46 protein-coding genes and 2 pseudogenes are annotated in these 55,097 nt (G+C 46.1%); 14 read left to right on the top strand and 34 right to left on the bottom strand.

Features of this window, described 5'->3' with window-relative positions; all coding sequences use genetic code 11:
* Positions 1–254: 254 nt before the first annotated feature.
* Both BUC01_RS20590 and BUC01_RS20585 read right to left on the bottom strand, forming a co-directional pair.
* A complete protein-coding gene (locus tag BUC01_RS20590) occupies positions 255–4,337 on the bottom strand; it encodes a hybrid sensor histidine kinase/response regulator transcription factor (protein ID WP_073314705.1) in 4,083 nt (1,360 codons plus the stop codon).
* 26 nt (positions 4,338–4,363) lie between these two features.
* Positions 4,364–6,124: an AAA family ATPase gene (locus BUC01_RS20585; RefSeq protein WP_025835719.1), complete on the bottom strand. Its 1,761-nt coding sequence runs from the start codon at positions 6,122–6,124 to the stop codon at positions 4,364–4,366.
* 557 nt (positions 6,125–6,681) lie between these two features.
* On the opposite strand from BUC01_RS20585, the gene BUC01_RS20580 reads away from it, so the two are divergent.
* The 6 genes from BUC01_RS20580 (at position 6,682) to BUC01_RS20555 (ending at position 17,452) form a co-directional block, all read left to right on the top strand.
* Positions 6,682–7,689 (top strand): LacI family DNA-binding transcriptional regulator, encoded by a 1,008-nt coding sequence (locus tag BUC01_RS20580; protein ID WP_025835718.1) that lies wholly within the window; start codon positions 6,682–6,684, stop codon positions 7,687–7,689.
* Between the two features lie 79 nt (positions 7,690–7,768).
* Complete coding sequence (locus BUC01_RS20575) at positions 7,769–9,145, top strand: MFS transporter (RefSeq protein ID WP_025835716.1); 1,377 nt, start codon at positions 7,769–7,771, stop codon at positions 9,143–9,145.
* A 227-nt stretch (positions 9,146–9,372) separates the two neighbouring features.
* Positions 9,373–11,688, top strand: a complete 2,316-nt coding sequence (locus tag BUC01_RS20570; protein WP_025835714.1) for a family 65 glycosyl hydrolase domain-containing protein — start codon at positions 9,373–9,375, stop codon at positions 11,686–11,688.
* Between the two features lie 340 nt (positions 11,689–12,028).
* Positions 12,029–13,081: an efflux RND transporter periplasmic adaptor subunit gene (locus BUC01_RS20565; RefSeq protein ID WP_025833709.1), complete on the top strand. Its 1,053-nt coding sequence runs from the start codon at positions 12,029–12,031 to the stop codon at positions 13,079–13,081.
* 67 nt (positions 13,082–13,148) lie between these two features.
* Entirely contained in the window at positions 13,149–16,181 is a 3,033-nt protein-coding gene (locus BUC01_RS20560) for an efflux RND transporter permease subunit (RefSeq protein WP_073314702.1), read from the top strand.
* A gap of 2 nt (positions 16,182–16,183) precedes the next feature.
* Positions 16,184–17,452, top strand: a complete 1,269-nt coding sequence (locus BUC01_RS20555) for a TolC family protein (protein ID WP_083595483.1) — start codon at positions 16,184–16,186, stop codon at positions 17,450–17,452.
* 165 nt (positions 17,453–17,617) lie between these two features.
* On the opposite strand, the gene BUC01_RS20550 is transcribed toward BUC01_RS20555, so the two are convergent.
* From BUC01_RS20550 to BUC01_RS20520, 6 genes and pseudogenes are all read right to left on the bottom strand, one after another.
* Positions 17,618–18,853, bottom strand: a complete 1,236-nt coding sequence (locus BUC01_RS20550; protein WP_025833711.1) for a sodium ion-translocating decarboxylase subunit beta — start codon at positions 18,851–18,853, stop codon at positions 17,618–17,620.
* A gap of 6 nt (positions 18,854–18,859) precedes the next feature.
* Positions 18,860–20,695 (bottom strand): biotin/lipoyl-containing protein, encoded by a 1,836-nt coding sequence (locus tag BUC01_RS20545; RefSeq protein WP_073314697.1) that lies wholly within the window; start codon positions 20,693–20,695, stop codon positions 18,860–18,862.
* Positions 20,696–20,733: 38 nt separating this feature from the next.
* The gene (locus BUC01_RS20540; protein ID WP_025833713.1) at positions 20,734–20,994 is read right to left on the bottom strand and encodes an OadG family protein; all 261 of its coding nucleotides are present in this window, start codon (positions 20,992–20,994) and stop codon (positions 20,734–20,736) included.
* Positions 20,995–21,187: 193 nt separating this feature from the next.
* Positions 21,188–21,676 carry an HU family DNA-binding protein gene (locus tag BUC01_RS20535; protein ID WP_025833715.1) on the bottom strand — a complete coding sequence of 163 codons (489 nt, stop codon included), beginning with the start codon at positions 21,674–21,676 and terminating at the stop codon, positions 21,188–21,190.
* Positions 21,677–22,113: 437 nt separating this feature from the next.
* Positions 22,114–22,915 (bottom strand): annotated as a pseudogene (gene rhuM, locus BUC01_RS20525) (RhuM family protein).
* Between the two features lie 423 nt (positions 22,916–23,338).
* The gene (locus BUC01_RS20520; protein WP_025833717.1) at positions 23,339–24,319 is read right to left on the bottom strand and encodes a hypothetical protein; all 981 of its coding nucleotides are present in this window, start codon (positions 24,317–24,319) and stop codon (positions 23,339–23,341) included.
* Positions 24,320–24,525: 206 nt separating this feature from the next.
* On the opposite strand from BUC01_RS20520, the gene BUC01_RS20515 reads away from it, so the two are divergent.
* The 7 genes from BUC01_RS20515 to dnaG all read left to right on the top strand — a co-directional run bounded on the left by BUC01_RS20515 (position 24,526) and on the right by dnaG (position 33,422).
* On the top strand, positions 24,526–26,250 hold the full coding sequence (locus BUC01_RS20515; protein WP_073314709.1) for an ATP-binding protein: 1,725 nt from the start codon (positions 24,526–24,528) through the stop codon (positions 26,248–26,250).
* Positions 26,251–26,434: 184 nt separating this feature from the next.
* Positions 26,435–26,665, top strand: a complete 231-nt coding sequence (locus BUC01_RS25600; RefSeq protein ID WP_083595482.1) for a hypothetical protein — start codon at positions 26,435–26,437, stop codon at positions 26,663–26,665.
* A 327-nt stretch (positions 26,666–26,992) separates the two neighbouring features.
* On the top strand, positions 26,993–27,841 hold the full coding sequence (locus tag BUC01_RS20510) for a prephenate dehydratase (protein WP_025833722.1): 849 nt from the start codon (positions 26,993–26,995) through the stop codon (positions 27,839–27,841).
* Complete coding sequence (locus tag BUC01_RS20505; RefSeq protein WP_025833724.1) at positions 27,816–28,997, top strand: pyridoxal phosphate-dependent aminotransferase; 1,182 nt, start codon at positions 27,816–27,818, stop codon at positions 28,995–28,997. The genes BUC01_RS20510 and BUC01_RS20505 overlap by 26 nt, the downstream gene beginning before the upstream one ends.
* A gap of 213 nt (positions 28,998–29,210) precedes the next feature.
* Positions 29,211–30,278, top strand: a complete 1,068-nt coding sequence (locus BUC01_RS20500) for a bifunctional 3-deoxy-7-phosphoheptulonate synthase/chorismate mutase type II (protein ID WP_025833726.1) — start codon at positions 29,211–29,213, stop codon at positions 30,276–30,278.
* A 216-nt stretch (positions 30,279–30,494) separates the two neighbouring features.
* On the top strand, positions 30,495–31,268 hold the full coding sequence (locus BUC01_RS20495) for a prephenate dehydrogenase/arogenate dehydrogenase family protein (protein ID WP_007218812.1): 774 nt from the start codon (positions 30,495–30,497) through the stop codon (positions 31,266–31,268).
* Positions 31,269–31,337: 69 nt separating this feature from the next.
* The gene (gene dnaG / locus BUC01_RS20490; RefSeq protein WP_073314692.1) at positions 31,338–33,422 is read left to right on the top strand and encodes a DNA primase; all 2,085 of its coding nucleotides are present in this window, start codon (positions 31,338–31,340) and stop codon (positions 33,420–33,422) included.
* Between the two features lie 28 nt (positions 33,423–33,450).
* On the opposite strand, the gene folE is transcribed toward dnaG, so the two are convergent.
* From folE to BUC01_RS20425, 13 genes are all read right to left on the bottom strand, one after another.
* A complete protein-coding gene (gene folE, locus BUC01_RS20485) occupies positions 33,451–34,044 on the bottom strand; it encodes a GTP cyclohydrolase I FolE (RefSeq protein ID WP_025833727.1) in 594 nt (197 codons plus the stop codon).
* Between the two features lie 9 nt (positions 34,045–34,053).
* Positions 34,054–34,509, bottom strand: coding sequence for an SPOR domain-containing protein (locus BUC01_RS20480; protein ID WP_025833728.1), 456 nt, complete (start codon positions 34,507–34,509; stop codon positions 34,054–34,056).
* 107 nt (positions 34,510–34,616) lie between these two features.
* Complete coding sequence (tpiA, locus tag BUC01_RS20475) at positions 34,617–35,372, bottom strand: triose-phosphate isomerase (protein WP_025833729.1); 756 nt, start codon at positions 35,370–35,372, stop codon at positions 34,617–34,619.
* Between the two features lie 31 nt (positions 35,373–35,403).
* Positions 35,404–36,690, bottom strand: a complete 1,287-nt coding sequence (locus BUC01_RS20470) for a BT_3928 family protein (protein ID WP_025833730.1) — start codon at positions 36,688–36,690, stop codon at positions 35,404–35,406.
* Positions 36,680–37,222, bottom strand: coding sequence for a DUF1599 domain-containing protein (locus BUC01_RS20465; protein ID WP_025833732.1), 543 nt, complete (start codon positions 37,220–37,222; stop codon positions 36,680–36,682). The genes BUC01_RS20470 and BUC01_RS20465 overlap by 11 nt, the downstream gene beginning before the upstream one ends.
* 104 nt (positions 37,223–37,326) lie before the next feature.
* Complete coding sequence (locus BUC01_RS20460; protein ID WP_025833734.1) at positions 37,327–38,199, bottom strand: M23 family metallopeptidase; 873 nt, start codon at positions 38,197–38,199, stop codon at positions 37,327–37,329.
* 272 nt (positions 38,200–38,471) lie between these two features.
* Positions 38,472–40,568: an ATP-dependent DNA helicase RecG gene (gene recG / locus BUC01_RS20455; RefSeq protein WP_073314691.1), complete on the bottom strand. Its 2,097-nt coding sequence runs from the start codon at positions 40,566–40,568 to the stop codon at positions 38,472–38,474.
* Positions 40,556–41,230 carry a 2-C-methyl-D-erythritol 4-phosphate cytidylyltransferase gene (locus tag BUC01_RS20450; RefSeq protein ID WP_025833736.1) on the bottom strand — a complete coding sequence of 225 codons (675 nt, stop codon included), beginning with the start codon at positions 41,228–41,230 and terminating at the stop codon, positions 40,556–40,558. Before BUC01_RS20450 ends, recG begins: the two co-directional genes overlap by 13 nt.
* 3 nt (positions 41,231–41,233) lie before the next feature.
* Entirely contained in the window at positions 41,234–41,782 is a 549-nt protein-coding gene (locus tag BUC01_RS20445) for a DJ-1 family glyoxalase III (RefSeq protein ID WP_025833737.1), read from the bottom strand.
* 14 nt (positions 41,783–41,796) lie between these two features.
* A complete protein-coding gene (locus BUC01_RS20440; protein WP_025833739.1) occupies positions 41,797–42,609 on the bottom strand; it encodes a TonB family protein in 813 nt (270 codons plus the stop codon).
* An 18-nt stretch (positions 42,610–42,627) separates the two neighbouring features.
* A complete protein-coding gene (locus tag BUC01_RS20435) occupies positions 42,628–43,002 on the bottom strand; it encodes an ExbD/TolR family protein (protein ID WP_007210072.1) in 375 nt (124 codons plus the stop codon).
* Positions 43,003–43,079: 77 nt separating this feature from the next.
* Positions 43,080–43,793: a MotA/TolQ/ExbB proton channel family protein gene (locus BUC01_RS20430; RefSeq protein WP_025833741.1), complete on the bottom strand. Its 714-nt coding sequence runs from the start codon at positions 43,791–43,793 to the stop codon at positions 43,080–43,082.
* Positions 43,793–44,506 carry a pyridoxine 5'-phosphate synthase gene (locus BUC01_RS20425; protein ID WP_025833743.1) on the bottom strand — a complete coding sequence of 238 codons (714 nt, stop codon included), beginning with the start codon at positions 44,504–44,506 and terminating at the stop codon, positions 43,793–43,795. Before BUC01_RS20425 ends, BUC01_RS20430 begins: the two co-directional genes overlap by 1 nt.
* Positions 44,507–44,610: 104 nt before the next feature.
* Between BUC01_RS20425 and BUC01_RS20420 the strand changes: the two genes are divergently transcribed.
* Positions 44,611–45,480, top strand: a complete 870-nt coding sequence (locus BUC01_RS20420; RefSeq protein WP_025833744.1) for an NAD kinase — start codon at positions 44,611–44,613, stop codon at positions 45,478–45,480.
* A gap of 75 nt (positions 45,481–45,555) precedes the next feature.
* Here the strand turns inward: BUC01_RS20420 and BUC01_RS25595 are convergent, their stop codons facing one another.
* From BUC01_RS25595 to BUC01_RS26185, 13 genes and pseudogenes are all read right to left on the bottom strand, one after another.
* Positions 45,556–45,651 (bottom strand): smalltalk protein, encoded by a 96-nt coding sequence (locus tag BUC01_RS25595; RefSeq protein ID WP_159106521.1) that lies wholly within the window; start codon positions 45,649–45,651, stop codon positions 45,556–45,558.
* Between the two features lie 28 nt (positions 45,652–45,679).
* Positions 45,680–46,189: an HU family DNA-binding protein gene (locus BUC01_RS20415; protein ID WP_073314689.1), complete on the bottom strand. Its 510-nt coding sequence runs from the start codon at positions 46,187–46,189 to the stop codon at positions 45,680–45,682.
* A 290-nt stretch (positions 46,190–46,479) separates the two neighbouring features.
* Positions 46,480–46,611 (bottom strand): N-acetylmuramidase family protein, encoded by a 132-nt coding sequence (locus tag BUC01_RS26125; RefSeq protein ID WP_262484033.1) that lies wholly within the window; start codon positions 46,609–46,611, stop codon positions 46,480–46,482.
* Positions 46,612–46,667: 56 nt separating this feature from the next.
* Positions 46,668–46,793, bottom strand: a complete 126-nt coding sequence (locus BUC01_RS26120; protein ID WP_262484034.1) for an N-acetylmuramidase domain-containing protein — start codon at positions 46,791–46,793, stop codon at positions 46,668–46,670.
* A 126-nt stretch (positions 46,794–46,919) separates the two neighbouring features.
* Positions 46,920–47,612 (bottom strand): tyrosine-protein phosphatase, encoded by a 693-nt coding sequence (locus BUC01_RS20400; protein WP_243462628.1) that lies wholly within the window; start codon positions 47,610–47,612, stop codon positions 46,920–46,922.
* Between the two features lie 34 nt (positions 47,613–47,646).
* A complete protein-coding gene (locus tag BUC01_RS20395) occupies positions 47,647–50,118 on the bottom strand; it encodes a GumC family protein (protein WP_025833748.1) in 2,472 nt (823 codons plus the stop codon).
* A 46-nt stretch (positions 50,119–50,164) separates the two neighbouring features.
* On the bottom strand, positions 50,165–50,950 hold the full coding sequence (locus tag BUC01_RS20390; RefSeq protein ID WP_025833750.1) for a polysaccharide biosynthesis/export family protein: 786 nt from the start codon (positions 50,948–50,950) through the stop codon (positions 50,165–50,167).
* Positions 50,951–50,970: 20 nt separating this feature from the next.
* Entirely contained in the window at positions 50,971–52,110 is a 1,140-nt protein-coding gene (locus BUC01_RS20385; protein ID WP_073314685.1) for an aminotransferase class I/II-fold pyridoxal phosphate-dependent enzyme, read from the bottom strand.
* Positions 52,111–52,122: 12 nt separating this feature from the next.
* Positions 52,123–52,719 carry an MBL fold metallo-hydrolase gene (locus tag BUC01_RS20380; protein WP_073314682.1) on the bottom strand — a complete coding sequence of 199 codons (597 nt, stop codon included), beginning with the start codon at positions 52,717–52,719 and terminating at the stop codon, positions 52,123–52,125.
* On the bottom strand, positions 52,720–53,328 hold the full coding sequence (locus BUC01_RS20375) for a sugar transferase (RefSeq protein WP_073314680.1): 609 nt from the start codon (positions 53,326–53,328) through the stop codon (positions 52,720–52,722).
* 4 nt (positions 53,329–53,332) lie between these two features.
* Positions 53,333–53,851 carry an acyltransferase gene (locus BUC01_RS20370; protein WP_243462629.1) on the bottom strand — a complete coding sequence of 173 codons (519 nt, stop codon included), beginning with the start codon at positions 53,849–53,851 and terminating at the stop codon, positions 53,333–53,335.
* Positions 53,852–53,947: 96 nt separating this feature from the next.
* Complete coding sequence (locus BUC01_RS20365) at positions 53,948–55,015, bottom strand: 3-oxoacyl-ACP synthase III family protein (protein ID WP_073314678.1); 1,068 nt, start codon at positions 55,013–55,015, stop codon at positions 53,948–53,950.
* An 11-nt stretch (positions 55,016–55,026) separates the two neighbouring features.
* Positions 55,027–55,097, bottom strand: a pseudogene (locus BUC01_RS26185) (acyl carrier protein); the annotation flags it as partial.

The raw sequence follows: 55,097 nt of genomic DNA, 5'->3' as shown, positions 1-55,097 counted from the left end.
GAAAGTCTCATCATACGGCTTACGACTAAGTTTTGGCATATTGTTTCTTCTTTGATGCCTACAAATAGGTGTCAACCTATATCAGTGTAAGACAGTATAGGCTTTGCAGTGACGCTGCTGTTATGCCCTTACAGGGCGCAGGGATAAACATTACTCAATTCCCAGGGCGTAGCCCTGGGCTATAAGATAAAAGGCTTTCAGCCTTGAGCTACGCAATGAATGCCTGCTTTGATTCAAAACCGTATAAGAAGAAATTAAATATATTGCTTAGGCGTCACCCCGAACTCCGCTTGAAAGCACTTGGAGAAGTAAGAATGATTAGAAAAACCAACCATATACATCACCTCGGCAACCGTGAACTTCTGTTGCTTCAACAGCATGGCGGCTTTCTTCATACGAATGGATTTGATATATTCTACAGGCGTCATGCCGGTGAGTTGTTTTATCTTGCGATACATCTGCTTGTTATTCGTACTCGTCCATTCACAGAGGGCATTCACATTCAGTTCCGAGTCCGAAATGTGTTCCTCAATCAGATGGATAATGCTTGCCAGGAACTTCTCATCGTAGGAAACCGCTTCGATTTCCTTCGGGGCGGCAAGGGCTTCGATGCGGGCTTTCGTCTCGTGCATCTCCCGGGCAGCCAACAACTGTTGCACACGCGAAAGCAGAATATCCGGTTCGAAAGGCTTGGGAATGAAAGCCTCGATGTTCAACTGTATACTTTCAAGTTCCGTCTCCTTGTCGCTCTTAGCCGTCAACAGGATAATGGGGATAGTGGAAGTAGGAATGTGCTTTTTGAGGCGGCGCACCATTTCAAGTCCGTCCATTACGGGCATCATGACATCAGCAATAATCAGATCAGGAGATAATTCCATCGCCATCTCCATACCTGTCTTGCCATTCTCCGCTATACGGCAACGATATTTTGCATGCAGTATCTGATAAATGAACTCGGCTATTTCCGGAGTGTCATCCACTATTAATATCAGCGGAGCTTCCGGGCTGGCTATCTCTGCGACAGAAGAAGAAGCGGAGACTGCTGTTTCTACTTCTTCTGACGCAGGTTTCTGTTCAGAAAGCATAGTTCCGGGTTCAACAAGCACAGCTCCTTGTTCAGAAAGCACACTCTTTTGTTCAGAAAGCCCCCTCTCCCGTTCAGACGCCACAGGCTCGGAAAGCACATCAACCGACATCTGTTCCGAACTGCCAACCGGTAAGTTCAGCGTAACGGTAGTCCCTTTATTTTCTTCCGAGGTGAGCAGCACGCTGCCGCCATGCAATTCCGTGTAAGTCTTTACGAGATAAAGCCCGATACCTGTCCCCTCCTTTTTTCCTGCCGTCTTGGGTGACTGGAAGAAGCGCTGGAAGATATACGGCTGGTCCTGACGGGGCACACCGATACCTGTATCGGAAACAGAAATACACACATCTTTCCCATCACCGGGAATTTCCAGACGAAGCGTGACGCTCCCACCCTCCGGAGTATACTTCACAGCATTGGACAAAAGATTATCCAGAATGGATTCCAACTTGATGGCATCCATCTGTATATATATCTTCTCCCGGTCGGTATGAAAGTCAAACGTGAGTTGTTTCTCTCTCGTTTTTTCCTCCACATACTGGGTAAACAAGCCACGCACGAAAGACACCAACTCTATTTGCGACAAAATCAACAGCGCATTCTTGCCGCTATCCACCCGGTTGAAGTCCAGCCCCTGATGGATAAGCGAATTCAACTTCATGGCATTGCGATGCACCTGTTCCAGTTGTTTCTTCTCCTGCTGATCCTTGATGCCGGGCAGCAACTTGCTGATAGGCGCGATAATCATGCTCAACGGAGTTTTCAGGTCGTGGGAGAGATTCGTAAAGAACTCCATCTTAGCCTGAGACTGCTCCAGGATTTTCTCTTTCTCCAGACGCTCCAGTTTCAGACGGTTCTTCACGCGGAAGAAGTTGATTGTCCAGAGTATCAGGACAAGCCACAGCAAGACATAAACGGCCTTTGCCCACGAGGTGTAGTACCAGGGCGGAATGACGTGGATGTCCAATGCATACGTTTTTTCGGACGGCTTGCCATGCGCATCCAGCTTACTCACTATCAGACGGTAGTCACCATAGCTCAGATTGTTGTAAGTAATCCGGTTCGTATTCGGTTTCAGCAAGTTCCATTCACGGTCCACACCTTCCAGGCGATACAACAGTTTGCTTTTCTCTTCAAGGGAATAAGGCAGGTCGGAGAGTTCAAAAGCAAGATTGTTCTGGTCGTAGTCCAGATTTATACGCTGTGAGTAACGGATGCTTTGTGCGGATTGCACTGCATCAAGCGCCTGCCCCGCCCCAGACTGGTAAAGTTGATTATTGACGTAAAGGGCGGTCAATATCAACGGCTGTTCGGAGTGTTCCGCCAGCAAGGCTTCGGGTGAGGAGATGGCAAAACCGTCTGCGGTACCCAGATAGAGTTCTCCGCTTGTCTTATCAAAGAACATGCTGGTGAAACGCTTGTCGGTGATATTCAGTCTGCGGACTTCCAGAGTCTGCTGGTCGGCTACCCAGAAACCATCTGTGGTAGAGATCCAGATGCGGCCGTCGGCTTCGGCCATGGAAAGCACTTCGTAATGATTATAAGCATCAAAGGGCAACATACGGATACTGTCGTTTTCGGGAGTCACGCGCATCACTCCGCCGGGGAAACCTATCCAGATGTAGCCGTCTTCGGCACAAAGGATAAAGTTGGGAGTACGCTCGCCTTTCAGTTCACCGGCGGCAATATGGGTGACTTCGCCGGTACGGGGATTTATCTTTTCGATGCTGTTGGGGCTGTTATAGAGCAATGCCCATACATTCCCTTCCCGGTCGGGAATCATCTGGTTGATGAACATGCCGGCCAGGCCGTTGTGGATGGAATAAGTCTTCTCCGCCATGTAGAGTCCGCCGGAAGAACGCATGAGGTTTTCCTTATCTACCACAAAGATGCCACCAAGACAGGTAGCTATCCAGAGTTGTCCGTCACGGTCTTCAAAAAGGCTATACGTCCAATTGGTATTGTAGCGGCGGGTGCTGTCCACTATGTTATAATGTATAAACTGGCGTTTCGCCGGGTCGTAACGACTGATGCTGCCATCCGTAGCCACCCAGAGTTGTTGTTCACGGTCTTCGTAAAGATGGCGTACCCGGTTGTGGGATAAAGGATATTTCCGGTCTCCCATCTTGTACCAGGCAACGTCCTGTTCCCCATCCATAAGAGCGGTGAAGCGAATGAGGCCGTTGGTGCCGCCAAACCAATAAGTTCCGTGCGTATCGCGCAGCATGGAATAGAACTGGTTGCCCTCCCCTGTTCCGGTAATCTGCGAGATAGGGATGTGACGCAACACACTGTTATGGCGGGACATGGAGATGCCGTAATCCGTGCCGAGCCAGACGTTATGCTCGCGGTCGGCAAAGATGGTCCAGATGATATTGTTAGAAAGGGACTGGAGGTTTCGGGAGTCATGAACAACGTGCAGCAAGGGTTCGTCCTCCTGATAGACGTACAGACCATTATCGGTGCCTACCAGCAATTGTCCGTTCCCGTCCAGTGCCAGAGACTTGACAGAGTTATCATGGAAAGCATCTATCCGCTGTGTATGCCCGTCGGCAGGGGTGTATTTGAAAAGACATCCTTCTGTGCCTATCCAGATGCAACCGCGTGCGGTATCTTCCAGAAGTGAATTGACAAACTGATTGCTTCGGCCACGGGTGACGGGCAGGTCTATGGTTTCAAAGCGTCCGGTGGCGGGGATGTAGCGGCAACAGCCGTTGTACGTGCCAATGTAGAGGTTATCGTCCGAGGCGCGGATAATGGAATAAATGGTCTGGTGCGGAAGTCCTTCGGTGATGGCGGAGAGCTGCCGGGTTTCCGGTGAGTAGGTGTAGAGACCGTTAAGTGTTCCCAGCCACAGCACGCCGTCACGCAATGCCAGTGTGCGGATGTCGGTCGGGAAGTCCGCTTCCGGTTCTTGGTAGGTGTCTGTCCGGTAATTATAAATCAGCAAGCCATTGTCCGCACCCATATAGAGATAAGTGCTGTCCACCACTTCACCGCAATAAATGCGCGTATTGCTGCGCTCGCCGAAAGTGAAATGCGGTTGTGAGGAATAGCCGTCGTAACTGAACAGTCCTTTGTTGGAACCTATCCATATCAGTCCTTGCGTGTCTTGCAGGAAGCAACTGATGACGGATGCTTCCGTCCCCAGACTGATATTATCAAACAGTCTGTAATCGGACTTCTGCCCCGCCAGACTGCAAGGAAGCCATATCTGTAACAGAATGAAAAGAAAAAGAACTGGTCTGTGCATATGCCGGGTTACGTTAAAGGTCCGGACTACTGTATTTCTTCGCACACCCGCATTTCCATGCCTTTATACACCACCACAATCTTATGTAGCCGGGTGCTGCCGATGGCACGTTTCACCGTATCGGTATCAGCGTAGCGGTTGGCTTGTGCGATAGCCTCCTGACGCAGTTCCTCCACACGGGTTTCGGGGTCTTTGTACTTGGCATACTTCAACTCTACAATGTAGCTGTGCGTCATGTCGGAGTAGATGTCCAGCATCGGACAGAGAAAAATATCGACATAGCCCGCCTGCGTGTCCTGTTCGGAGATGGGACGGTAGAAACGGTTCTGTGCGGTCATGGCAAGGGTGAAGCCATGCACGAAGAACTCGCCCTTCTGCTTGTCGCGCTGCGAGGCGTAGGTCTTCAGGCAGTCGGCAATGTAGTCGAAGTAGGCTTTCCAGTTGCCATCGTAAGCGAGCTGGCTTGCCAGTTCACTCTTTTCGTAGCTGCTGAAACTGAGGTCAGCTTCGTTGTAGGTGCTTAACAGATAGGTATAGAGTTGTTCCTGAACTACCAGATTGGGGATGATGAGTTTGGTCTTTCCCCGGTGCATGCCGTTAATGGTGAGCATGCCGAAATAGTAGAGCAAGCTCACGAAATTATCGGGATTGGTGATGCCGGAGGCAGGGAAGCCACTCTTCAGTTCGCCGGTGATGAAGCCCTGGCTCACAAGGGTTTGAATGACGGAGGCATCATGAGCAAACTCCTTGTCCTTGCGGATGAGCATGCGCAGTTTCTCGTAGTCGATGCGGATGTTCTCTTCCACCATGCTTAGCGGTGCTTTGCCACGCGAGATGTAGTTCTTGACAAAATAAAGCACCATATTGGAGTTATACATCGTGGTTTCGCCGTAACATTCCTGCGCGAAGCAATAGTTATCATACCACGGCTTCATTATCTCTATCAGTTCGTCAATGGTATGATTGAAGGGGCTGGTGGTAGAATAGTAAGTCAGCATTTCGCGCACTTCTTCTTCTGTAAATCCCATCATTTGGTTGAAATCCGGTGAGAGGGAATAGTTGGTTCCGATGTTGAAGCCGCTGGTGAGGTCGTCCATCGTCACGGGGCTTACACCGGTAATGAAACAGCGCTCGATACTGGAATAGGTTCCCGCTTTCACTTTGTTGAAGAAGGCGCGCAGATAACCCTCGCCATGCGTCTCGTTGGTGTAACGGTGCAGACTTTCGGGGTCGGAGAGAATGGCGTTGGTGAAGTGGTCGTACTCGTCGATAAAGAGGTACACCTTCTGTCCGGCACGTTCGCATTCCGAAATCAGATAGTCTAATTGGTTGACGGCTCCGTCCTTCTCGTCCAGCCGATCCCTGATGCCTTCCGGCAGAAGGTCGGCATAGACTTCGCAGAAAAAGTCGAAGCGGATTTGGCAGTGCTCATCCAGCCCTTTGCGATAGTCGTTCAGTGCACCGGTGATACCGGAGAAATTGAGATAGAGCACAAGATAAGTGTTACGACTCGGTGTGGGATGCTGCCCGATGTAGAGGTCGCCAAAGAGGTCGTCGAACTTGTCGCGGGTACGCACATCGTAGTAATGTTGCAGCACGTTCAGCGTCAGGCTCTTCCCGAAACGGCGCGGACGGATGAAGAAGAAGAAGCGGTCCGCCTGCTCTATCATGGGGATGAAGCGGGTTTTATCCACATAATAATAGTCTTCACGGCGGATGACCGCGAAGTTCATCATGCCGTAGGGAAGTCTCTTTCTGCCGGGTACTAAGTATTCTAATGGATCCATATGATGTCCTCCTGCTGTTTTTGGGATATTTAATCCGTCGCTTTATGACGGGATAACGACACAAAGATAATGCAAATTGAGTGCAGAACTTTCATGCAAGCATGAAAAAGTTATGCCGAAATGCAGCTTATCTTATCTAAAGATAACAAAAGTTCTTATAGGGGGGGCATCGCAGTTATTATTTATAACGGCTGAAAGCTTAGTCAACCGTTTTATATTTACTTCCGGGAATCTATGCAGTCCCGACAGTTTCATCTGGAAACAAAGCGTCTCGCAAAAAAGCAACGTTCGACGCCCATTCAAATGCAAAGTCAATGGATGTTTGCAAACGTTTGCACTATTCTATAACCCGATAAATCTCAACGAAGAAGCTTATTCTCACCTATTCCGCTATTTTTGCAATCGGATTAGTTGGCTTTACATTTTTTAGTTTGGCAGCTATCCCCTATTTGAATAACCTTTGATTAAGATAAGCTGCACCTCAGCAATAAAAATAAGCAAGCTTATTTTGTACTGCTTTCGGTTTGCATTATCTTTGGGAATATTTAGAAAATACCATGAATAAACCGCAGATAACCATCAAGGATATTGCCCGGGCGTTGAACGTCTCGCCATCCACTGTGTCGAGGGCGCTGAAAGACAACCCGGATATCAGCCAGGAGACCCGTGACCTTATACATGCGTATGCCCGGGAGCATAATTACAAGCCTAACGTACTTGCAGTGAATCTTCGTGCCAGCCGCTCGAATACGATTGGTGTGATTGTGCCGCAATTGGTGCACCACTTCTTCTCGTGCGTACTGAGTGGAATAGAGAAAGCTGCGGGCAAAGCGGGATATAATATTCTGGTAGCGCAAAGCAACGAATCTTATGAACAGGAGGTAAAGATAGTACACTCATTCCTTGCCGCCCGCGTCTGTGGTGTGATTGCTTCACTGGCAAAAGATACTTCCCAATACGACCATTATCAGGAGTTGCTGAACAACAACATCCCCATTGTTTTCTACGACCGCATCTGTACGGGATTGAAGACGGAACGGGTGGTAGTGGATGATTATGCCGGTTCATTCGCTGCCGTAGAGTATATGATACAGACAGGTTGCAAGCGCATCCTGTTTTACGGTGCGGCGCCTCATATGGAAATCACCAAGAACCGCCGGAACGGGTATCTGGATGCCATGAAGAAGTATAAAATTCCTGTGGACGACAGCATGATTATGTTGTGTGATACCCGTGAACGTGCCATAGCCATCACCCCGGATATTCTGGAAGGTCCCGGCCACCCGGATGGTTTCTTTGCCATCAACGATGAAACGGCCTCAGGAATTCTTTATGCCTGCAAGCTGGTAGGGAAAAGAGTGCCCGACGAGGTATCTATCTGCGGATTCACCGACGGAGCCATTGCCCAAAGCACCGACCCGAAACTGACAACCGTAGAACAGCACGGTGAGGAAGTAGGGAAAAGCGCTTTCAGCATTCTGATAGATAAACTGGAGGGGAATGATGAAAGGAGCAGTAACAAGATTGTGAGGACAAATCTTGTGGTGAGGGGGACGACGAAGTAAGAAAAAGGTTACTCCGCAAATCACGTCGCTAAATCACCATTTATAAAACAGATTATAATATCTAATACCAAATATAAGAATGAAAGTAAAACCCGATTTAAGCTTTTGGAAGTTGTGGAACATCAGCTTCGGCTTTTTTGGCGTACAGATTGCCTACGCCTTGCAGAGTGCAAACATCAGTCGTATTTTTGCAACACTGGGTGCGGACCCGCATAGTTTAAGTTATTTCTGGATATTACCACCATTGGCAGGCATCATCGTGCAACCCATCGTGGGCGCTGCAAGCGACAAGACGTGGACGCGCTTCGGACGCCGTATTCCTTATCTGTTTGTCGGTTCACTGGTAGCCGTACTGGTGATGTGCCTGTTGCCCAATGCCGGTAGTTTCGGTATGGCAGTGAGCACGGCAATGATATTCGGACTGGTATCGCTGATGTTCCTGGACACTTCCATCAACATGGCGATGCAGCCGTTCAAAATGATGGTGGGCGACATGGTGAACGAAAAGCAGAAAGGACTCGCCTATTCCATCCAGAGCTTCCTGTGCAATGCCGGCAGCCTCGTAGGTTTCCTGTTCCCGTTCATCTTCACATGGATCGGTATCAGCAATGTAGCTCCACAAGGCGTAGTACCCGACTCGGTGATTTATTCCTTCTATATCGGAGCCGCCATCCTGATACTCTGTGTAATCTATACCACAGTGAAAGTAAAGGAGATGCCGCCCGCCGAATACGCTGAATACCACGGCATCACCGAAGAGGAAGAGAAAGAAAAAATCAATATGGTGAAACTACTGGTGAAAGCACCGAAAGCTTTCTGGACGGTAGGTCTGGTTCAGTTCTTCTGCTGGTTTGCTTTCATGTTTATGTGGACGTATACCAATGGTAGTGTAGCTGCCAATGTATTCGATGCTCCTACCGTGGAAACCGTAGTGAACGGAGTCAGCAAAGTTATGCTGGACACCAAGAGTATTCAATATCAGGATGCCGCCGACTGGGTAGGTGTGTTGTTTACCGTACAGGCTATCGGTTCTGTACTATGGGCTGTCTGCATCCCGTTGTTCAAGGATCGCAAACTGATCTATTCTCTCAGTCTGGTGCTGGGTGGATTGGGTTTCATCTCTACTTATTTTGTTCATAATCAATATGTATTGTTCATCTCCTTCTTACTGATAGGTTGCGCATGGGCTGCTATGCTGGCGTTGCCTTTCACCATCCTGACCAACGCACTGAGCGGCGGACACATGGGAACTTATCTGGGCTTGTTCAACGGAACAATCTGTATTCCGCAGATTGTGGCTGCCTCACTTGGTGGAAGCATCCTTGCCCTGTTCACCCCGAAAGGTATGTTGCCGCCCGAAATCAATATGCTGGTCATGGCAGGTGTCATGCTGATTATCGGTGCGGTTTGTGTATATTTCATCAAAGAAACAACAGGAGAACAAGTGAAAGCATAATCCTTACGAGAATATATTCTGAAAGGGGGCTTCGTTGCTCTACGACAAGTACCCCTTTCTTCTACGACCAACGCCCTGTTTCTCTACGATGAACAGGGCGTTGGTCGTAGAGAAACGGAGCACATTTTAACTCAAAAGTAAATTTTGTCTTCTTTTTTTCCTCTTTTTGCCATTTGTCCGTTTATTTGTTTATCTTTACCGCCATAATCACCATTGAGATACACGCCATGAAAAGATACCTTAAAACCGATGAATGGAACATTATTGAAGATAACTTTCACGCTGACAACCTGCGAATGTCCGAAAGTATATTCAGCCTGGGGAACGGACGCTTCGGACAACGGGGAAATTTTGAAGAGCCTTACTCAAGCGATTCGTATCGCGGTTCATTCGTAGCCGGTATCACTTTTCTGGATAAAACGCGTGTAGGATGGTGGAAGAACGGCTTTCCTGCTTTCTACACCCGCATTCCCAATGCAGCGGACTGGAGTCGTGTCAGCCTGCGTCTCATCGACGAAGAACTGGACCTGGCACAATGGGACGTAAATAGTTTCAATCGCCGTCTCGATATGAAAGCGGGTATCTCCTACCGGGATTTCGAAGTGACTTCTCCCAGAGGACATCAAATACGGGTACATGTGGAGCATATCAACAATATGGCCCACCCCGATTTATGCCTGATAAAATACAGCGTCACCTCCATTAATTATACGGGAAGAATATCACTGATTCCCTCCCTGGATGCAATCATAGTCAATAAGAACGATGATCCGAACGAGAAGATATGGAATATCCTCCGTTCCGGTGTCACAAAGGATTGTGCTTATCTATGGACGCAAACCCGGCGGGAAGATGCACAAGTGTGCTATGCCATGACCTATCAGTTCTTCAAGAACGGCAAAGAAACCACCTCAAACCCGATACGCATTGAAAAGGAGAAACAGACCGGATTCAGTATCGGAGCAGATGTAAAACCGGGAGACAACGTGATGCTCATTAAATATACCGCCATAAATTCGTCGCTCTATGATGAACGTCAGGAATTGATAGAACATTCCATCGCCAAAGCCCGCCAGATTAAAATCGATGGCTGGGACAAGCTGGAAAACGATCACCGGCAAGCCTGGGCCAATATATGGAAGGAAATGGATGTGGTTATCGAAGGGGACCCGGAAGCACAACAAGGCATCCGGTACAACATCTTCCAACTATGCCAGACGTATCGCGGTGATGATCCGCGCCTGAATATCGGTCCGAAAGGATTCACTGGCGAAAAATACGGTGGAAACACATATTGGAACACAGAACTTTGTTGTGTACCGTTCTTCCTGCTTTCTACTCCGAGGGAGATTGTGAAGAACCTGTTGATATACCGTTATAACCAACTGCCGAAAGCGATAGAGAATGCCCGCAAACTGGGTTTCAAAGAGGGTGCCGCACTGTTTCCGCAAGTCACTTACAGTGGTGAGGAATGCCACAGCGAATGGGAAATCACCTTCGAAGAAATACACCGCAACAACATCATCGTATATGCCATTGCACAACATGCCGCACTGACGGGCAGCAAGGATTACGTCGCCAAATACGGTCTGGAAGTGATGATTGCCGTCTCCCGATTCTGGAGCCAGCGTGTATCTTTCTCCAAACCGAAGCAGAAATATGTCATACTGGGTGTAACCGGACCGGATGAGTACGAAAACAACGTGGATAACAACTGGTACACCAACTATTCGTGTGTGCAATGCCTGCGGATGACACTTAACTACCTTGAAATCATTGCCGGAGAATACCCCGACGAATATGCCCGTGTACGCCGTGTCACCAACCTGCGCCAACAGGAAGAGGCCGAACGTTGGCGAGACATCATCGCACGCATGTACCTGCCGGAAGACAAGGAACTGGGAATTTTCGTACAGAACGACGGCTATCTGGATAAGGAGCTGGAAAGCACTGACGCCATCCCGCCCGAAGAGCGCCCCATCAACCAGCATTGGTCCTGGGACCGCATTCTGCGTTCATGTTATATCAAGCAAAGCGATGTTCTGCTGGGTTTATATCTGTATTATTTCCATTTCGACAAAGAGACTGTCCGCCGTAATTTTGAGTTTTACGAGGCTATGACGGTGCATGAGTCTTCGCTTTCCCCACATATCCACTCCATTCTTGCCGCACGCATTGGGGAAGTGGAACGTGCATACCAGCTCTTCATGCACGCCACCCGCCTCGACCTGGACGACTATAACAATGAGACGCACCAGGGACTGCACATCACCAGTATGCCGGGTAGCTGGCTTGCCATCGTGCGGGGATTTGCAGGGATGGAGGTACTAGAAAACATCTTGTGCTTCTCCCCCGTCATACCGGAGAAGTGGAAAAGTTATTCGTTCCAGGTGAATTATCAGGGGCGCACGCTGTATATGCAAGTAGGAAAGGAAATAAAAATCTCACTGATTGCCGGAGAAGAACTGAACATACAAGTATACCAAAACATTTATAGGCTGAAAGTGGGGACAGAGTTGAAGGTCGAAAGACAGAAAATATAAATGATAATTTACCAGCGTAGCGCTGGAGCAAAATTTCCTTTCGGCACAGGAGTATCTTAATTCTCCTCCTCCAGTCGGAGGAGGAGTACCCCAACGGGGGGAGGTGGTAGGTAAGCGATAAAATACCTATTAATCATAAAAAGGAATTCTTTCTCACCTACCACCCCGCCCTTTGGGCACCCCTCCTCCGACTGGAGGAGGGGAATGGAGTTACTCTTGTACGCCGAAGGGAAACCTGGCCGGGGCGCCTCGCCCCTAAATTATCATTTACCTTTATAACCGGGAAAACATTTTTCTGTTTTTCCGGTTATATGTTTTTATACCTAAACGAACAACTTATATGAAGAAAATCTGTCTGTTCGCCCTTGCCACGACGCTACTTATCACGTCGTGCGGGCAAAAGAAGGAGGGCGAAACTGCCCTTATCCGGCCTGTTAAGACAACGACCGTCAGTTCCCAATCGGTCATCCGGAAAGACTTCTCCGGAATAGTGGAAGCCGTGGAATACGTAAAACTTGCCTTTCGCGTCAGCGGACAAGTCATCAACCTGCCTGTCGTGGAAGGACAGCGGGTGAAGAAAGGCCAGTTGATTGCCGCCATCGACCCGCGCGACATCTCCCTGCAATATGCCGCCGACAAGGCTGCTTACGAAACTGCCGCCGCACAAGTGGAGCGCAACAAGCGTCTACTGGGTCGCCAGGCCATCTCCGTGCAGGAGTACGAAATCAGTGTAGTCAATTACCAGAAAGCAAAGTCGGCCTATGAGTTATCCGGCAACAACATGAGAGATACGAAACTGACAGCTCCGTTCGACGGTTCCATCGAGAAGCGTCTGGTGGAGAATTATCAGCGTGTCAACTCCGGCGAAGGTATCGTGCAGTTGGTGAATACGCAGAAGCTCCGCATCAAATTCACCGTGCCGGATGATTATCTGTATCTGCTTCGTGCAAAAGATGTGACGTTCCGGGTGATATTCGACAGTTATCCGGGGGTGACGTTCAACGCACGATTGGAAGAGTATCTGGATATTTCAACGGACGGGACGGGAATACCGGTGACTATCAGGATAGATGATGCAGCCTTCGACCGCAGCCTTTATGATGTGAAGCCGGGATTTACATGTAAGATTAAGCTGGCTTCGGACGTTGCCCCGTTCCTGGAAGAGAAGCTGATGAATGTTCCGCTCAGTGCTGTCTTTGGTGAGAGTGGGAATAAGAAAACATATGTGTGGGTGGTGAAGGATGGTAAGGCAAGCCGTCGGGAAGTGACGGTATACTCTCCGACGGGGGAAGCCAATGTTCTGATTTCGGCCGGACTGCAACCGGGAGAAAGTGTCGTGATAGCCGGAGTACACCAGTTGGTGGAAGGACAGACGGTGAAGGTAATCAATTGATATCGTTTGATACCGGGCAAAAAAGCCACGTGATGAATATCCCCAATAAACCTAAACATTTTAAATTATGAACTTAGCTAAATATGCATTAGACAATACGAAAATTGTCTATTTCTTCCTCGCCGTATTGCTCCTGGGCGGCATACTGTCGTTCAGCAACCTGGGAAAGAAAGAAGATGCGCCCTTCGTCATCAAAAGCGCGGTCATCATGACCCGCTATCCGGGGGCGGAACCTGCCGAGGTGGAACGGCTCATAACCGAACCCATCTCCCGCGAAATACAGTCGATGAGCGGCGTATACAAAATCAAGTCGGAGTCTATGTACGGACTATCCAAAATAACGTTTGAACTTCAACCTTCCTTATCCGCAGCGTCCATTCCGCAGAAGTGGGACGAACTGCGCCGCAAGGTTCTCAACATACAGCCGCAACTGCCCTCCGGTGCCTCCACGCCCACGGTGTCGGATGATTTCGGCGACGTATTCGGCATTTATTACGGTCTGGTGGGCGACGACGGTTTCTCCTACGAGGAAATGCGCAACTGGGCGGAACGCATCAAAACCCAGGTCATCACCGCCGACGGAGTGATGAAAGTAGCCCTCTTCGGCACCCAGACCGAAGTGGTGAACATCCTTATCTCCGTCAATAAACTGGCGGGAATGGGTATCGACCCCAAACAACTGGCAAGCCTGTTGCAATCGCAAAACCAGATCATCAATACCGGAGAAATCAACGCCGGAGAACAACAACTGCGCATCGTTGCCAACGGCACGTACACCACTGTGGACGACATCCGCCGACAAGTGATTACCACCCCCGGCGGACAAGTGAAGCTGGGCGACATTGCCGTCATCGAGAAAGGTTACATGGACCCGCCCTCCAACATCATGCACGTCAACGGACGGCGTGCCATCGGCATCGGTGTCTCTACCGACCCGACCAAAGACGTAGTGAAAACAGGCGAACTGGTAGATGCCCGGCTGGCAGAACTGCTACCGCTCATCCCGGTAGGCCTGGAACTCGAAAGCCTCTATCCCGAAAATGTGATAGCCCGTGAAGCAAACAACGGTTTCATCATCAATCTGGTGGAGTCCATCCTGATTGTTATCGTCATCATCATGCTGGTGATGGGGCTGCGTGCAGGACTGCTGATCGGCAGTTCGCTGATATTTTCCATCGGCGGCACGCTACTCATCATGTCTTTCCTCGGCGTAGGACTGAACCGGACTTCCCTGGCAGGATTCATCATCGCCATGGGTATGCTGGTGGACAACGCCATTGTGGTGACGGACAATGCGCAGATAGCCATTGCCCGGGGCATGGACCGGCGCCGGGCTCTGATAAACGGTGCCACCGGGCCGCAATGGGGGTTATTGGGTGCCACATTCATTGCCATCTGTTCCTTCCTGCCGCTTTACCTGGCTCCTTCGGCCGTGGCGGAAATCGTGAAGCCACTGTTTGTGGTGCTGGCCATTTCTTTGGGATTAAGTTGGGTGCTGGCACTTACGCAGACAACTACCTTCGGTAACTTTATCCTGAAAGCCAAGTCCGGAGATGCCAGCAAAGACCCTTACGACAAGCCTTTCTACCACAAATTCGCCTCCATCCTCAGCATATTGATAAAGAAGAAAGTGCTGACTTTGGGGAGTATCATCATACTGTTCATCCTGTCGCTCGTCATCATGGGACTGATGCCGCAAAACTTCTTCCCCTCACTGGACAAGCCGTACTTCCGTGCCGACATCTTCTATCCGGACGGTTACAGCATCCGCGACGTTGAACGGGAAATGAAACAAGTAGAAGCGCATCTGCTGCAACAGCCGGAAGTGAAACGGGTATCCACCACCTTCGGCAGCACACCGTTGCGTTATTATCTGGCCTCCACCTCCGTCGGTCCGAAACCGAACTTCGCCAATATCCTTATCGAACTGACCGACAGCAAGTACACCAAGGAATATGAGGAGAACTTCGACGGGTATATGAAAGCCAATTATCCGAATGCTATCACCCGCACCACGCTCTTCAAACTCTCCCCCGCCGTGGATGCCGCCATCGAAATCGGTTTCATCGGCAACAATGTGGACACACTGGTGATGCTGACGGACAAGGCTCTGGAAATCATGCACCGCGACGCCGACCTCATCAACGTGCGCAATTCGTGGGGAAACAAGATACCCGTGTGGCACCCCGTTTACAGTCCGGAACGTGCGCAGCCCCTCGGCGTCTCCCGGCAGAGCATGGCGCAAAGCATCCAGATAGGAACAAACGGCATGACGCTGGGTGAATATCGAGAAGGAGACCAGGTATTGCCAATCCTGCTAAAGGACAACACGATAGACTCTTTCCGCATCAACGACCTGCGCACGCTTCCGGTATTCGGCACCACCCAAGAGACCACTACGCTGGAACAGGTGGTCAGTGAATTCGATTTCCAATATAAGTTCTCTAACGTGAAAGATTATAACCGACAGATGGTGATGATGGCACAAGCCGACCCGCGCCGTGGAGTGAATGCCATCGCTGCCTTCAACCGGGTGTGGGAACAGGTGCAGAAGGAGATTCAGGTGCCGGAAGGATACACCATGAAGTACTTCGGAGAACAAGAAAGCCAAGCGGAAAGCAACGCGGCACTGGCTGCCAACTTGCCGTTGACGTTTTTCCTGATGTTCATCACACTGCTGTTCCTGTTCCGCACATACCGTAAGCCGATTGTCATCCTGTTGATGCTGCCTCTTATCTTCATCGGTATTGTGTTGGGGCTGCTGGTGCTCGGCAAGTCTTTCGACTTCTTCTCCATCCTCGGTTTGCTGGGACTGATTGGTATGAATATCAAGAATGCCATTGTACTGGTAGACCAGATTGATGTGGAAGCTGCTTCCGGAAAGGCACCGCTGGATGCGGTAGTGAGTGCTACTACCAGCCGTATCGTACCTGTGGCGATGGCTTCGGGAACTACGATTCTGGGTATGCTGCCGCTACTGTTCGACGCTATGTTCGGCGGAATGGCGGCAACTATCATGGGAGGTCTGCTGGTAGCTTCGGCATTGACGCTGTTCGTGCTGCCCGTAGCTTATTGTGCGATACATAAAATAAAAGGATAATTATGAAAAAAGAACTCATACTCACACTACTCTGTTGCTTCGGCATTAACGCCGGAGCACAGCAATACCTCAGCCGTGAAGCCTATCGCGACCGCGTAGAGGCATACAGCCAGGTACTGAAACAGCAACGCCTGCAAACCGTGGCAAGTACCGAAGCACGGAAAATAGCTGCTACGGGCTTCCTGCCGCAGATAGACATCACCGCCGAAGGCACAGCCAACCTCAACCACCTCGACCAGTGGAACAGTCCGAAAGGCGAATACCGTCCCTACACTTATCAGGCCCTTGCCACCCTGGCGCAACCGCTCTATACCGGCGGCTCCCTGATAGCCCAGAAACAAATGGCAAAAGCTGATGAGGAACTGTCCCAACTGACCACCGAGCTGACCCTCGACCAGATTCACTACCAGAGCGATGCCGTGTATTGGAATGCCTCCGCCGCCCGTGCCAGCCTCGAAGCTGCCGCAACGTTCCAGGACATCATACAACGGCAGTACGACATCATCCAGGATCGTTTTGACGACGGTGCCATCAGTCGCACCGACCTGCTGATGATTTCCACCCGTCAGAAAGAAGCGGAATTGCAATACATCAAGGCCCGCCAGAACTACACCCTCGCCCTGCAAAAGCTGAACATTCTCATGGGCGTCTCCCCCGGCACCCCCGTAGACAGCCTATGCGAAATCAGCACTCCCAGCGAACCGGTCACCCTGCTTGGCCTCGACGATGTCCTCCCCCGCCGTGCCGACTATGCCAGCACCGGAGTCAACATTCTCCGGAGCGAAGCGCAACGCCACGCCGCACTCAGCAAATACAACCCGCAGGTCAGCATGTTTCTCGCCACCGGATGGGATACGGGTATCACTTACATGGGGCAGGAAATACCCCATACGCCCGTGGCAGGCATCAACGTCAGCATTCCCATCTTCCGTTGGGGCGCCCGCTTCAAGACGAACCGACAACAAAAGGCATATATCGGTATGCAAAAGCTGCAACAGAGCTACGTCACCGATAATATCCTTGAAGAACTCTCCGCCGCCACTACAAAATTGACAGAGACAAAGCAACAAGTAAAAACCGCCCGCGAAAACATGACTCTTGCCGAAGAGAACCTCGACCTCGTAACGTTTTCCTACAATGAAGGGAAATCAAGCATGGCTGACGTACTTTCCGCACAGTTATCGTGGACACAGGCGCATACGAACCTGATAAATGCGCATCTGGCTGCAAAGATGGCGGTGGCGGAATACAGGAAGGTGATCAGTGAATAACAAATCAGACGTGTCATCCACGCCTAATCAATGAGTCCCTAAAAAAAAATCTGTCATTCTGAGCGTGGTCGAAGAATCTCTTCTTATTATAAAAGGAGATTCTTCGACCACGCTCAGAATGACAGACACTAAGACTTTAGAGAGTATTTAAAGCCTTGACAGCCTTTATCCCAGGAACGAAATCAGCACACCCGCCGCAACAGCCGAACCGATTACACCGGAGATATTACTGGACATACAGTAATTCAGCACATGATTCTTCGGATCATACTTCGTGGCAATCTCGTTACATACGCGGCTTGCCATCGGCACAGCACTCAGACCTGTTGCGCCAATCAGCGGATTAATCTTCTTCTTGCTGAACATATTGAACAACTTCACAAAGAAGATACCGCCCGAAATAGAAAGTGCAAATGCAAGGAAACCACCCACAACTATACCGATAGTTGTCCAGTTCAGGAATGCTTCACTCGTCATGGTAGCACCTACACTCAGCCCCAGGAAGATGGTTGCCGCATTCATGATACTATTGGCAGCCGCATCAAACAAACGGCTTGTATCAGAACCGATTTCTTTAATCAGGTTACCGAACATCAACATACCAATCAAAGGCACTGCCGTCGGCACAAAAAGGGCGACAACCGTAGTCACTGCTATCGGGAAGATGATTTTCAGTACACGCAGGTTCTTTATTTCTGTTTTCGAGGGGTAGAGTTTTTCCTGTTCCTTCATGTTAATCATCAGTTCCTTCTTAGAACAGAGTAACTTCACTACCAGCGGAATAATCACCGGCACCAATGCCATATAAGAGTATGCAGCAATGGCAATCGGCCCCAACAGATGCGGAGCCAGCTTAATAGTCGTGAAGATAGCCGTCGGACCATCAGCACCACCGATAATGCCCAGTGCACCTGCCTCCTGTGGAGTGAAACCTATCATAACAGCACATAGCAGCACAGTGAAGATACCCAACTGTGCAGCAGCACCAAATATAGAGAGACGCAGGTTGCGAAGCATCGGGCCAAAGTCCGTCATAGCACCCACACCCATAAAGATGATAGGCGGCAGGAAACCTGTCTTAATCAACATATAGTAGATGAAGTTCATCAGTCCCAGGTCATGCGCAATCTCATGCAGCGGCATTTCCCAGATGTTCTTCGCTATTCCGTTCACCATCACCATTCCATTCTGGTCCGCCTGGATAACCCCCATATCGCCGCCGGGAAAGTTGGCAATAAGCACACCAAAGGCAATGGGCACCAGCAGCAACGGTTCGTAGTGCTTCTTGATACCCAGATACAGCAGAACGAAAGCAATGGCATACATCACCAGAAACGACGGGTCTTCAATGATATTGCTGAACGCCGTCATATCGTAGAGTCTTGCAAATATTTCTTCCATCGCTGTTTATCCTATCTTCATTAATACATCATCTTCTGATACAGAGTCACCAGAAGTAACACAGATAGCTGTCACCGTTCCGTCAAAGTCGGCACGGATGGCATTGTAGGTCTTCATGGCTTCAATGTAGCAAAGCAGGTCACCTTTCTTCACCTTGTCGCCCACCTTCACCGGAGTTTCCTGGGCATTCTTCGTGAGGAAGAATTTGCCTTCCAGAGGAGCCGGAACGTCTTGTCCTTCACCTACGGGAGCTTCCACTTTGGCCGTGGCATCTGCGGGCAGGTCGATGTCACCGTAAGCCACTGTCACGCGGTAAGCCTGTCCATCCACCTGTACGGTGAGGGTTTTCGGTTTGGCATCATCCAACGGAGATTTGTTAAGTTCCGCTCTCCGCTTCTCAACGTCTGCCAGGAAGTCTTCTTTTGCCTTACCGCTCTTGTAAGCCTCGTATTGTGCCGGGTGCATGGCGTATTCGAAGAGTTCTTCGTCGTCCTCGCCCAAGTCCCATTTGTTCTCTTTCATCATCTTGCGATACTTGTCGAGCGCATCCGGATAGTTATCCTGCGGATTGCCTGTGAAGAACTTACGGCCTTCACGTTCGGCTTTCTCTATAAGTTCGGGAGCCAGCGTGCCCGGCAACTTACCTGCCTTGCCCAACAGCATATCCCAGATGTCATCGGCAATCATACCCCAACGCTCCTTGCCTTTCTCCATGGCAATCACGTTCATCATTGCCAGGTTCTTGACGTACTGGCTGAACGGAGTCACCAACGGGGGATAACCTACGCGCGGCCATACGTAAGCCACTTCATTGAACAGTTTGATAAGCAACTGATCCTGCGTCATGAATGGCAGGTTGCGTTTTGCCTTATATTTATTGATAGATTCCAGATTGGACTCCAGGTCGGCCATCAAGCTACCCATCATACCGCCCGGAAGTCCCGGACCAATCAGCAGGGAGTTCATCAAGCGGTTCTTCGGGCTGATGTACAGACCGAGGAAGTCGTCCATAAATTCCTGAATGAGGGCGCGCACTTTCATGTACGCTTCCATATTCACTTCCGGCACTTGGAAGCCTGCGTCTTTCAGCATTGCCTGCACACTCAGCAGGTCAGCGTGTCCCGTACCCCAGGAAAGCGGTTCCATACCTACGTCGATGTAGTCGCAACCAGCCTCGCATACTTCGAGGATGCTTGCCATATTGAAGCCCGGACCTGCATGGCTATGATACTGGATAGGGATTTCGGGATGTGCAGCCTTGATATTAGCTACAATCTTGCCCAACGATACCGGACGTCCGATACCTGCCATATCTTTGATACAGATTTCGTCGGCGCCCGCCTTGATGAGCTCTAACGCCATATTGGTGTAGTATTCTACCGTATGGATGGGCGAATGGGTGATACAGAGCGAACACTGGGAAATCATTCCGGCTTCTTTAGCGTAAGCGATGGAAGGAATAATGTTACGGGTATCGTTCAGTCCGCAGAACGTACGGGTAATATCCGTTCCCTGCACTTTCTTCACTTTATAAAACAGCTTACGCACATCGGCAGGCACAGGGCTCATGCGCAGGCCGTTCAGTGCACGGTCCAGCATGTGAGTTTGTATGCCGGCTTCGTGGAACGGCTTCGTCCACGCACGTACAGCCTTATTAGGATTCTCACCAAACAATAAATTTACCTGTTCAAAACCTCCGCCGTTCGTTTCTACGCGGGCAAAACAGCCCATCTCAACAATAGCGGGAGCAACCTTCACCAGCTGGTCTACGCGGGGCACATATTTTCCAGCACTCTGCCACATGTCCCTGAATACCAGGCTGAACTTAATTTCTTTTTTCATACTAAATAAATAGATGTGTGTTTTTTATTAAAAGATTATCATTTTACTTTCTCGACCTTGGCTACTTTACCCTTGCCTTGTGTCACCACCGTTACAGCGGCACTGATGGCAGCCAATATATTTCCGGGAATCGCTGCGGGACCTTGCGCGCCTTTCTTATCCGGCACCACCTCTTCGGGGGCATACTTGTTTACCAGAAGGATGAGTCCTTTACCTAAGTAGATTACAATCAGCAGGATACAGAACACTGTTACCATACCTACCACCATCAGCATAAGCGCTGTATTGATATTTTCCATATTATAAATTATTAGTTATTCAGCCTGTTTTACAAAAAATCGTCCGAAATTAGCGAATATTTATAGAAGAAAGGCAGAAAAAAATGATAAAAGATGCTAAAACAAAAGTTCCCGTACTGCCGGAAGGGGCTGTACGGGAAGCATTTATCACAATCGTGTGTCAGAATACGAAAACTCGCGGGGATGGGGCGAATCAGCCCAACGGATTCTCGTCGACGCCGCCACCGGAACCGCCTTGATTGCCACCATCGGTGTTACCACCGGAAGTGTTGCCATTGGCAAGCTTCTCTATATCCGTCCAGTCAACATCCACATCCACCATAGAGCGGGTGGTAATCTGCTTACTAGTGCTGCGTTTCACTTCAGGAATGAAACGTACACGTATACCGTTAATCTGTCCTGAATTTACTTCAGCAGCCGTAGCAACTCCTTTTTTATTCGCAGCAGCGGTATAGTAGAAAGTACCTACACCCTCAATCTTCACCGTACGCCCCATAGCCATATAGTCGGCCATTACGCTTCCTAAATTTTTCAGCACAGCATACGTATCACCGCGGGTGACGGTAGAGAGTAAAGACAGTTTGTCCGCTACCTTGTCAGTAGTAATAGGTGTACCGGTAGTTATTGCTTTCGGATACCACAAATCATTCAGTTTCGATTGAAATTTCTTATAAAATGCCATAGTAATGATGTTTTTAAATGATTAATTAATAATGTATATCTGATTTCTCTTGTCTCACCCGAGAAGCAAACGTTTTCACCGTGAGGCCTCAACGATTCAGCTATCTGCTTTTCTCAAATTCGATGTTGCAAAGTTAGGGGGGAAAGCAAGAGAAAACAAGGAAATGACATCTACAACCATTTTTAATAAATCATTCATAAACAACAAGTTACAAAGTACACATCTCTACAAGGGAGAAAAGACTTAAAAACAGGGGAAACAGGAATATCATGGCAATCTCTACAGATAAGAGACGTAAAGCACTGATAATGAATGGTGGCATTCAAAACGGTCTCTACAACAAGGAAATTGCGATTCATCATTACGCCAACCCTTAATCAGCATCAGGTATTTAAGTTTCGCATGTGCTCAACTTAAATTAGGTTATACATACAAGGCTATTTCTTTCCTTTAACTTTTTTGTTCAATATCTTTATATTATCCAAATAGGCTTGCTCTACGGGAGAAAGTGTACGGACATCAAACTGTCTATACTCCCTTTCCGCTTTTTCCATAGCTTGCTCATGACTGACGGTTCCACAACCATTCAAGAGTTGTTCTCCCGTAGAAGAGAGGATTGCGTCAAGATGCTGAATATAGTCTTTCATATACATAGCCCGATGCTTCATGGCTTGCACTTCGGCAAAATCGAAATATCCGGAAACTAAATTATTCAGAACTTTCAATTCTTCTTCGCTTAAGTAATTCTTCGCTATTTTTGCATCGCGCAATGTAGGATGGTCTCCCTTGAAAGAGGTCAGTCCCATCATGTGTTGGTCCGCATCCGCCCGTTCATAAATCACTTCGGCGGCAGTATGCCCATGAGCGGCAAAATGCAGTTTGTTTTGCACTATTTTGAAGAATTCGATGGATACATCAGAATGTGGGTCATAATCAACCTATTCGATATCCTAAAGATATTATCATATCAAGATTATAGTGAGGTATTTCTCTTTCAACCATGCGTGTTCCTTCTTGCCGAACTTGTCGAATTTTCCGACAGGTTGCTTCTTCTACAAGTTCACTATCTTCATAAATGTGCTTAATATGTTCTACCACATTTGTTCGAGACGTTTGGTAAAGGTCGCTCATTTGTTGTTGGGTTAACCACACGGTGTCTTCGTCCATCCGCACTTCTATGTGTGTCTGCCCGTCCTCACTCTGATAAATAATGATATTGCTCTTTTCCTTTTCTTCCATTTTATTGATTTTTTACAATTCATTATCAATTATATACGTACAAAATTAACAATTTATTCCCATATTTATTGCCGGTTTAGGAAATATAACTCCCAAATAGATGAAAAAACATCTGTTCGGGCAACAATTAGAGGCAAACGCAAGATTTACATCCGTATTTTTTACCATCTCATCTCATGTCTGCCGCCCTTTCCCGCCCCCCCTTCTGAGCACCTTCTGAGAGGGGGTACAATGACTCAGGGACTGAAAGGCATTCAGTCCCTGAGTGAAAGGCTTTCAGTCCCTGACTGAATCACGTTCATTCAGCGAGTGAAACGAAAGCCCTCCGCAAGGCAACGTTTTTCGGGGAATATCCGTAAAGAAAAAGAACCGATAAGATATTAACTTAAAGTACGAAATAAACGCATCGCAATACAGCAGGTATCAGCACCTCCCAATAACCGCATCCACCGTCTCCCCCTCCTTGAACAACTCCCCGTCCGCCTGCGCCAACCGCTTCTTCAACCGGAACTTCTGTTGTGAAACCGAAGCGGGCGACACCGCAGTAAGCGTAGCCACCTGCGCATTCGTGAAACGCAGGCGCATCAGCAGGCAAAGCTGCAAGTCGGCAGGGGTCAACGAAGGGAAACGCCCGGTGAGCCGACGGGTGAAACCATCGTACACACGGTCGGCGAGCAGGGACAGGTGCTCCCAGTCTTTATCGGAAAGGAACTTGGGTTGGCGGCGCAGGCGTTCCACCACGTCGTCGCGGTCTATCAATGTGGAGGTAAGAGCCTGTACTTGGCTATCAAGCAGACTGATGCGCTCATTCCGTTCCTTCAGTAATTCCGCTTCGCGGGGCAAGGGGCGGTTTTCATAGTCCTTAAGACGGAGGCGGAGGGACTCGTTTTCATCACACAACACGTTGCCGTGCACCATGAGATTGGTCAACGTCCGGTGTACCTCCTCCCGTTCCTCATCCGTCAGCGACATTTCCTTCAGGCACTCCTGCAATTCATTTTTTTCTTGTTCGTTGTTGCGCAGACGCTGTTCATTCTCGCTCAGTTCAATAAGATAACGGCGGTGCTTACGGTCGGTCGAAAACTTTATATCTCTTATGGAAAGCCATACGTTCAAGCCTATCATCAGTGCGGTGAACGCTTCCCAGAAGAATCGCTTCCGTTTGTCGGCAGGCATCAGGCGGACAAGCTTTCCATCGGAGAGTTCTTTTACCCGGTCATATTCCCGGTGCAGGTCCGCCAACAAACGTACGGCGTGAGCACTGTCGGCCGCACCGGTATTCGCCAAAGAATCGGCACGGACAAGGGATTGTTCATAATTCAACAAGGTTGGATTGGCAGGGGCGGAACAGGCCGTCAGTCCCAGTAGAAAAACCAGGAGAAAGAATGCATGCATAGGTTTCATCATCAGATGTGTTTACTTAATTCGGAGCGCAAAGATAGGGCATTCTCTCCACAATAAAGGTACAAAACGGGAAAAAGGCGACAGACTGTCGGCAACTTTCCTCCCCTTTCTTTGTTCTTTCAACAAGAATGAACTACTTTTGTGACACCCGCGTGTCAACCATCCGGTTTACTCCCGCAGGCGTGAACGAAAAACAGAATTCAGTTATGGAGAATGTGAAAAGAGTACCTTATGGCGTTTCCAACTTCGTGGAAGTAGTGGAACAAAACCAGTATTATGTGGACAAGACGATGTATCTGCCCCTGTTGGAGCAGCAGCCCAGCAACCTTTTCTTTATCCGTCCGCGCCGCTTCGGGAAAAGCATTTTCCTGAGTATGCTGCGGGCGTATTACGACATCGCGCATAAGGATAAGTTCGAAGCACGTTTCGGCAAATTGTGGATAGGGCAACACCCTACACCCTTGCAGGGAACATTCCAAGTAGTCTCCCTCGACTTCTCGCGCGCCAGTGGCGGAAGCGGTTCGCTTGCCGAGAACTTCAACCGCTACTGCGGTATGGCAATGGATCTTTTCGGCAGAATCTACGAATCTTTCTATTTTCCCGGCTTTGCCCAGAAGATGGAAGAGCAGCCCGATTTCGTCAGCAAGCTGAACTACCTCAACTTCCATGCCGCTGAAACCGGTGCACACCTCTACCTCATCATCGACGAGTATGACAACTTCACCAACGTAGTCCTCAACGAGCAAGGCAATGAAATTTATCACGCCCTGACTCATGCCAGCGGATTCTATCGCGAGATATTCAAGAAATTCAAGGGTATGTTCGAGCGCATCTTCATGACCGGCGTCAGTCCCGTAACCCTGGACGACCTGACCAGCGGATTCAATATCGGATGGAACATCAGCACCGACTACCAGTTCAACATGATGCTGGGTTTCAGCGAAACTGACGTGCGCGAGATGTTCCTATATTATAAGGAGGCAGGACAACTGCCGGCCGACACCGACATCGATGCGATGATAGCGGAAATCAAGCCGTGGTATGACAACTACTGCTTCGCCGAAGAAAGCCTGACACGCGACCCGAAGATGTTCAACTGCGACATGGTGCTCTATTACCTGCGCAACTATATGAATCTGGGAAAATCTCCCAAAGAGATGATAGACCCCAACACCCGCACGGACTACAACAAGATGAAGAAACTCATCCAACTGGACCGCCTGGACGGAGACCGAAAGGGAGTGCTGCGCCGCATCACCGAAGAAGGAGAAATCGTCACCAACCTGACAATCACTTTCCCGGCAGCCGAAATAGCCAATCCGGAGATATTCCCCAGCCTGCTGTTCTATTACGGCATGCTCACCATCACCGCCACCCGCGGGCAGCGTGTAGTTCTCAGCATCCCCAACAACAACGTGCGCAAGCAATATTACGATTTCCTGCTGGAAGAGTATCAGGACAAACGATATATCAACCTGAACAACCTGACGGACTTATTTGACGGAATGGCTTATGACGGACATTGGCGCGAAACCTTTGAGTTCATTGCCCATGCTTACAAGGAAAACTCTTCCGTGCGCAGCATGATTGAGGGCGAACGCAATATCCAAGGCTTTTTCACCGCCTACCTCAGTACGAACGCCTATTATCTGACAGCCCCCGAGGTAGAATTGAACCACGGTTACTGCGATATGTTTCTGATGCCCGACCTGCTGCGCTACGACGTAAAGCACAGCTACATCCTGGAACTGAAATATCTTTCCTCGAAAGACTTTGAAGCCAAAGCCGAAGCGCAGTGGCAAGATGCAGTAGAGCAAATACACCGGTATGCAGAAGGCACGCGAGTGCGACAACTCATCAAGGACACACAGCTCCATTGCATCGTAATGCAGTTCCGGGGCTGGGAACTGGCACGTCTGGAAGAAGTCTGAACTATGGAATAACGCCGCACAGCTCCCCGCTTCCATCTAAATTCATGATATACGCCCTGCACTTGCAACAATATCGCAAGCTTTTGAGACAGAACTAATAAAGTTCCGTCTCCCGAAGGGCTATTTTTGTATACCGTATATATACAAATTAAAAACCATCGTATCATGAAGAACCTCACCTATCTTGGATTATTATCCGTCCCCTTCTGCCTGGGACAACACGCCAATGCGCAGGCAGCCCCCACCCCAAGGCACAGCCACAACAGAAACCGAACATAATCTTCATCCTTGCCGACGACATGGGCTATGGAATAAGAAGACGATCCGTGAAGGCAGAAGCACACCGGGCCAGACACAGCCCAATTATGCCGTCAACCAATGGGAGCAAATCAAGGGAATCATGCAGGATGACTGACCGGAGAAGTGCAAAGAACAGGGAACTTCAGCGATTGGCCCGTATTAAAACTAAAGAAGAAATAAAAAAAATATCATTTTTTGCTTGCATATTAAAGAAAAGTATTACTTTTGCCACGAATTAAGAATCAAAAAGAAAACGAAAGTATGAATTTGTTTACTTATACATATTACTTCTTTTTTTACTTTTACTTTAGCCAGAAAGTAGAGCGGGAGTTTGTATGTGTCAAGTGACAGTGATGCTTAAGAACTGATAGAGAACTAAAGTAATATATAAAGTCCCGCTCCATCGTGTATGGAAGCGGGACTTTTCTTTTAATCAAACAATATGAAGAGAATAGCCATTCAAGGAACATTAGGGTCGTATCACGACATTGCCGCACACAAGTACTTCGAAGGAGAAGAAATAGAGTTAATCTGTTGCGCCAACTTTGAGGACGTGTTTGCAGCCGTGAAACGGGATAGCCAGACCATAGGCATGTTGGCGATAGAAAACACCATTGCAGGCAGCTTGCTGCACAACAACGAGTTGCTGCGCCAAAGCGGAACACAAATCATCGGAGAGTACAAGCTGCGCATCTCACACAGCTTTGTCTGCCTGCCCGAAGAGGACTGGGATGACATCACGGAAGTCAACTCCCACCCCATCGCCCTGATGCAATGCCGCGAATTCCTCGCCCAACACCCGAAGATGAAAGTCGTGGAAGGCGAAGACACCGCCCTCAGCGCCGAAACCATCAAGCGGGAGAACCTGAAAGGCCATGCCGCCATCTGCTCCAAAGCGGCAGCCGAACGTTACGGCATGAAAGTGTTGCAAGAAGGCGTAGAGACAAACAAACATAACTTCACCCGTTTTCTGGTAGTTGCCGACCCGTGGCAAGTGGATGAGATACGGCGCCATCCCCATCCCGAAACCAACAAGGCAAGCATGGTATTCACACTGCCCCACACGGAAGGAAGCCTGTCGCAAGTACTCTCCATCCTCTCGTTCTACAGCATCAACCTGACCAAGATTCAGTCGCTGCCCATCATCGGACGGGAATGGGAATATCAATTTTATGTAGACGTAGTCTTCGACAATGTACTGAGATATAAACAATCCATCGCGGCCATCACACCGCTAACCAAAGAACTTAAAATATTAGGCGAATATGCAGACGGTAAATCAAACATCTAAAATAAAGCCCGCCGACCGACTGGCCAGCGTGAGCGAATACTACTTCTCAAAGAAGTTGAAAGAAGTGGCGCAAATGAACGCCGAAGGTAAAGACGTCATCAGCCTGGGCATCGGTAGCCCCGATATGCCGCCCTCGGAAACCACCATACAGACGCTTTGCCAGGAAGCGCAGAACCCCGACGGACACGGCTACATGCCTTACGTCGGCATCCCCGAACTCCGCCGCAGCTTTGCCGGATGGTACAGGAAATGGTATGGCGTAGAACTGAACCCGAATACGGAGATACAGCCGCTCATCGGTTCCAAAGAAGGAATACTGCACGTCACTCTGGCATTCGTCAATCCGGGCGAACAAGTGTTGGTTCCCAATCCGGGCTACCCCACTTACACATCGCTGAGCAAGATACTCGGCGCAGAGGTCATCAACTACAACCTTAAAGAGGAGAACGGCTGGATGCCCGACTTCGACGAGTTGGAAAAGATGGATATGAGCCGCGTGAAACTGATGTGGACGAACTATCCCAATATGCCCACCGGCGCAAATGCCACCCCTGAGCTTTACGCAAGGCTGGTGGATTTCGCCCGCCGCAAGGACATCGTCATCGTGAACGACAATCCGTACAGCTTTATTCTGAATGATAATCCTCTCAGCATCCTCAGCGTGCCGGGTGCCAAAGATTGCTGCATCGAATTCAACTCCATGAGTAAGAGTCACAATATGCCGGGCTGGCGTATCGGTATGCTGGCAAGCAATGCCGACTTCGTGCAGTGGATACTGAAAGTGAAGAGTAACATCGACAGCGGTATGTTCCGTGCCATGCAACTGGCCGCAGCCACGGCACTGGAAGCCGAACAGGACTGGTACAACGGCAACAACACGAACTATCGCAACCGCCGCCACCTGGCCGGGGAAATTATGAAGGCTTTAGGATGTACGTATGACGAAAAACAAGTGGGTATGTTCCTGTGGGGAAAGATCCCCGATACCTGCACCGATGTGGAGGAGTTGACCGAACGGGTATTGCACAAGGCACGCGTGTTCATCACTCCCGGATTTATCTTCGGAAGCAATGGAAAACGATATATCCGCATCTCGCTTTGCTGCAAAGACCATAAACTGGAAGAGGCCTTGAGACGTATCAGGGAGATGGAGTAAATATATTTACAAGAAGAAAGCCTTTCAAAAAACGTAAGGTCCGGTGTTAATAAAAGTACCGAAGATTTTTAAAGAACGAGGGCAACGTTTTTAAAGAATCCCGCCTTTATTTATTAATACGTCGGAAACGGCCTGTTGACGGGAGTTGCGGAAGGCACAGAAGGAACTAAGAAAGATTTATACAACAAGAATATAATTAAACAAATAACGAATATGGAACTTGAATTAGAATCTATTTTGCTGCCGGGTGTAGAGGACAAACGTCCTATGGTAATTGCAGGCCCTTGCAGCGCCGAGACAGAAGAACAAGTGATGTGCACCGCCAAGCAACTGGCTGAAAAGGGAATGAAGATATTCCGTGCAGGCATCTGGAAACCGCGTACTAAGCCGGGTGGTTTCGAAGGTGTGGGCGTTGACGGTCTGGCATGGCTGAAAGAGGTGAAGAAGGAAACAGGCATGTATGTTTCTACCGAAGTGGCTACCGCCAAACATGTATACGAATGTCTGAAAGCTGGCATCGATATTCTGTGGATTGGTGCACGTACCACCGCCAACCCCTTTGCCATGCAGGAAATTGCCGATGCACTGAAAGGTGTGGATGTTCCTGTCTTCGTGAAGAATCCCGTGAACCCCGACCTGGAACTCTGGATCGGTGCACTGGAGCGCATCAACAATGCCGGACTGAAACGTCTTGCAGCCATTCACCGCGGTTTCAGCAGTTACGACAAGAAGTTGTACCGCAACCTGCCGCAATGGCACATCCCTATCGAGTTGCGCCGCCGCATCCCGAACCTGCCGATCATCTGTGACCCCAGCCACATCGGTGGAAAACGCGAACTGATAGCCCCGCTTTGCCAGCAGGCAATGGACCTCGGTTTCAACGGTCTGATTATCGAAAGCCACTGCAACCCGGATTGCGCATGGAGTGACGCCTCGCAACAGGTGACTCCGGATGTACTGGATTATATTCTGAACCTGCTCGTCATCCGTAAAGAGACTCAGACTACGGAAAACCTCAGCGAATTGCGCAAGCAGATTGATGAGTGCGACAACAACCTGATGCAGGAACTGGCCAAGCGTATGCGCGTGGCACGTGAAATCGGAACTTTCAAGAAGGAACATGATATGACCATCTTGCAAACAGGACGTTATAACGAGATTCTGGATAAACGCGGCTCACAAGGTGTACTTCTGGGCGTGGATTCAGAGTTTATCAAGAAGGTGTTCGAGCTGATACACGAGGAGAGTGTGAGGCAACAAATGGAAATTATAAATAGGTAGTAATGCAAATCAGGAGTTGAAATTAGTTCTTTCCCGAAGCAGTTATGATGCACCACAGATTACACAGATTTACACAGATTAGGGAAGATATATCTGATTATTAATAAATTAAATCTGTGCTAATCTGTGTAATCTGTGGTGAAATACTTCATTTTTGTACAGTTATGAATCTGTTTTAACCCCTGATTCGCATTAGTAGTAGCAAAACAAATCATTATGCGTATTTTAATACTTGGAGCCGGCAAAATGGGCTCTTTCTTTACAGATATTCTAAGTTTCCAACATGAAACGGCAGTGTTCGACGTGAATCCGCACCAGTTGCGCTTTGTCTATAATACTTATCGTTTCACTACGTTGGAAGAAATAAAGGACTTCGAGCCGGAGTTGGTAATCAATGCCGCCACGGTGAGATATACGCTGGATGCATTCCGCAAGGTACTGCCTGTGCTGCCCAAAGATTGTATCATCAGCGATATCGCCTCTGTGAAAACGGGATTAAAGAAATTCTATGAAGAAAGTGGTTTCCGTTATGTATCGTCGCACCCGATGTTCGGCCCTACATTTGCCAGCCTCAGCAACCTGAGCAGTGAGAATGCCATCATCATCAGCGAAGGTGACCATTTGGGAAAGATTTTCTTCAAAGACCTTTATCAGACTCTTCGTCTGAACATCTTCGAATATACCTTCGATGAGCATGACGAGACTGTGGCTTATTCGTTGTCCATTCCTTTTGTGTCCACCTTTGTTTTTGCAGCTGTAATGAAGCACCAAGAAGCACCGGGCACTACATTCAAGAAGCATATGGCAATCGCTAAAGGATTGCTAAGTGAAGACGATTACCTGCTCCAGGAAATTCTGTTTAATCCGCGCACTCCTTCACAAGTAGAGAATATACGTCTGGAACTGAAAAATCTGCTGGAGATTATCAGTACGAAGGATGCGGAAGGGATGAAACAGTATCTGACGAAAATCAGGGAGAAGATTAAGTAAATCCCCCAAAAAACAGATTTGATTTTCCAAGAAATATCATGTACTTTTGCATGAGCTAAAAAAGGAATCATGATAGACCAACCCACCATAGACAGAATTCTGGATGCAGCCCAGATTGTAGATATCGTATCGGACTTCGTTACACTGCGTAAACGAGGGGTGAACTATGTAGGCTTGTGTCCCTTCCATGATGATAAGACTCCATCTTTCTACGTGTCGCCTTCCAAAGGATTGTGCAAGTGCTTCTCCTGCGGTAAAGGTGGCAATGCGGTGCACTTCATCATGGAACATGAACAGATGAGCTATCCCGAAGCCCTGAAGTACCTGGCCAAGAAATACGGCATAGAAATCAAGGAACGCGAGCTATCCAGCGAAGAGAAACTGATGCAAAGCGAACGTGAAAGCTTGTTCATTGTGAACAATTTTGCACGTGATTACTTCCAGAATATACTCAAAAACCATGTGGATGGACGCAGCATTGGTATGGCTTACTTCCGCAACCGTGGTTTCCGGGATGATATCATCGAAAAGTTCCAGTTAGGCTATTGTACCGAAAGTCACGATGCCATGGCTCAGGAAGCCATCAAGAAGGGATTCAAGAAAGAATATCTTGTCAAGACAGGGCTTTGTTACGAAACGGACGACCACCGCTTGCGTGATCGTTTCTGGGGGCGCGTTATTTTCCCGGTACACACGCTTTCCGGCAAGGTAGTCGCTTTCGGTGGACGCGTGCTTAGCAGCGCGACAAAGGGAGTCAAGGTAAAATACGTCAATTCTCCCGAATCTGAAATCTATCATAAGAGTAATGAGCTGTATGGCATTTATTTTGCCAAACAGGCCATAGTAAAGCAAGACCGTTGCTTCCTGGTAGAAGGATATACGGATGTTATCTCCATGCATCAATCGGGGGTAGAAAACGTTGTCGCATCCTCGGGTACAGCACTGACACCGGGACAAATCAAACTTATTCACCGCTTCACCAATAATATAACAGTTCTTTATGACGGTGACGTGGCAGGTATCAAGGCATCTCTCCGTGGTATCGACATGTTGCTGGAAGAAGGCATGAATATTAAAGTCTGCCTTCTACCAGACGGTGAAGACCCGGACTCCTTTGCCCGTAAACACAATGCTACGGAATTTCAAAAGTTCATACAAGATAACGAAACGGACTTTATACGTTTCAAAACCAACCTCTTGCTGGAAGATGCGGGGAAGGATCCCATCAAACGTGCAGAATTAATCAGTAATCTTGTACAAAGTATATCGATTATTCCCGAAGCGATTGTCCGCGATGTATATATTAAAGAATGTAGCCAGTTACTTCGCGTAGAAGACAAACTGTTAGTTTCAGAAGTCGCTAAACGGCGTGAAACCCACGCAGAAAAGCAAATAGAACAAAGAAACCGGGAAGCAAGAAAGAATAATGCCGCCCGCGATGCCGCACAGGCACCGCTTCCCAACGGTATGCAACCACCCTACCCTGAAGATATGCCTCCTTATCCCATGGATGGTGAGATGTCTGACAGCGATGCCCCGCTTCCACCGGAAGCTGCCCAATATGTATCATACATTCCGCAGGAAGGAAAAGAAGGGCAGGAATTCTACAAATATGAACGCCTCATCCTGCAAATGGTAGTACGCTATGGAGAGAAAGTGATGTGCAATGTTCCGGATGAAGAAGGGAACGAAACACCTGTTACCGTAACGGAATATGTAGTAAACGATTTAAAAGAGGATGAGTTGGCTTTTCACAATCCCTTGCACAGGCAGATGCTGACAGAAGCGGCCGAGCATATACACAATGAAGGATTCACCGCAGAGCGATACTTCCTGTCACACCCGGACCAGGTAATCAGTAAACTGAGTACGGAGCTAATTGCCGACCGTTACCAATTAAGCAAATATCACTCCAAAGCCCAAAGGCTGATAACAGATGAAGAACGTCTTTTTGAATTGGTACCCACGCTGATGATTAACTTCAAATACGCCATTGTCAGCGAAGAGCTAAAACACATGATGTTTGCCCTGCAAGACCCAGCCGTGGCTAATGACAACGAAAAATGCAACGCACTGATGCAACGCTACAGCGAATTGCGAAGCGTACAGAGCGTCATGGCAAAACGATTGGGTGACCGCGTAGTATTGCCTTGATCTAACAGAAAAATATCCGTTGGTATCTTTAAAAGCCAGCCTTGTGGTGAATGAGGTTCATAAATTCTTCGCGCGTTTTCGCCTGGTTGAACGCACCGGTAAAATCGGAAGTGGTCGTTATAGAATTTTGCTTTTCAACCCCACGCATCTGCATGCACATATGTTTGGCTTCTACAACCACCATTACGCCCAGCGGATTCAGAGTTTCCTGTATACACTCCTTGATTTGAAGCGTCATGCGCTCCTGTACCTGCAAGCGATGGGAGAAAATATCCACAACACGGGCAATCTTGCTCAAGCCCGTAATATAGCCGTTAGGAATGTAAGCCACATGTGCTTTCCCATAGAAAGGGAGCATATGGTGTTCGCAGAGTGAGAAGAAATCAATGTCTTTCACAATCACCATCTGACTGTATTCTTCTTTGAACTTGGCGGAACGAAGCACTTCGTGCGGGTCCATATAGTAACCTTTTGTTAAGCTCAACATGGCTTTTGCTACCCGTTCGGGAGTTTTCAGTAATCCTTCGCGTTCGGCATCTTCGCCTAATAGAGTTATAATACGATGATAATGTTCTTTCAGTTCATCCAGTGCAGGAGATACGATTTCTTCTTTTCCTAACATGATAAAATTTTATAAGGGAATGTTTATCTGCTCTTTCACAATAGACACTTCTTTGAAGACGCCTGTAGCACGCAACTGACGCATCATGGCATCAGCCTCCTCAATACTGCGGAAATCTCCTACACGACACAGCCAGCGGGGAGAGTTGAAAGAGGTATAAACAGAAAGTTCCGGGAAATATTCTTTGATGCGCGAGCCCACTGCATGAGCTTCATTCTTGGCTCTACTGGTGTTGTTTCCGGCGTACACTTGCACGCGGTAACCCTGACTCTTAAGCACTCTGTTATCCGTCCCTGTAGGGATATACTCCTTGCCGATCAAGGCCTCTATGCGGGCATCCTGATGGATGGTTACCTTACCCTGTCCCGGCACATTGCGTTCCAGACTCTTCACAATGTTATTTTGAGCCGAAGCAAAAGCAGCGAAAGCAAAACATGCAATTAAAAGTAAACCAAGCTTTTTCATTAGATAATGTTTTTATAGAGTTGACAAGTTTTTCAGTTAACAGGTTGACAAAGGGAGTACAATTTATTCTCCCTTGTCAACTTGTATCTATTTCCTTGCCGCCTTAATTAGTTAAAAGCATCAATGATACCCTTGAAGTCAGCAGCCTTCAAAGCAGCACCACCGATCAAACCACCGTCAACATCGGGATTAGCAAACAATTCCTTAGCATTAGACGGTTTAGCACTACCACCATAAAGGATAGAGCAGTTTTCTGCGATTTCCTTGCCATACTTGTCAGCAACCAGTGAACGGATGAAAGCGTGGATTTCCTGAGCCTGAGCAGGAGTAGCAGTTTTACCTGTACCAATAGCCCAAACCGGTTCGTAAGCCAATACAATCTTAGAGAAGTCTTCAGCAGACAAAGAGAATACAGAAGCCAACTGAGCGGCAACCACTTCATTCTGCTTGTTAGCTTCGCGTTCTTCCAGAACTTCACCGATACAGAAAATCGGAGTCAAACCGTTAGCCAAAGCCAATTTCACTTTTTCTTCCAGGATAGCAACTGTTTCACCGTAGTAAGCACGACGCTCTGAGTGACCCAGAATTACATATTTAGCACCTGTAGAAGCAACCATAGCAGCTGAAACCTCACCAGTGTAAGCACCAGATTCCTTGTCAGCGCAGTTCTCAGCACCTACACCAATCTTAGCAGGGTCTACCAACGGAGTAACCGATGCCAAATGGATAAAAGGAGTACAGATGATTACATCACAGTTAGGCTTCTCGTTAGCCAATACTTCATTCAGTTCTTTTGCAAGAGCAATACCCTCCTGAAGGGTTTTGTTCATTTTCCAGTTTCCTGCAACAATGTTTTTTCTCATTTTGTTTTATTTATTAAAAGGGTTAATGTATCTACGATTTAATTTTCCTCTCCCTACGTTTGACAACCAGAATATCCACGCCAATAACCAACAGTAAGGGAATGATAAACCATAACAGCACATAGCCAATTGTACGCAAATCGCTTTCTTGCTTCTGCTGTCCTATTTCCAATTTATCCAGGCTGTCTGTCAGCACATATTCATCCGGTAAGTTATTATCACTCCACTTATTCAGAATGGTGCCTCCCTTTATCAGCATTAATCCTGGATTGGAACGAATTATGGTTTTCAGAGTGATATCGTCCATCTGACAGAAAGGATATTCCGCCCCGGTCTTATCACGCCATAACTCAATCTGATCCTCCGGTGAAGAGGTCAGGGCATAAAAACTGTAACCATGCTCCACACTGTAATCGTATATTTCATTGATAAGGTCTATATTACTATCGTCAGCCGCCTCAATGCGATGAGCTATCAACAAGAAAGTATATCCCTCATCAGATAAAATACTATCTGTCAGTTCCTCTCCGGTTTCCAGGCTTATGATAGAAAAATCATGGATAGCCGGTTCGTAACCTTTCTCTTTCAGCACCGTGCGCGTTTCAACAAATGTCCATGTACTATCCGGATAGTTATCTAACGTAAACTCCTGTTGTTTTCCATCTTTCTCCAGAATAAATTTACTCTCAAACACGCTCGGCTTTGCTCCTTCCGGAATTTCCATACCCTCTTTGATATTTTGCCCTATCTTATAAGGACGAAAATCCAGAATAGGCAGATTACCGAGACAATAGAATGAAAGCGCAAAGACAAACAAGAACGTATACATAGATACCATCCATGCCATTTTTGCCGTAATAAAACGGATAATCAGCTTTCCTCCTTTGAACACTGATACGGCCGCAACAAACAGCACAACATTCTTACTAAATGTCTCCCAGTTCGTCAACACCCATGCATCACCAAAACATCCGCAATCAGACACCGGATTTGCCAATGCAAGATATAGTGTCAGCGGTGTCATCACAATCATCAGCAACAATGCCATGGTTGCAGCAAACCTCCGCTTTATACCGAAAAACAAGAAGACGCCTACTGAAAACTCCAATGCTGACAACACAACCGCAGACAGCAGTTGCAGATAAGCCGGAAACCATGAAGCCATTCCGAAAGCAGTCAGGTAATCCTGAATCTTATAGAAAGACCCCAGCGGATCGACCGCCTTCACAAAACCGGAAAAGATGAACACTGCCGCCAATAAAAAACGGCATACGTTCACCCAGCTTTTCCAGATTATATGTTTCTGCTTAGTCTCCAAATTCAATCTTAATCAAACCAAACACGGAATAATTAATCATGTCCATATAGTTAGCATCCACCCCTTCCGAGACCAAAGTTTGTCCCGCCAGACTCTCAATCTGCTTAGTACGGTAGATTTTCATCAGTATCAAATCAGTGTACGAGCTGACACGCATACTACGCCACGCTTCATCATAATCATGATTCTTGGCAAGCATCAGTTCCAATGAAGTCTTGGCATATTTTTCATATAACGCCATAGCCTCCTCATTCGTAATATCCGCAGATTCGGCATATCCCAATTCCAATTGTATCAGTCCGATTATACCATAGTTGACTATCGCAATGAACTCGGAACGTATTCCTTCGTCCACCAACGTCACTCCTTTGGTTTCAATACTCCTGATTCGATTGGCTTTAATGAATATCTGGTCAGTCACGGAAGCCGGGCGGAGAATGCGCCACGCCGGACCGTAATCATGTAGTTTCTTCGAGAACAGATCACGGCAGATGGCAATGACATGTTCAAATTGTTGCTTGGTATCTTTCATTTCCTTACAAATAGGTCGCAAAGGTAGGAATAATTAAAGAAAAAAGAAAAGAGGGCACTCTAAATTATATTAAAGTACCCTCTCTTTATATGGTTATCTATATCTTACGAACAACGCAGGACTTGTCCCGGACGTAAAATTGTTTTCCGTGTAATGCGGTTCAACTGGCAAAGCTTGTCAATAGACACTCCCTGACGGGATGCAATCTTAGACAACGTATCACCACTCTTCACTTTATAGAACAATCCCTCACCGGAAGCCATGCTGCGGGCAGTCGTACCCTTCGGAGATTTGGTCTTATTGAAAGTATAATGATCAGCAACGATATCTTGCTTTTCAAAGTCGAACATTAATGCCGGATTGATGGGAATTCCCAGGAAACGAGTTTCAAAATGGAGATGTGAACCGGTGGAACGTCCGGTATTGCCACCTAAAGCGATAGGTTCTCCGGCCTTGACCAATTGATTAATATCCACAATCTGTTTAGATAAGTGTCCGTAGACTGTTTCCAATCCATTGTCATGACGAATAACGATATACTTACCATATCCACGGCGACCCTGGTTTTTAACGACACGTACCTTACCATCGAAAGCCGCACGGATTGTATCACCTACGTATACTTTAATATCCAGTCCATAGTGCATTCTGCGTCTTCTGGGACGATAGCCAAAGACATCGGTAATCTTCGTATGCGTGGTGGGCATACAAAAACCTGTTAAATCGACTTTATAACTTTCCGGCACAATAGCATCACCATAAGCCTGTACATACTCATTATTCCAAGTCGGGTACAAACTTAAACCAGGGTATGCGGATTGCTCCGCACGTATCTGCTTCTGTAAAGCCAGAGAGTCAACACTCTTGAGTTTCCTGTCGATAGGGGCTTGTCGGGCAATCAGATCCTGAGAGAAAGAATTCAGGCTGACCATTGCCGTCGCAGCTATTAAAATCGTTTTAATGCAATTGAAATTCATTCCGTTTCGTCATTCATTTTTGATATCCGTTGGCAAGCACCTCTGGTCACCAACACCTCTTGTTCGTCACCGAATATCCAGATTTATTTTAAAAAATTCTCCCAAAGGTAGTATTTCTTCTTTAAATGGAAAGTCTATCCTTAACTATTTTTTCGGAAAGGGCTAAAAAGAGAAGTAGTTAAAACGCCTGTAACTCCCTATTAATCGGAAAGATAGAAGCTAACATGTTTTACAACATAAAACTGCAAATAAAGCGTATGTTTAACCGTTCTTCAACTAATAGAAGCCCAGTTAACGTTGGTTTTCCGCAATGCTTTCAACTGTCGCCACAGGATTTCATTCTCCGGACGAGTCCCTGTCGGATCAGCATCTACCACTTCTTCCGCAACGTTACGGACATATTGCAGCAATTGCCCGTCACGTGCGATATCGGCAATCTTCAGATCGAAAGCGATACCGCTTTGCTGCGTACCTTCCAAATCACCGGGACCACGCAGTTTCAGGTCCGCTTCGGCTATTTCGAAACCATCATTCGTCCGCACCATTATTTCCAGTCGTTTCCGGGTTTCTTCAACCAGTTTATAACCCGTGACTAAAATACAATAAGATTGTTCCGCCCCACGGCCTACACGCCCGCGCAATTGGTGAAGTTGCGACAAACCAAAGCGTTCCGCATTCTCTATAATCATCACAGACGCATTGGGAACATTCACTCCAACTTCAATCACTGTAGTAGCCACCATAATCTGCGCTTCACCAGAAACGAAAAGCTGCATCTGCTCATCCTTCTCGGCAGGTTTCATCTTACCATGTACCTTGCAAACCTTACATTCCGGGAAGTCCTCACAAACATGCAGGTAGCCTTCTTCCAGATTCTTCAAATCAATCTTCTCACTTTCCTTGATCAGAGGATAGACAATGTAAACTTGCCTACCTTCCGCAAGTTGTTTACGAACGGACTGATTCAGGCTTGCGCGATGTGCATCATACTTGTGAATAGTCACAATAGGTTTACGTCCCGGGGGCAGTTCGTCAATCACAGACACATCCAGGTCACCATATAAGGTCATAGCCAGAGTACGCGGAATGGGAGTGGCCGTCATCACCAATACGTGAGGCGGCTGCACGTTCTTCGTCCACAAGCGTGCACGTTGCGCCACACCGAAACGGTGCTGTTCATCTATCACCACCAGCCCCAGTGAAGAAAAATTCACCGTATCTTCTATCACGGCATGCGTACCGATAAGTATATGTATATCACCCGTCAGCAAGCCTGTAAGAATTGCCTCCCGTTTTTTGCCCTTGATAGAACCGGTCAGTAGTGCCACACGCACATCCATTCCTGTCAGAAGTTCACAGATCGTTTCATAGTGCTGATTAGCCAGGATTTCAGTAGGAGCCATCATGCAAGCCTGATAACCGTTATCTAACGCAATCAGCATACTCATCAGAGCGACCAGTGTTTTTCCGCTTCCCACATCCCCCTGCAGAAGACGGTTCATTTGTTTGCCGCTACCCACATCACGACGTATCTCTTTCAACACACGTTTCTGCGCACCGGTCAGTTCGAATGGCAGGTTCCTGGCATAGAAGGTATTGAATATCTCACCTACCGTTTCAAATATATACCCCCGATACTTTCGCTGCCTGTCCTTGGCATAACGGAGAATATTCAGCTGCACATAAAAAAGTTCCTCAAACTTCAGCCGGTACTGTGCCTTACGAAGCAACTCCGGATTTGCCGGGAAATGGATATTAATCAAAGCATCCGTCAATGGCATCAGATGATGTTCTGCCAGAATTGAAGGAGAGAGTGTTTCGGGCAATGGCTCACGCAGTTGCTGCACCACGGCACTCATCATCTTCTCAATTGCATGAGAGTTGAGAGAACTCCGCTTCATCTTCTCCGTTGTATTATAATAAGGTTGCAGCCCCATTGTCGAAAGTTTCAACTCTGAAGCATCGTCAATATCCGGATGGGCTATATTAATCCGTCCGTTGAAGACACTGGGTTTGCCGAATACGATATATTCCTGATGCACTTTATATTTGCCGACAAGAAACTTAATCCCCTGAAACCAAACCAAATCCACCACCCCCGTACGATCCGAGAAATGAGCGACCAAACGCCGTTGCCGTCCCTCCCCAATCGTTTCAAAACTGAGGATTTCGCCTTTCAACTGAATGTAAGGCATCGTACCATCTATCTCATGAATATAATAGATACGGCTGCGGTCCACATATTTATAGGGGAAATAATACAATAAGTCATGCAGGGAATAGATGCCCAATTCTTTATTGAGCACTGAGGCGCGTTGCGGTCCGACACCCGACAGATATTTTATGTCACGAGAGGCTAAATCAAACATGAGTCCAACAAAGCTGCGGCTATTTTCAAATCAAAAGGAGTCGTTATCTTAATATTTTCCCGGTTACCTTCGGTCAGATATACAGATGTACCCATTGCTTCCACCACCGAGGCATCATCCGTAAAAAAAGAAGTATAAGGCTGTTCATATGCCAGCTTCAACAGGTCAGCATCAAACACTTGCGGAGTCTGTACCAGTTTATATTCATCCCGGCTGACCGTCACACTTCCCTCTTCTTGCAGATGGCGCACTGTTTCCACCACATCTATCACGGGTATAACGGCTTTCTTTTCAGCAGCCATCGCATAGCAGCGGGCTATCACTTCCTGAGAAACAAACGGACGCACACCGTCATGAACACCAACCAGCCCCGGAGTGGTCACATAAGCCAGCCCGTTCTTTACCGAATGAAAACGGGTTTCACCTCCGTCCGCCACCGTATGCGGCAAAGAAAAATGATGCTCCTCGCACAATTGCGCCCAATAAGGCTGCTGACTGCACGGGAGCACCAATATAATATGTATCTCCAGATTGTAGGCATAAAAGGCTTCCAATGTACGCATCAACACAGGCTTTCCACCTATAGGCAGAAACTGTTTGGGAAGTTCACTTCCCATGCGCAACCCTTTACCACCGGCAACTATCAGAGCATACTTGATCATAAATCAGATAACACACATAGCTTCTTTCAGTTCCTGCACTTTTTCTTTACCCAGCATCATGTCCACAACGGCCAAAGCAAATTCCATTGCAGCGCCCGGTCCGTTCGCGGTAATGATATTACCGTCTCTTTCCACCGGAGCACCTGTGAAGTCGGCATCTTCCAGATATTGTTCAAACCCCGGATAGCAGGTCGCCTTACGTCCTTTCAGTAAACCAAGTTTTCCCAAAATCATGGGAGCGGCACAAATGGCCGCAATCGGCTTATTCTTTCCGGCAAAGTCCAGAATCAGCTTACGGAGTTCAGGACATTTCTCCAAAGTAGCAGCTCCGGGCATTCCTCCGGGCAAAAGAACTAAATCCGCATCATAAAAATCGCAGTTCACTATATTCTTGTCACAAAGCACCGGCACGTCATGTGCTCCTGTCACTATTTCGTCGGGAGTCACCGTTATCATTTCCACGTTCAGCCCTGCACGTCTCATCACATCTACAGAAGTGAAAGCTTCCACCTCTTCAAATCCATCTGCAAAAAAAACATAAACTGTACCCATAATTGTTCTCCTTTTTATTTTAGATTAAAGTAATATGTTATTGTTCCCGTCTGGTTGTTCAATCCGCTGACGGCATTGAAACGAGCCTTTTTTGCCGCCTCTTCAGCAGCTTTCCGCAAGGCAGGATTCACGGTATTGGTTTGTCGGTCGATACTGGTGGCAATCACATGTCCCGCAGGATTCACTGTAATGGCAACCACTACCCTTCCTTCATCTTGTACATTATATGCCGGACGCGGCAAACCTCCCTGTCCTAAAGAACGTCCGCCGAGGTCAAAAGTTCCATAACCTCCTGCTCCACTCGATGCACCGGCCGGAGCATTGCCTGTAGGACTACCCTGAATACCCTGTCCTTCGGTCGTACCTTTACTCCCCATCTGCGCTCCCTTTCCGAAAGCACCGGCCACACGTTTACGGGCAGCCTCTTCCGCCTCCTTACGCTCACGTTCCGCTTTGGCTTCAGCCAGTCTTCGGGCTTCTTCCGCTTTTTCGGCTTCGGTTTTCTCCGGCTTCTTTACTTCCTCTTTCTTAGTTTCCGCTTTCGGCTTGATAGTAACGGTTTCCTCATCCTCCTGGGTAAGCATCTCCTGTTCCACCGTCTCCTGTACTTTGGGAGCAACAGTTTCCGGCATCACATCCACTTTCACCAAAGAAGGGTCGGCACTTCCAAACGCATTGGGCACTTCACCCAGCATCACCGGCATACCATCCTCTTCCGGCGGCTCCGGCATAGTGAAGCCCACCAGTATCAACAGGAGGATAAACGCCACATGCACCAGCAGCGCACCTGCCATTCCTATGTATTTACCTTTCTTTTTCGGATCCACCGTTTTCCGTATTACGTTTTATTTTCCTTCCGGCGGGCGTGTAGCCAGCACCATCTTGAACTTATTTTCATTAGCAATATTCAGCACTTTCACGATTTCCCGGTAAGGCACGGCTTCATCTGCATAAAGTGCCACATACATTTCCGGTTCTTTCGCAGCACATGATTGCAGGAAAGGAGTCAGTTCTTCCAAAGAAATGGCTTGCTCCTTATCATTTCCGAATGCCGCATAAAAGTTCAGGTCCTTATCAATAATAACCCTCGTTAAAGGCTTAGCAGACGTCTGTTGTTTTCCCTGCGGAAGCAACACCTTGATAGCATTCGGTGAAACAACCGTAGACGTGATCATGAAAAAGATCAGCAACAGGAAGATGACATCCGTCATAGATGCCATACTGAAATTGGGCGATATTTTAGCTCTACGTTGTAGCACGCTTCTTTAATTATTAATTATTAACTTCTAACTATTAATTACACTGGTTCATTCAGGAGGTCCATGAACGCCATGGTCTTAGCCTCCATCTTATTTACCACACCATCTACCAATGTCACCAAGTAATTATAGGCAAACATGGCAATAATACCTACAATCAGACCACCGACCGTAGTAATCATAGCCTCATAAATACCTCCTGAGAGCAACGTTATATCAATGTTATTACCGGCATTGGCCATTTCATAGAAAGCCCTCACCATACCAGTCACCGTACCCAGGAAACCAATCATCGGCGCACCTCCGGAGATGGTAGCCATAATCGTCAATCCCTTCTCCAACTTAGCCACCTCTATATTTCCCACATTCTCGATAGCAGCCTGCACATCATTCACCGGACGTCCCAATCGGCTGATCCCCTTCTCAATCATACGGGCTGACGGAGTATTTACACTGCGGCAGTAGGCTATGGCAGCCTTTATTTCTCCATCCAAAATATAGTCCTTTATCTTATCCATGAACATCGGGTCTTCTTTGCCAGCCTTCCGAATGACATAATTGCGTTCGAACAAGATATAGAAACAAAGAATGGACAAGAGTCCAAGAACGATCATAATCCAACCACCCTTGACAGCCATGCTCCACAAATTCATCTCTTCAGCACCAGCTACCTGGGTCAAAACCGGATTGGCGCCGGCAATCGAGTCGGTCAGCGCCGGAGCCACTTGGGCCAATAACAACATTGCATTCATCAACGAAGACAGTTTTTATATTCCTGAATAGTACGTTCCAATCCCAGATACAAAGCATCACTGATCAGCGAATGCCCGATAGAGACTTCATCCATCCACGGAATGTTTTGATATAAATAATTCAAGTTCACCAAGCTCAAGTCATGCCCTGCATTCAACCCCAAACCCAGACTGCGCGCCACTTTGGCAGCTTCCACAAAAGGTGCAACCGCAGCCTCTTTGTTCTGAGGATAAGCCGTCGCATAAGGTTCCGTATAAAGTTCCACCCTGTCGGCACCGGCCTTGGCAGCATATTCTATCATTTCCGCATCGGCAGATACAAACACGGAAGTACGGATGCCCGCATGATTAAATCCATCGAGCACCTCAGTCAGAAAATCCAGATTCTTTTTAGTATCCCAGCCGGCATTGGAAGTCAACTGAGCAGGGCTATCCGGAACCAGGGTCACTTGATGAGGTTTTACCTTCAGCACCAGATCAATAAAGTCGGGAGACGGATATCCTTCGATATTAAATTCCGTACGAAGCAACGGACGAAGATCATACACATCACTTCGGCGTATATGCCTTTCGTCAGGGCGTGGGTGAACGGTTATCCCGTCTGCACCGAAGTTCTCACAATCCAGTGCCACTTTCACCACATTAGGCACATCACCTCCACGCGCATTACGCAACGTTGCAATCTTGTTTATATTTACACTTAATCTAGTCATAATTCGGTCCATAGTTTTGCGCAAAAGTACAAATAATAGCGATATATTGGCAGCGTTCTGAGAAAAAAATACCATATTTGCATTTCATTAAGAAAGAATTGACGATGAAATTTGCCATTTTTGGGAACACTTACCAAGCTAAAAAATCAAAACATGCGGAAACTTTGTTCCGTTTGCTGGAACAACGCAATGCCCGGCTTTGCATATGCAGAGAGTTTTATAACTTTCTGACTTCGGACCTGCATATGGATATCGCTTCCGCCGAACTCTTCGACGGAGACGATTTTATAGCCGATATGGTCATCAGTATCGGTGGTGACGGTACATTCTTGAAAGCAGCCAGCCGGGTAGGTAAAAAGAATATCCCCATTTTGGGTATCAACACCGGGCGCCTCGGTTTTTTGGCAGATATTTCCCCGGAAGAAATGGAAGAGACTTTTGATGAAATCTACAATAATCATTATAAGGTGGAGGAACGCAGCGTATTACAGTTGCATTGCGATGATGAAGATTTGATGAAATCCCCATACGCACTTAATGAGATTGCGGTATTGAAGCGCGACAGTTCTTCCATGATTAGTATCCATACTGCCATCAACGGTGCACATCTCACTACTTATCAGGCAGACGGACTGGTGGTATCCACCCCTACCGGTTCCACCGCTTATTCTCTCAGTGTCGGCGGTCCGGTCATCGTGCCCCATAGCAAAACAATCGCTATCACTCCGGTTGCCCCTCACAGTCTTAATGTACGCCCCATTGTTATTTGTGATGATTGGGAAATCACTCTCGACGTCGAAAGCCGTAGCCACAGTTTTCTTGTTGCCATTGACGGTCGCAGTGAATCGTGCAAAGAAACCACCCGCTTAAGAATTTCACGGGCAGACTATAGCATTAAGGTAGTAAAGCGCTTCAATCATATATTCTTCGATACGCTCCGCAATAAGCTGATGTGGGGAGCAGATGTAAGATAATCAGCAACGCTAACAATAAGAAAAGCCGCCATCCTAATTTTCGGATAGCGGCTTTCCACTTTTCAACTCAATATGTTACGGTGTCATCGCCTGCCCGCCAATCACACCTGCAATAGCGCTGGCTAAGGCGATAATCATTTTCAATATCACATTCCAACTCGTTTTCTTCATAGTGATTTTTTAATTTCTAATTTTTAATTTACCCGAGAGGATTCTCATCCACTCCGCCTCCGCCCGGCTTATCTTCCGAGCCATCATCCGAACCGCCTCCCGAAGGAGCATTCGTCAGTCCTTTCAAGTAATCATCCAAGCTGACCAAATCCAACTTCTCACCGGCACGAGTAGCGGTCTTGGTTATCTTCAGCTCTTTATTAGCCTGAAAGCAGATACGGACACTTTCCACGCTTTTAGCTGTTACCTCCTCGGCTTTATCCTCGCCTTTCGACTTAGCAGCCAACATAAACACGCCCAACCCTGTAATATTCACAGTCTTGCCTTCCAGCAACTGTTCTTTCAACTTCTCCACGAAGTTCTGCATCGTACTCCGGATGTCACCGATAGAAAGCGAAGAACGATCCTGCATTTTCTGGGCAATGAAGTTCAGATTCACACTCTGTCCTAATGTTACCAACTGCGGAAAATACTTCTTGGGAGAATTTTCAACCCGAGGGTCGGACGGTCTCGCTACCGTTCTAAAAATTGCACTCATACTTTTTTCATTTAGAGATTTAAATTCTGTTCTTAATTCACTCGTTTCGTTGATCAACGATGCAAAGGTGAGGATAAAATCTCAAATATGAAGAAGAAAAAAGCGTGTCAGAAGCAATTTTTCAGAGAAAAGTTATAATCCAATAGAAAACAACTATTTACGTATACAGTGCACATTATATACCCTTATATATCCTTCTACATAACTTATCGAAGTCCCCTCCCCCTAAACATATACCTTCAACAGCAATACTTCTGATAAACTTCCGCAAGTTTTTTATCATAACGATTCTAAGCATAAGCAAAACCATTATAACGTTTTGCAAATTCTGTCCAAACCTTGTTTTGCAAAGCCAAAAACATACCCGCTTGTTTTATGAAACGAACAAAAAACACCAGTTGTTTCAACTCACTTTCGCACATAGTATTCACAAATCCACACTACTTTCGCCACAGGCGGCATAGTTAAATCGCATAACCTAGAACATTCCCCAACTAGCGAAAGCATCTACCGCTTCACGGTCGATTTTGCGTACCAGTTCTAAACGTTCATACTCACCGAACCCTCCCTTATAATATTCCTTTTCCCATTTAGGGTAAAGAATATTTTCATTACCTGCTACAAAACTTTCGGGTACAATTCTTTCTCAGCTTACTATAGAAAATATGCCCTCAAAAAGATTACTCATAACACCACCAGCATCCTGTTCTAATAATCGAATATACAAAAATCACCATAGTTGTTGATTATTATTCATCAACATCCTGATTCTTTCCTGTTCACTTTTTGACAGGTATATTTTCGATAAAGCTTGTTGATAAATACATAAATCATGAATATCAGAGCCTACAAAATCATAAAGTCCATTTTTCAACATAAAAAAAGCTCTTTTCTGCACCTCTTTTCCATACCCCCCTGCTAATGACATTAAGTTCAGTTGAAATTTGCATTTCTGCCTTTTCAAACCAGTCAACTCCCCTAATGTCATATATAAATATCGTTCAGGATGAGCTATCAAAGGACAATAACCACTAACAGACAATTCATAAAGCATACTACGCATTTCAGGAGGAGCTGCCATGTAAGAAGTCTCAACAAGTACAAATTTGTCTCCAATCGTTAGAATCCCCGCCTCCATCTGTCGACTAAATCCGCTATCCAGCATATACTCACCTGCTAAACAAAACTCAATACCAGACAAATTATCTTGTATAAAAGCCTTAAAATGTTTCTGTAAAGTATTAGGATAGTTATCCGGTAAATCTTCCATGATATGTGGCGTCAAAAACATCCTCTTCACACCTATTTTAGCCAAATATTCACAAGCGTGATACGACTCTTCCATAGAACACATGCCGTCATCCACCCCCGGTAATACATGGGAATGAATGTCGGTCATGTCTTCCAGCAATCCTGAATTCAAGATGCTTTTATTGAGTGAAAAAAATGAAAACATTTTAGCCTATCCGATTACGTAAAAACCTGATTTGTCTTCTTATACGGTGCATAATACCTTTACGTTTATGTTTCTTCTCGTTCCCGTAGCCATAACCGTAGCCATAACCATAACCATAACCATAACCGTAGCCGTAACCGTAACCTTTCCGACTATAAGAGACCCCATTCAATACAACAGACATATTCTTAAGCTTGTTCTGTCTATACAAGGTTTCCAACTCAGGCAATTGACGACGATCCATCATACCCGCACGTACCACATAAATAGTCAGGTCAGCAACACGATTCACAATCGAAGCGTCTGCCACAACGCCAGCCGGAACATTGTCTATTATTATATAATCATAATGTTTCTTCAGTTCCTCAATCAGATGATCAAAGCGTTCACTCATCAACAACTCCGCAGGATTCGGAGGCACAGGTCCTGCAAAAATGAGATCTAATTTCCTATATTCTTCACTCTGACCGATTATATCATTCACATTATTTGTCTTACCAGATAAATAATTAGTCAATCCCATCCGACTATTTGGATTAGCAAACAAACCGCTCAATGTACCTTTCCGAATATCTACATCAACTAGAATGACTTTCTTATTCATCTGTGCAATACTCATTGCTAAATTACTCGAAACAAATGTCTTTCCTGCCCCTGGATTGGAGGAAGTGAACATCACTACCTGTAGATTTTCTGATTTTACACGCATAAAGTCCATATTTGTACGGATTATGCGGAAAGCCTCCGACACTGAGTCACGCCCGTTTTCACGTACAACAATTTGGCGACGCTCTTCCCCTTTTTTGGGTTTATCACGATCTTCGGGAATATCGCCCAACAATGGTATACTCAACGCTAATTCCAGATCCTTACGACTATGTACTTTGGTATCAAGAATACTCAATACCCCAAATAAGCCTGCAGGAAGTGCAGCACCTAAAATCATAGAAGCCAAAAGGATAATCATACTTCGCGGCGCTACCGGTCTACTACTACCCGATGCAGGATCAATGATGCGCGCATTACTTTCCGTTATAGCTTGCGTCAAAGCATTTTCTTCACGCTTATTCAACAAATAAAGATATAATTCCTCTTTAATTTTCTGCTGACGTTCTACAGTCAACACATATTTCTGTTGGGTAGGAACAGCCTCGATACGTTTGGCAGTTTGCCGCTCCTGTTCACGTAAATTCTTCAAATTGATATTAATACCCACAATCAAATTATCTACAGAACGAAGAATAGACTGCCGCATTGCTCCCAAGGAATTATTCAAATCCATGACAACCGGGTTACGGTCACTACTACCGGTCACAAATTTATCACGTTTCAATAAGATTTCATTATATTCTGCAATCTGCTTCTCAACACCAGCATCCGTAATTCCTGTATTGGCTGGAATCAGATCAGCTACTTTAGAAGGATCCACCAAATACTGTTTGATGTATTCTGCAAGACTCAGTTGATTTTCAAGACTCAGTCCCTCCTGTTTATATTTGGTAGTAGTTTGCAAATACATCCCGGTTTCCGAGGTTATATCCGTCAACTGATTTTCACGTTTATATGATTCAATATCCGCATCAACTGTACCCAGCTCTTTTTCAATTATTATTAAACGCTCATTTATAAAATTCGAAGTGTTAACTGCTATTTGATTTTTATCATTAATAGCATCCTCATTATAAACAGAAATCAGAGTATTCAAAATGTCCTCAGCACGGGCTATCGACTCATCTTTATATTCAAGATCAATTATTGTAGCCATTTTACTAGCAAGTGAGACAGATAATGTAGCCATACAATCATCCACAACGCGCTCTGTTACAAACTTTTGTACCAAAATCTTATCTCCGTAATATTCGTTTGTATAATATAAAGTAGGAGTAACTACGATGTTACCTATTGCAGTCTTTATAGTATCTCCCAAGGCCACTTCAGGTTCATCTACAGATTGTATTTCTTCGTTATTTACAATCATCAGCAACTCTGACAATCGAACTTTATTTTCAGATAAGGGAGTTACACACACATGAATATATTGGTTATCTTCTGCGTCGGGAAATGCCACCTTTATCGGTGACTGAGTATATAATTCAATCGTACGTAATCCAATCCGCACCTTATAACTCATATTCAATGAAAGACGACGTACAACATTCTCCATAATGCTACGGGACTGAAAAACCAGCAATTCATTATCCACACTCCTCGCTCCCCCGAAAAGATTCAGATCAGCAAAAAGAGCAGATTCCCCCATACCGCCTCCTTTCTTGTCATCCCGTATCAATACGGTAGCTTTACGGCTATATGTCTTCGGTGTAGACTTTAAATAGACAAAAGCCAATGCCATGCATACAAAAATAGACGCGGCGAACCACTTCCAATTATTGCGCAATATAAGTAATAAATCCGCTATATTTATCTGCTCTTCCTGCGCGGTCATATTGGATTGCACTTTTTGCTCTTCATTCATCTGTTGTTCACTTTTCATATCTAGTCAGCAAATATTCTAAGGGTTGTTATTTAAATATAGTTATCAACAATGAAGCAATGGATGCCAATACAGACGCTGTTGACAACCATACACTGGCAGAATTATTCGAATTCACACGGCTTTGTCCCGTTCTTGCCTTATTCGGTTCCACATAAACGATATCATTCTGCTGCAAGTAATAACAGGGAGAATTAAAGATATCCGATGAACGTAAATCATGATAACGTATAATTCGTTCTCCATTCTCTTCACGAATCACAGCTACACGATCACGCCTACCATGAATAGTCAGATCACCCGCACGACTTAATGCTTCCAATAAAGTGATACGGTCACCCGAGATTTCAAATGTACCCGGACGAGATACTTCACCAATTACCGAAACTTTAAAGTTCAAAAACTGTACAGTCACAATTGGATCTTTAATCAAATCCCCTTCCGATAGTTTTTTCTTGATCAACTCCGTCAATTGCATACGAGTCAACCCTTGTACATGCATCTTACCTAAAACAGGGAAATCAATATCTCCGTTCTGATCTACCAAATACCCTACAATCCTAGGCTGGTTATAATTACTACCTATCTGATACGATACCATCGGCATATTGAAAGGCAAGGCCAATTCCTCATCCTTACTATTAACAATGATCGCTAACAAGTCATCTTTGTGAATTTTCACTTCATAGCCTTTCTCTATTTTTTCTTGCTTTATCGTAGCTATATCCTGCAAGTAAAGTACTTCTTTAGGTGCTGAACAAGCCGTTAAAAAAACGATCAGGCATATTAATACATACAAATATCTTAAGTTCATCTATTTATCTGTTTCTGTTATTACTTCTTCATACATTTTTTGATCTCCCTCACAATATACGCTGCATCCTCATCCGTCACGCAAGGGCCAGCGGGAATACATAGCCCTCTATTGAAGAGCTTTTCAGCTGTTCCATCCACATAACGGGGACTATTTGCAAATATGGGTTGCAGATGCATTGGCTTCCACAGAGGACGGGTTTCAATTCCTTTTGCATCCAAGGCTATCCGTAACTCTTCATAATCAAAACCTGTTACGTTTTTATCTATCAGGATAGTTGACAACCAATAATTAGCATTAAAACGCTCATCTGGGTTGGATTTTAATTCAATTCCGTCTACGTCCGCAAAAGCCAGCTTATATAACTCATGTATACGACGATGATGTGCTATATGTTCATTCAGCACAGTCATCTGACCACGTCCAATTCCTGCACAAATATTACTCATCCGGTAGTTATAACCAATCTTTTCATGCTGGTAGTACGGAAATGGTTCACGCGCTTGTGTTGCATAAAACATAGTTTTCTTCTTCGCCTCTTCATTAGGCACAATCAAAGCTCCCCCACCTGAGGTAGTAATCATTTTATTACCATTAAAGCTCAAAACCCCGAATTGTCCGAAAGTACCGCACTTACGCCCCATAAACTCTGAACCCAAAGCTTCTGCAGCATCTTCCAACACTGGAATATCATACCTTGCCGCAATAGCACAAATCTCATCTATCTTCGCAGGCATGCCATACAGATGTACAGGAATAATTGCTTTCGGTTTCTTGCCCGTTTTAGCAATTCGATCTCTGACAGCTTCTTCCAATAGAGTAGGACTCATATTCCAAGTATCCTCTTCACTATCCACAAACACAGGCGTCGCTCCCTGATAATTCACCGGATTAGCCGACGCACAAAATGTAAATGACTGACAAATCACCTCATCACCAGCCTGAACCCCCAGTTGAATTAAGGCCAGATGAATGGCTGCTGTCCCGGCAGACAAAGCAACAACCTCCTTATTCCGCCCAACAAAATGTTTCAATTCTTCTTCAAAGGCATTGACATTAGGTCCCAAAGGTACTACCCAGTTCGTGTCAAAAGCCTCCTTTATAAAATCTTGTTCTTTACCGCTCATGTGAGCCAGACAAAGATAAATTCGTTTATCCATATGTTTATATGATTATTTTAATGTACAATAGATATCCCCATGCCCAGGATAGAGTTCACACTCTTTTGCTAAATGTATTATGCGCTGCTTGGAATTCTCCGCATCCTCCCTATTACTATGCGGAAATGAACTTATCACTTTCAAACCGGGAATATAAGAATCGCCGGAGAAAATTCGGTTATCCAGTTTATAAGTCAAGCAACTTTTATCATGTCCGGGAGTTTCAAAAACTTCCAAATATTCATTAGGAAATAATTTTATCTTACTTCCTTCACATAAAGGCTTTATATTATCTCCAACTACTGTAATTGGATCATCATGATAACGAGAAAAATTGATTTTATCAGAAGCTAAAGCTTGTTTACCGAAAGAAGAAGTATAAACCGGGCAACTAGGGAACATCTCCAACATCTTTTTTATGCCATAAATATGGTCGTAATGAGTATGCGTAAGGAAAATTCCTTTAACAGCCACTTTACTTTTGATTATAAATTCTTTTATTGGCAGAATATCTCCTATATCTACAAGAAAAGCATTATCGCTATTTTTTTCAGTTAAAATATAGGTATTCGAAGTAAAAACGCTATTAACTATCTTATAAATAAACATCTAATTATTTCCATTAAACGGCTCTGTTGTAGCCATACCTTCCATATTGATTCCCTCACGAACAAATACTTTTTTTATCGTAAGAAAAAATATCTTTATGTCAAGCCAAAATGACATATGATCCACGTACCAAACATCCAATTCAAATTTCTTTTTCCAAGAGATGTTATTTCTACCATTCACCTGTGCCCATCCTGTTATCCCGGGACGTACTTCATGACGACGGGACTGTTCCGAAGAATAAAGAGGAAGATACTTGGGAAGTAAAGGTCGGGGACCTATTAAAGCCATATCTCCTTTTAGTACATTGAATAATTGGGGAAGTTCATCAATAGAAAGAGAACGAACTACTTTACCAATTCTCGTTAAACGTACAGAATCCGGTAATAAGTTTCCTTCCTTATCCCGTTCGTCTGTCATCGTTTTAAACTTAATAGCTTTGAATATTTTGGCATTTTTCCCAGTACGTTCTTGCATAAAAAAAACACCAGCTTTTCTATTGGCATAATAAAGCCAAATAATGATCAATATAAGTACTGGCCACATAATCAATAACAAACAACAAACAATAACAAAATCTATCAAAAACTTTAAAAAGTGCTTATACATAGAACTACAAAGGTCTTTCCCCACGACAAATCATATATCCTTTGTCATGCAATTTTATATTTACTTTTATTATTTTCGCAGGATTTCCAACAAGAATACAACCATCTGGAACATCCTTTGTCACAACAGCATTCGCACCTATAATAACATGATTACCTATTTTCAATCCAGGATTAATTACTGCTCCGTATCCTATATTCACATGATTACCTATGTAAGTATCTAAATAAGCTCCATCTCTATAGCCATCATGAGCTAGTACTAAAGCATTTTGAGATATTCGGACAAAATCACCTATATGTACACCTTTGGGGTTAACACCATCTATTTTCGATTTTCTATTAATATTACACATACGTCCTAAATCTACTCCCCTAAATTTACGAAGGTAAAATGCATAAAATCTATTTACTACCAAAAACAGAAAAACTTTTATTTTTTGTTTAAATGTCCTTTGAGGACCATCTTTCGTTACGAAAACATGAAAAATACTATTCTCTTTAATCATATCATATAACTTCATTTTTATATTTTTGAGTAATTCGATCAATCTTTCTTAATAGAGAAAATTTTCTGTCAAACACTTTCTTCAATAAAAAAACTGATTATAAACATTCTATTACACAAGACATTCATTAACCAAGCAGGTTACTATCATAGGTTTTGTTTTCATCCACATAGTTCCCCAGGTTAATCCTAGGCCAAATGAAGACATTAATAATGTAGTCTCTTTCGACATCAAATGTTCCCGAAGTCGCGTCACCATTAATGAAGGAATCGAAGCACCGCCCAAATTTCCAAATTCTTCCAAATTATAAGGTACCTTTTCCTGAGGAAGTTTTAGCTTCTTAACGATACGATCAACAATCATTTTATTAGCTTGGTGAATCAAGAAGTAATCAATATCCGTATCGCGATTAATATTATAATCTGCCAAAAATTTCTCTACAGATTTGGGAGGACGAGATATTGCGAATGAGAAAACATTCATTCCATTTATCAGAGTATGGATAGGAGCACGAACAATACCATTACCGAAATCCTCGTATTCAAAAGATTCCGGTGTAGCCGGATGACGAAAACCACCGTGAGGAGTCATCAATGCTTCATATCCCTTACCATAAGTATGAAAATCAACAACAATATCATTAGCCGCCTCGTCATATTCTAAAGCTATTGCCGTACCACAGTCACCAAACAATGGTACGCGACTCTTGTCCTTCATCGACCCCATACGCAATGCCGTATCACCAATAAGTAACAAAGCACGCTTTACATTACCAGTCGTCAACAGATTGCCCGCAACTGTTATTGCATACATGCATCCACAGCATCCCATAGGGATATCCATGCAAAAACAGTTCTCTGACAGTGACAACCTATCTTGCAATATACAAGAAGTGGGCGGAGTACGATAATCACCCGTTACAGATTCAAACAGCAGAACATCAATACTATCCCTCTCCCATCCCAGTTCTTCAAGTAACTTCTCAGCGGCAGCTTGGCACATATCCGAAGCACACATATTATCCGGAGCAATATGACGTCTTTTTATCCCGACTGTATTATCAAATACTTCCGCCTCTTCCTGAGAGAAAAAATCAAAATCAGATGTCTTCACCACATTCTCAGGAACAGCCATAGCTACTCCTTTCATGCCGACATTCTTAATTCTCCATCTTGCCATAGTGCAACCCGTTAGAGTTCAACATCATACTTTTTCAAAATTTCACGTCCCTTACCATAGGAAGTGAATTCCATAATATCTT

This window comes from Bacteroides stercorirosoris, assembly GCF_900142015.1.
Classification (GTDB): domain Bacteria; phylum Bacteroidota; class Bacteroidia; order Bacteroidales; family Bacteroidaceae; genus Bacteroides; species Bacteroides stercorirosoris.
Note: the sequence above shows the minus strand (reverse complement) of the source record. Positions and strands in the feature narration are given on the sequence as shown.

Excerpts from the sequence above, each read along its gene's own strand:
- BUC01_RS20590 (WP_073314705.1), bottom strand. The coding sequence starts at position 4,337 with ATGCACAGACCAGTTCTTTTTCTTTTCATTCTGTTACAGATATGGCTT.
- BUC01_RS20585 (WP_025835719.1), bottom strand. The coding sequence starts at position 6,124 with ATGGATCCATTAGAATACTTAGTACCCGGCAGAAAGAGACTTCCCTAC.
- BUC01_RS20580 (WP_025835718.1), top strand. The coding sequence starts at position 6,682 with ATGAATAAACCGCAGATAACCATCAAGGATATTGCCCGGGCGTTGAAC.
- BUC01_RS20575 (WP_025835716.1), top strand. The coding sequence starts at position 7,769 with ATGAAAGTAAAACCCGATTTAAGCTTTTGGAAGTTGTGGAACATCAGC.
- BUC01_RS20570 (WP_025835714.1), top strand. The coding sequence starts at position 9,373 with ATGAAAAGATACCTTAAAACCGATGAATGGAACATTATTGAAGATAAC.
- BUC01_RS20565 (WP_025833709.1), top strand. The coding sequence starts at position 12,029 with ATGAAGAAAATCTGTCTGTTCGCCCTTGCCACGACGCTACTTATCACG.
- BUC01_RS20560 (WP_073314702.1), top strand. The coding sequence starts at position 13,149 with ATGAACTTAGCTAAATATGCATTAGACAATACGAAAATTGTCTATTTC.
- BUC01_RS20555 (WP_083595483.1), top strand. The coding sequence starts at position 16,184 with ATGAAAAAAGAACTCATACTCACACTACTCTGTTGCTTCGGCATTAAC.
- BUC01_RS20550 (WP_025833711.1), bottom strand. The coding sequence starts at position 18,853 with ATGGAAGAAATATTTGCAAGACTCTACGATATGACGGCGTTCAGCAAT.
- BUC01_RS20545 (WP_073314697.1), bottom strand. The coding sequence starts at position 20,695 with ATGAAAAAAGAAATTAAGTTCAGCCTGGTATTCAGGGACATGTGGCAG.
- BUC01_RS20540 (WP_025833713.1), bottom strand. The coding sequence starts at position 20,994 with ATGGAAAATATCAATACAGCGCTTATGCTGATGGTGGTAGGTATGGTA.
- BUC01_RS20535 (WP_025833715.1), bottom strand. The coding sequence starts at position 21,676 with ATGGCATTTTATAAGAAATTTCAATCGAAACTGAATGATTTGTGGTAT.
- BUC01_RS20520 (WP_025833717.1), bottom strand. The coding sequence starts at position 24,319 with ATGAAACCTATGCATGCATTCTTTCTCCTGGTTTTTCTACTGGGACTG.
- BUC01_RS20515 (WP_073314709.1), top strand. The coding sequence starts at position 24,526 with ATGGAGAATGTGAAAAGAGTACCTTATGGCGTTTCCAACTTCGTGGAA.
- BUC01_RS20510 (WP_025833722.1), top strand. The coding sequence starts at position 26,993 with ATGAAGAGAATAGCCATTCAAGGAACATTAGGGTCGTATCACGACATT.
- BUC01_RS20505 (WP_025833724.1), top strand. The coding sequence starts at position 27,816 with ATGCAGACGGTAAATCAAACATCTAAAATAAAGCCCGCCGACCGACTG.
- BUC01_RS20500 (WP_025833726.1), top strand. The coding sequence starts at position 29,211 with ATGGAACTTGAATTAGAATCTATTTTGCTGCCGGGTGTAGAGGACAAA.
- BUC01_RS20495 (WP_007218812.1), top strand. The coding sequence starts at position 30,495 with ATGCGTATTTTAATACTTGGAGCCGGCAAAATGGGCTCTTTCTTTACA.
- dnaG (WP_073314692.1), top strand. The coding sequence starts at position 31,338 with ATGATAGACCAACCCACCATAGACAGAATTCTGGATGCAGCCCAGATT.
- folE (WP_025833727.1), bottom strand. The coding sequence starts at position 34,044 with ATGTTAGGAAAAGAAGAAATCGTATCTCCTGCACTGGATGAACTGAAA.
- BUC01_RS20480 (WP_025833728.1), bottom strand. The coding sequence starts at position 34,509 with ATGAAAAAGCTTGGTTTACTTTTAATTGCATGTTTTGCTTTCGCTGCT.
- tpiA (WP_025833729.1), bottom strand. The coding sequence starts at position 35,372 with ATGAGAAAAAACATTGTTGCAGGAAACTGGAAAATGAACAAAACCCTT.
- BUC01_RS20465 (WP_025833732.1), bottom strand. The coding sequence starts at position 37,222 with ATGAAAGATACCAAGCAACAATTTGAACATGTCATTGCCATCTGCCGT.
- BUC01_RS20460 (WP_025833734.1), bottom strand. The coding sequence starts at position 38,199 with ATGAATTTCAATTGCATTAAAACGATTTTAATAGCTGCGACGGCAATG.
- recG (WP_073314691.1), bottom strand. The coding sequence starts at position 40,568 with ATGTTTGATTTAGCCTCTCGTGACATAAAATATCTGTCGGGTGTCGGA.
- BUC01_RS20450 (WP_025833736.1), bottom strand. The coding sequence starts at position 41,230 with ATGATCAAGTATGCTCTGATAGTTGCCGGTGGTAAAGGGTTGCGCATG.
- BUC01_RS20445 (WP_025833737.1), bottom strand. The coding sequence starts at position 41,782 with ATGGGTACAGTTTATGTTTTTTTTGCAGATGGATTTGAAGAGGTGGAA.
- BUC01_RS20435 (WP_007210072.1), bottom strand. The coding sequence starts at position 43,002 with ATGGCATCTATGACGGATGTCATCTTCCTGTTGCTGATCTTTTTCATG.
- BUC01_RS20430 (WP_025833741.1), bottom strand. The coding sequence starts at position 43,793 with ATGAATGCAATGTTGTTATTGGCCCAAGTGGCTCCGGCGCTGACCGAC.
- BUC01_RS20425 (WP_025833743.1), bottom strand. The coding sequence starts at position 44,506 with ATGACTAGATTAAGTGTAAATATAAACAAGATTGCAACGTTGCGTAAT.
- BUC01_RS20420 (WP_025833744.1), top strand. The coding sequence starts at position 44,611 with ATGAAATTTGCCATTTTTGGGAACACTTACCAAGCTAAAAAATCAAAA.
- BUC01_RS25595 (WP_159106521.1), bottom strand. The coding sequence starts at position 45,651 with ATGAAGAAAACGAGTTGGAATGTGATATTGAAAATGATTATCGCCTTA.
- BUC01_RS20415 (WP_073314689.1), bottom strand. The coding sequence starts at position 46,189 with ATGAGTGCAATTTTTAGAACGGTAGCGAGACCGTCCGACCCTCGGGTT.
- BUC01_RS26125 (WP_262484033.1), bottom strand. The coding sequence starts at position 46,611 with ATGTGCGAAAGTGAGTTGAAACAACTGGTGTTTTTTGTTCGTTTCATA.
- BUC01_RS20395 (WP_025833748.1), bottom strand. The coding sequence starts at position 50,118 with ATGAATGAAGAGCAAAAAGTGCAATCCAATATGACCGCGCAGGAAGAG.
- BUC01_RS20390 (WP_025833750.1), bottom strand. The coding sequence starts at position 50,950 with ATGAACTTAAGATATTTGTATGTATTAATATGCCTGATCGTTTTTTTA.
- BUC01_RS20385 (WP_073314685.1), bottom strand. The coding sequence starts at position 52,110 with ATGGATAAACGAATTTATCTTTGTCTGGCTCACATGAGCGGTAAAGAA.
- BUC01_RS20380 (WP_073314682.1), bottom strand. The coding sequence starts at position 52,719 with ATGTTTATTTATAAGATAGTTAATAGCGTTTTTACTTCGAATACCTAT.
- BUC01_RS20375 (WP_073314680.1), bottom strand. The coding sequence starts at position 53,328 with ATGTATAAGCACTTTTTAAAGTTTTTGATAGATTTTGTTATTGTTTGT.
- BUC01_RS20370 (WP_243462629.1), bottom strand. The coding sequence starts at position 53,851 with ATGAAGTTATATGATATGATTAAAGAGAATAGTATTTTTCATGTTTTC.
- BUC01_RS20365 (WP_073314678.1), bottom strand. The coding sequence starts at position 55,015 with ATGGCAAGATGGAGAATTAAGAATGTCGGCATGAAAGGAGTAGCTATG.